This is a genomic window from Kitasatospora indigofera (assembly GCF_014655955.1).
GTDB classification, from domain to species: domain Bacteria; phylum Actinomycetota; class Actinomycetes; order Streptomycetales; family Streptomycetaceae; genus Kitasatospora; species Kitasatospora indigofera.
In genome coordinates, this window is the sequence record NZ_BNBO01000019.1 from 1 (window position 1) to 57,671 (window position 57,671).

Annotated in this window: 45 protein-coding genes and 1 pseudogene (1 of these 46 running past the window's edge); 34 read left to right on the forward strand and 12 right to left on the reverse strand. The window is 74.0% G+C overall.

Going from position 1 to position 57,671, the window contains the following annotated elements:
• From IE329_RS17935 to IE329_RS17980, 10 genes are all read left to right on the forward strand, one after another.
• Nucleotides 1-1,506 (forward strand): thioesterase domain-containing protein (locus IE329_RS17935; RefSeq protein ID WP_229927545.1); only part of this gene is annotated, 1,506 nt, incomplete at its 5' end.
• Complete coding sequence (locus IE329_RS17940; RefSeq protein ID WP_190211913.1) at nt 1,491-2,255, forward strand: SDR family NAD(P)-dependent oxidoreductase; 765 nt, start codon at nt 1,491-1,493, stop codon at nt 2,253-2,255. The genes IE329_RS17935 and IE329_RS17940, both read left to right, overlap by 16 nt.
• Before the next feature lie 65 nt (nt 2,256-2,320).
• Nucleotides 2,321-2,746, forward strand: a complete 426-nt coding sequence (locus IE329_RS17945; protein WP_190211914.1) for an ester cyclase — start codon at nt 2,321-2,323, stop codon at nt 2,744-2,746.
• Between the two features lie 185 nt (nt 2,747-2,931).
• On the forward strand, nt 2,932-3,336 hold the full coding sequence (locus tag IE329_RS17950; RefSeq protein ID WP_190211915.1) for a nuclear transport factor 2 family protein: 405 nt from the start codon (nt 2,932-2,934) through the stop codon (nt 3,334-3,336).
• A gap of 177 nt (nt 3,337-3,513) precedes the next feature.
• Nucleotides 3,514-5,172, forward strand: coding sequence for an ABC transporter substrate-binding protein (locus IE329_RS17955; protein ID WP_190211916.1), 1,659 nt, complete (start codon nt 3,514-3,516; stop codon nt 5,170-5,172).
• A gap of 1 nt (nt 5,173) precedes the next feature.
• On the forward strand, nt 5,174-6,112 hold the full coding sequence (locus IE329_RS17960) for an ABC transporter permease (RefSeq protein ID WP_190211917.1): 939 nt from the start codon (nt 5,174-5,176) through the stop codon (nt 6,110-6,112).
• Nucleotides 6,113-6,116: 4 nt separating this feature from the next.
• Nucleotides 6,117-7,007, forward strand: a complete 891-nt coding sequence (locus IE329_RS17965) for an ABC transporter permease (protein ID WP_190211918.1) — start codon at nt 6,117-6,119, stop codon at nt 7,005-7,007.
• On the forward strand, nt 7,004-8,779 hold the full coding sequence (locus IE329_RS17970; RefSeq protein ID WP_190211919.1) for an ABC transporter ATP-binding protein: 1,776 nt from the start codon (nt 7,004-7,006) through the stop codon (nt 8,777-8,779). The genes IE329_RS17965 and IE329_RS17970 overlap by 4 nt, the downstream gene beginning before the upstream one ends.
• A 2-nt stretch (nt 8,780-8,781) precedes the next feature.
• Nucleotides 8,782-9,669: a metallophosphoesterase family protein gene (locus tag IE329_RS17975; RefSeq protein ID WP_229927546.1), complete on the forward strand. Its 888-nt coding sequence runs from the start codon at nt 8,782-8,784 to the stop codon at nt 9,667-9,669.
• Nucleotides 9,666-10,310: a 4'-phosphopantetheinyl transferase family protein gene (locus tag IE329_RS17980; RefSeq protein ID WP_190211920.1), complete on the forward strand. Its 645-nt coding sequence runs from the start codon at nt 9,666-9,668 to the stop codon at nt 10,308-10,310. Before IE329_RS17975 ends, IE329_RS17980 begins: the two co-directional genes overlap by 4 nt.
• 111 nt (nt 10,311-10,421) lie before the next feature.
• Here the strand turns inward: IE329_RS17980 and IE329_RS17985 are convergent, their stop codons facing one another.
• The 3 genes from IE329_RS17985 to IE329_RS17995 are packed head-to-tail and all read right to left on the reverse strand — an operon-like array spanning nt 10,422 to nt 13,959.
• Nucleotides 10,422-12,131: a CocE/NonD family hydrolase gene (locus IE329_RS17985; protein WP_190211921.1), complete on the reverse strand. Its 1,710-nt coding sequence runs from the start codon at nt 12,129-12,131 to the stop codon at nt 10,422-10,424.
• Entirely contained in the window at nt 12,121-12,567 is a 447-nt protein-coding gene (locus tag IE329_RS17990) for an ester cyclase (RefSeq protein WP_190211922.1), read from the reverse strand. Before IE329_RS17990 ends, IE329_RS17985 begins: the two co-directional genes overlap by 11 nt.
• A gap of 18 nt (nt 12,568-12,585) precedes the next feature.
• The gene (locus IE329_RS17995; protein ID WP_190211923.1) at nt 12,586-13,959 is read right to left on the reverse strand and encodes a flavin-containing monooxygenase; all 1,374 of its coding nucleotides are present in this window, start codon (nt 13,957-13,959) and stop codon (nt 12,586-12,588) included.
• 138 nt (nt 13,960-14,097) lie between these two features.
• On the opposite strand from IE329_RS17995, the gene IE329_RS18000 reads away from it, so the two are divergent.
• Together IE329_RS18000 and IE329_RS18005 are read left to right on the forward strand one after the other, a co-directional pair.
• Nucleotides 14,098-14,526 (forward strand): ASCH domain-containing protein, encoded by a 429-nt coding sequence (locus IE329_RS18000; RefSeq protein WP_190211924.1) that lies wholly within the window; start codon nt 14,098-14,100, stop codon nt 14,524-14,526.
• Nucleotides 14,527-14,583: 57 nt separating this feature from the next.
• Nucleotides 14,584-14,949 carry a hypothetical protein gene (locus IE329_RS18005; protein ID WP_190211925.1) on the forward strand — a complete coding sequence of 122 codons (366 nt, stop codon included), beginning with the start codon at nt 14,584-14,586 and terminating at the stop codon, nt 14,947-14,949.
• Between the two features lie 51 nt (nt 14,950-15,000).
• Here IE329_RS18005 and IE329_RS18010 read toward each other — a convergent pair whose 3' ends face one another.
• On the reverse strand, nt 15,001-15,393 hold the full coding sequence (locus IE329_RS18010) for a hypothetical protein (RefSeq protein ID WP_190211926.1): 393 nt from the start codon (nt 15,391-15,393) through the stop codon (nt 15,001-15,003).
• 407 nt (nt 15,394-15,800) lie between these two features.
• Here IE329_RS18010 and IE329_RS18015 point away from each other — a divergent pair, with 407 nt between their 5' ends.
• On the forward strand, nt 15,801-16,874 hold the full coding sequence (locus IE329_RS18015) for a YhjD/YihY/BrkB family envelope integrity protein (protein WP_190211927.1): 1,074 nt from the start codon (nt 15,801-15,803) through the stop codon (nt 16,872-16,874).
• A gap of 84 nt (nt 16,875-16,958) precedes the next feature.
• On the opposite strand, the gene xylB is transcribed toward IE329_RS18015, so the two are convergent.
• Complete coding sequence (xylB, locus tag IE329_RS18020) at nt 16,959-18,395, reverse strand: xylulokinase (RefSeq protein ID WP_190211928.1); 1,437 nt, start codon at nt 18,393-18,395, stop codon at nt 16,959-16,961.
• A gap of 389 nt (nt 18,396-18,784) precedes the next feature.
• On the opposite strand from xylB, the gene xylA reads away from it, so the two are divergent.
• Nucleotides 18,785-19,978: a xylose isomerase gene (gene xylA, locus IE329_RS18025; protein WP_190211929.1), complete on the forward strand. Its 1,194-nt coding sequence runs from the start codon at nt 18,785-18,787 to the stop codon at nt 19,976-19,978.
• Between the two features lie 36 nt (nt 19,979-20,014).
• On the opposite strand, the gene IE329_RS18030 is transcribed toward xylA, so the two are convergent.
• The 3 genes from IE329_RS18030 to IE329_RS18040 form a co-directional block, all read right to left on the reverse strand.
• Complete coding sequence (locus tag IE329_RS18030) at nt 20,015-20,686, reverse strand: NUDIX domain-containing protein (RefSeq protein ID WP_190211930.1); 672 nt, start codon at nt 20,684-20,686, stop codon at nt 20,015-20,017.
• Nucleotides 20,683-21,060, reverse strand: coding sequence for a DUF4406 domain-containing protein (locus tag IE329_RS18035; protein WP_190211931.1), 378 nt, complete (start codon nt 21,058-21,060; stop codon nt 20,683-20,685). Before IE329_RS18035 ends, IE329_RS18030 begins: the two co-directional genes overlap by 4 nt.
• A 66-nt stretch (nt 21,061-21,126) precedes the next feature.
• Nucleotides 21,127-21,912 carry a DeoR/GlpR family DNA-binding transcription regulator gene (locus IE329_RS18040; RefSeq protein WP_190211932.1) on the reverse strand — a complete coding sequence of 262 codons (786 nt, stop codon included), beginning with the start codon at nt 21,910-21,912 and terminating at the stop codon, nt 21,127-21,129.
• 585 nt (nt 21,913-22,497) lie between these two features.
• Here IE329_RS18040 and IE329_RS18045 point away from each other — a divergent pair.
• Complete coding sequence (locus IE329_RS18045) at nt 22,498-22,932, forward strand: VOC family protein (RefSeq protein WP_190211933.1); 435 nt, start codon at nt 22,498-22,500, stop codon at nt 22,930-22,932.
• A gap of 132 nt (nt 22,933-23,064) precedes the next feature.
• Nucleotides 23,065-23,907, forward strand: a complete 843-nt coding sequence (gene nadE / locus IE329_RS18050) for an ammonia-dependent NAD(+) synthetase (protein WP_190211934.1) — start codon at nt 23,065-23,067, stop codon at nt 23,905-23,907.
• Nucleotides 23,908-24,006: 99 nt separating this feature from the next.
• Here the strand turns inward: nadE and IE329_RS18055 are convergent, their stop codons facing one another.
• A complete protein-coding gene (locus IE329_RS18055) occupies nt 24,007-24,645 on the reverse strand; it encodes an NADPH-dependent F420 reductase (RefSeq protein WP_190211935.1) in 639 nt (212 codons plus the stop codon).
• 129 nt (nt 24,646-24,774) lie between these two features.
• Between IE329_RS18055 and IE329_RS18060 the strand changes: the two genes are divergently transcribed.
• Nucleotides 24,775-25,176 (forward strand): winged helix-turn-helix transcriptional regulator, encoded by a 402-nt coding sequence (locus tag IE329_RS18060; RefSeq protein WP_190211936.1) that lies wholly within the window; start codon nt 24,775-24,777, stop codon nt 25,174-25,176.
• An 87-nt stretch (nt 25,177-25,263) separates the two neighbouring features.
• Nucleotides 25,264-25,953: a phosphotransferase gene (locus tag IE329_RS18065; RefSeq protein ID WP_190211937.1), complete on the forward strand. Its 690-nt coding sequence runs from the start codon at nt 25,264-25,266 to the stop codon at nt 25,951-25,953.
• A gap of 66 nt (nt 25,954-26,019) precedes the next feature.
• On the opposite strand, the gene IE329_RS18070 is transcribed toward IE329_RS18065, so the two are convergent.
• Nucleotides 26,020-26,778, reverse strand: a complete 759-nt coding sequence (locus IE329_RS18070; RefSeq protein ID WP_190211938.1) for a carbonic anhydrase — start codon at nt 26,776-26,778, stop codon at nt 26,020-26,022.
• 699 nt (nt 26,779-27,477) lie between these two features.
• Between IE329_RS18070 and IE329_RS18075 the strand changes: the two genes are divergently transcribed.
• The 4 genes from IE329_RS18075 (at nt 27,478) to IE329_RS18090 (ending at nt 32,598) form a co-directional block, all read left to right on the forward strand.
• Complete coding sequence (locus IE329_RS18075; RefSeq protein ID WP_190211939.1) at nt 27,478-28,257, forward strand: hypothetical protein; 780 nt, start codon at nt 27,478-27,480, stop codon at nt 28,255-28,257.
• A 31-nt stretch (nt 28,258-28,288) separates the two neighbouring features.
• Entirely contained in the window at nt 28,289-29,989 is a 1,701-nt protein-coding gene (locus IE329_RS18080) for a hypothetical protein (RefSeq protein WP_190211940.1), read from the forward strand.
• Between the two features lie 9 nt (nt 29,990-29,998).
• Nucleotides 29,999-31,453 (forward strand): hypothetical protein, encoded by a 1,455-nt coding sequence (locus IE329_RS18085; protein WP_190211941.1) that lies wholly within the window; start codon nt 29,999-30,001, stop codon nt 31,451-31,453.
• Nucleotides 31,454-31,884: 431 nt separating this feature from the next.
• Complete coding sequence (locus IE329_RS18090; protein WP_268257292.1) at nt 31,885-32,598, forward strand: AfsR/SARP family transcriptional regulator; 714 nt, start codon at nt 31,885-31,887, stop codon at nt 32,596-32,598.
• Between the two features lie 60 nt (nt 32,599-32,658).
• Here the strand turns inward: IE329_RS18090 and IE329_RS18095 are convergent.
• A pseudogene (locus IE329_RS18095) lies at nt 32,659-35,394 on the reverse strand (cellulose binding domain-containing protein).
• 319 nt (nt 35,395-35,713) lie between these two features.
• Here IE329_RS18095 and IE329_RS18100 point away from each other — a divergent pair.
• Both IE329_RS18100 and IE329_RS18105 read left to right on the forward strand, forming a co-directional pair.
• Entirely contained in the window at nt 35,714-37,636 is a 1,923-nt protein-coding gene (locus IE329_RS18100) for a glycosyl hydrolase family 95 catalytic domain-containing protein (RefSeq protein ID WP_229927547.1), read from the forward strand.
• A gap of 63 nt (nt 37,637-37,699) precedes the next feature.
• Nucleotides 37,700-38,347, forward strand: coding sequence for an MOSC domain-containing protein (locus IE329_RS18105; protein WP_190211942.1), 648 nt, complete (start codon nt 37,700-37,702; stop codon nt 38,345-38,347).
• Between the two features lie 132 nt (nt 38,348-38,479).
• Here the strand turns inward: IE329_RS18105 and IE329_RS18110 are convergent, their stop codons facing one another.
• Entirely contained in the window at nt 38,480-41,395 is a 2,916-nt protein-coding gene (locus IE329_RS18110) for a glycoside hydrolase family 3 C-terminal domain-containing protein (protein ID WP_229927548.1), read from the reverse strand.
• Between the two features lie 346 nt (nt 41,396-41,741).
• Between IE329_RS18110 and IE329_RS18115 the strand changes: the two genes are divergently transcribed.
• From IE329_RS18115 to IE329_RS18160, 10 genes are all read left to right on the forward strand, one after another.
• Nucleotides 41,742-43,421: an ABC transporter substrate-binding protein gene (locus IE329_RS18115; RefSeq protein ID WP_190211943.1), complete on the forward strand. Its 1,680-nt coding sequence runs from the start codon at nt 41,742-41,744 to the stop codon at nt 43,419-43,421.
• Nucleotides 43,422-43,464: 43 nt separating this feature from the next.
• Entirely contained in the window at nt 43,465-44,517 is a 1,053-nt protein-coding gene (locus IE329_RS18120) for an ABC transporter permease (RefSeq protein WP_229927549.1), read from the forward strand.
• On the forward strand, nt 44,514-45,443 hold the full coding sequence (locus tag IE329_RS18125) for a carbohydrate ABC transporter permease (protein WP_190211944.1): 930 nt from the start codon (nt 44,514-44,516) through the stop codon (nt 45,441-45,443). Before IE329_RS18120 ends, IE329_RS18125 begins: the two co-directional genes overlap by 4 nt.
• 156 nt (nt 45,444-45,599) lie before the next feature.
• Nucleotides 45,600-46,685: a LacI family DNA-binding transcriptional regulator gene (locus IE329_RS18130; protein WP_190211945.1), complete on the forward strand. Its 1,086-nt coding sequence runs from the start codon at nt 45,600-45,602 to the stop codon at nt 46,683-46,685.
• Nucleotides 46,666-48,690, forward strand: a complete 2,025-nt coding sequence (locus tag IE329_RS18135) for a glycoside hydrolase family 31 protein (protein WP_190211946.1) — start codon at nt 46,666-46,668, stop codon at nt 48,688-48,690. Before IE329_RS18130 ends, IE329_RS18135 begins: the two co-directional genes overlap by 20 nt.
• Before the next feature lie 10 nt (nt 48,691-48,700).
• Nucleotides 48,701-50,695, forward strand: coding sequence for a beta-galactosidase (locus IE329_RS18140; protein WP_190211947.1), 1,995 nt, complete (start codon nt 48,701-48,703; stop codon nt 50,693-50,695).
• Between the two features lie 224 nt (nt 50,696-50,919).
• The gene (locus IE329_RS18145; RefSeq protein ID WP_190211948.1) at nt 50,920-52,740 is read left to right on the forward strand and encodes an alkyl/aryl-sulfatase; all 1,821 of its coding nucleotides are present in this window, start codon (nt 50,920-50,922) and stop codon (nt 52,738-52,740) included.
• Between the two features lie 2 nt (nt 52,741-52,742).
• Nucleotides 52,743-54,119, forward strand: coding sequence for a glutaminase A (gene glsA, locus IE329_RS18150; RefSeq protein WP_190211949.1), 1,377 nt, complete (start codon nt 52,743-52,745; stop codon nt 54,117-54,119).
• A 218-nt stretch (nt 54,120-54,337) separates the two neighbouring features.
• Nucleotides 54,338-57,028, forward strand: a complete 2,691-nt coding sequence (locus IE329_RS18155) for a GH92 family glycosyl hydrolase (protein WP_229927557.1) — start codon at nt 54,338-54,340, stop codon at nt 57,026-57,028.
• A gap of 240 nt (nt 57,029-57,268) precedes the next feature.
• Nucleotides 57,269-57,671: the beginning of a SpoIIE family protein phosphatase gene (locus tag IE329_RS18160; protein WP_229927550.1), read on the forward strand. 1,676 nt of this gene lie beyond the right edge of the window; 403 of the gene's 2,079 nt are visible here — the first part of the coding sequence; the start codon lies at nt 57,269-57,271; its stop codon lies off the right edge, out of view.

The following is a 57,671-nucleotide window of genomic DNA, read 5'->3' on the forward strand; positions in this document are numbered from 1 at the left end:
GTCCGTCGGCACGCCGAGGGCCTGCCGGCCCAGTCCCTGGCCTGGGGCCAGTGGGCCCGGGCCAGCGGGGTCACCGCCCACCTGGGCGAGGCCGACCTGCGGCGCGCGGCCCGGGCCGGCGTCCGGCTGATCTCCGACCAGCAGGGCGCCGGGCTCCTGGACGCGGCCGCGCTGCTGGACACCCCCTACCTGGTGCCGGCGCCGCTCGACCTGGCCGCCGTCCAGCGCGGCGGGCAGCCCGTGCCGGCGCTGCTCCGCGGGCTGGTCCGGCCCGCCCGACGGGCCGCGCGGGCCGCCGCCCAGGAGGGCCCGGCGCTGCCGGCCCGGCTGGCCGGGCTCGGCGAGCCGGAGCGGGAGGCCGTCCTGCTGGAGCTGGTGCGGGCCGAGGTGGCCGGTGTGCTGGGCGCGGACGCCGAGGCGGTGACGGGCGCGCGCCCGTTCAACGACCTGGGCCTGGACTCGCTCTCGGCCGTCGAACTGCGCAACCGCCTCACCGCGCTGACCGGCCTGCGGTTGCCGCCGACGGTGACCTTCGACCACCCGACCCCGGCCGTGCTCGCCGCCCACCTGCGGGAGTTGCTGGGCGACCTGGCCGAGCAGCCGGCTGCGCCGGTGGCTGCCGGCCCGGCGGCGGAGCCGCAGCACCCGCTCTCCTCGCTGTACCGGGCGCTCGCCGCGCAGGGCAGCTTCGCCGAGGCCTCCGCGCTGATCGGCGTCGCCTCGGCGCTGCGGGCCCGGTTCCCCGCCGAGGAGCGGGCCGCGCACACCCTGGCGCCGATCCGGCTGGCCTCGGGGGAGGGCGAGTTGGCGGTGGTCTGCTTCCCCGCCCTGAGCGCCATCTCGGGGCCGCACGAGTACGCCCGCTTCGGCCACACCTTCCAGGGCGAGCGCGATGTGTTCGTGCTGCCCTCGCCCGGCTGGGCGCCGGGCGACCACCTGCCGGACAACCTCGACACCTACCTGCGGATGCAGGTCGACACGGTGCGGCAACTGCTGGGCGAGGAGCGGCCGTTCGTGATCGTCGGCCGGTCGATGGGCGGCTGCGTGGCGCACGCGGTGGCGGCCCGGCTGGAGGCGGAGGGCCGGTCGGTGGCGGGTCTGGCACTGATCGACGCGTACCCGATCGACAGTGCGGTCCGGGAGGGCATGGGCGAGTGGTGGCTGACCGCCATGCTCAGCGGGATGCTCGACCGGATCGAGCAGTACGACATGGTCTGGAGCGACGCCAGCCTCACCTCGATGGGCGGGTACAACACCGTCTTCGCGGACTGGCGCCCCGAGGAGATCACCACCCCGACGCTGGCCGTCCGGGCGGACACCCCCCTGCGGGGCACCGTGATCGACCCGACCGGGCGGCACGACTGGCGCGCCTACTGGCCCGTCCAGCACGAGGTGGTGGACGTCCCCGGCGACCACTTCACCGTGCTGGAGCAGCACACCCCGACGACGGCGGACGCCGTCCGGCAGTGGATCGAGAAGAGGGAACAGGAATGGTCAACCCGGTAGTACTGGTCACCGGCGCGGCGTCCGGCATCGGCGAGGCGACGGTCCGGCTGTACGCGGAGCGCGGGCACAACGTGGTCGCGGTCGACGTGGACGAGCGCGGTCTCGCCGAGCTGGAGAAGCTGGACGGCGTGGCGACCCTGGCCGGCGACGTCTCCACCGAGGAGACCAACGCGGGCGCGGTGCGGCTCGCCCTGGAGCGGTTCGGGCGGCTGGACGCGGCGGTGCTCAACGCCGGGATCGGCGGGGCGGGCCCGCTGGAGTCGGCCGGGTCGATCGAGCGCTTCGACCGGCTGTTCGCGGTGAACGTGCGCGGCGTCGCGCTCGGCATCAGGGCGGCCGTGCCGGCCCTGCGGGCGGCCGGCGGCGGCTCGATCGTGGCGACCTCCTCGGTCTCCGGGCTGCGCGGCGACCCGGGCACCTGGGGCTACAACGCGACCAAGGCGGCCGTGATCAACCTGGTCCGGGCCGCCGCGATCGACTACGCGGCCCAGGACATCCGGATCAACGCCATCGCGCCCGGCGGCACGGTGACCGCGATGACCGGCAGCCAGGTCGCCGACCCGCAGTTCTCCCGCCTGATCACCAGCAGGATCCCGGCCCAGCGCTGGGCCGACGCCCGCGAGCAGGCCGAGGTGATCTGGTTCCTGACCTCCCCGGCCGCCTCGTACGTGACCGGGGTGACCGTCCCGGTCGACGGCGGCCTGAGCGCCAACGGCGGCATCCTGCCGCCGCCCGCCCGCACCGCCTGATTCCCCTTTCCGTCCGCCCACCGATTTTCCGTCCGCCCACCGATCCGTTTTCGACGAGGAGAGACATGAGCACCATCGAGGACAACAAGGCCCTGGTCCGCCGCTACTACCACGAGCTGGTCAGCGAGCAGCGGATCGACCTGCTGGAGGAGCTGATCGCCGAGGACGCGGCCGACGAGACGGTGGTCGGCCCGGGCGGCGCCGGCACCCGGGAGGACTTCGTCGGACACCTGCGGGTGCTCTGGGCGAACGTGCCGGACGTCCGCGCCACCGTCGAGGACCTGGTCGCCGAGGGCGACCGGGTGATCGCGTTCTGGCGGATCGAGGGCACCCACGCGGGCCCGGTCTTCGGGGTGCCGGCCACCGGCAAGCCGTTCAGCGGGTTCAGCATCAGCACGCTGACCATCCAGGACGGCAAGGTGGTGCGCTACAACGTGCTGCCCGACCGCCTGGGCATCATCACCCAGCTGGCCGGCGCCGGGGCGCACTGACCCCTCCCCGCGCCAGCGCCGTCCCCACCCGGCCCGCGGCTCCCACCCCCCACCCGTACCGCCCGCTGTCCGCACCGCTGCCCGGCCGGCCCCACCCGGCCGGGCAGTTCCGTCCCCCACCCCGTCCGTCCCGTCCCGTCCCGTCCGTCCCGTCCCGTCCCGTCCCGCCGCACCGAGGAGCCACCATGGCCACCGAACTGACGCTCACTCAGACCGAAGAGATCCGGCGGCTGTTCGCCCTGTTCTCGCACGTCTTCGACAACGGCGAGGTCGACGCGCTCGACCAGGTCTTCGCCGCGGACGGCGCGATCGAACTCGCCCGCACCGGTTCGGTCTTCCAGGGCCTGGACGCCATCCGGAAGTTCAACCTGAGCCTCGGCGAGCACTCGCCGGACCACCACACCGTGGACACCGTGCTCTCGGTGGACGAGGACGGCACCGTCCGGGGCCGCAGCCGCTACCTCGCGATCCTGCCCGACGGCAGTCTGCACAACGGCGACTACTTCGACGTGCTGGTGCACACCGAGGCGGGCTGGCGGATCGCCTACCGCAGGTCCGTCCCGCGCTACCCGCTCGCCGGCCTGCACTGAGCGGCCCGTCCCGGCCGGGGTCCGGCTGCGGCCGTGAGGGGTCGTGTGGGGTCGGGCCCCGGGGCCGTGACTAAGGGTCCGGTAGGGGCCCGCTAGGGGTGCGACGGCGAGCGGCGGATCGCTAGTTTCTGATCATCCCCCCGACGCGGAAACCCTGAAAACAACGGAGTCACCGGCATGCCCAGATCTGTCCGCAGACCGTCCGCCCTGATCGCCGCCGCCGCGGCCGGGACCTTGCTGCTCGCCGGGTGCGCCTCCGGCGGCGGCTCGGCGGCCGCCGGCGGCGACGCGGCCAAGCCCGTCGAGGGCGGCTCCCTCACCTACGCGGTGGACACCGAGCCGGTGTCCTTCGACATCCACGCCAGCTCGCAGGACATCACCGGCGCCATCCAGCGCAACGTCTTCGACTCCCTCGTCCGGCAGGACGACAAGGGCGAGTTCCACGCCTGGCTGGCGAAGACCTGGGAGATCGCCGCCGACCTGAAGAGCTACACCTTCCACCTGCGCGACGACGTCAAGTTCACCGACGGCACGGTCTTCGACGCCGAGGCGGTCAAGGTCAACTTCGACCGGATCGTGGCCAAGGACACCAAGTCGCAGTACGCCTCCAGCCTGATCGGCCCCTACACCGGTACGGACGTCATCGACGCGCACACGGTGAAGGTGAACTTCTCCGAGCCGTTCGCGCCGTTCCTCCAGGCGGCCAGCACCCCCTACCTCGGCTTCTACTCGCCGGCCACCATCAAGGAGAACGGCCCCAAGCTGGGCTCCGGCGGCGCGGTGGACATCGGCACCGGCCCCTTCGTCTTCAGCGGCTACACCAAGGGCCAGAGCGCGGTCTTCACCAAGAACCCGGCCTACAACTGGGCCCCCGAGGGCTCCGCGCACCAGGGCGCGCCCTACCTCGACAAGCTCACCGTCCGCTTCCTCAGCGAGAGTTCGGTCCGGATCGGCGCGCTGAACAGCGGCCAGGTGCAGGTCGCCGACGCCGTCCCGCCGGCCGACGTCAAGACGCTCAAGGCCGACTCCCGGATCCAGCTGATCACCAAGGCCACGCCGGGCGCCAACTACGGCCTGGTGCTGAACACCACCCAGGCGCCGCTGAACGACCCGCTGGTCCGCAAGGCCATCCAGCGCGGCATCGACGTGGACACCGACATCAAGAGCGTCTACTTCGGCGTGTACGAGCGCGCCTGGAGCCCGATCTCCCCGACCACGCCGTACTACGACGCCTCGCTGGAGAAGAGCTGGCCGTACGACCAGGCGCAGTCCAACTCCCTGCTGGACCAGGCCGGCTGGACGGCCCGTGACGCCGACGGCTACCGCACCAAGGACGGCAAGCGGCTCACCGTCGAGTGGCCGCTGATGCCCGCCGAGTACGTCCGCGACCAGCGCGACACCCTGGGCACCGCGATCCAGGCCGACCTGAAGAAGATCGGCGTCGAGATCACCCGCCCCCGGCTGGACATCGGCACCTACATCAAGAAGGTCTACGCCGGCGAGGAGGGCATCGCCGACTACAGCTGGGCCCGGTTCGAGCCGGACGTGCTGCGGCTCTACTTCAACAGCGCCAGCGACCCGCGCAAGGGCGGCCAGAACGCCACCTTCTACAAGGACGCCGACCTGGACACCTGGACGGACGCCGGCAAGGCGACCCTGGACAAGGCCGTCCGGCAGGACGTCTACAGCAAGACCCAGAAGAAGGCCGTCGACCTGGCCCTGTTCGTGCCGCTCTACGTCCGCACCGCGGTGGCCGGCGCCGGCACCGACGTGCACGGGCTGCGCTCCGACCCGAACACCTGGCTGAACTTCTACGACACCTGGCTCGGGAAGTGACATGACCCCCGGATCCTTGTTCCGCGCCGTCGCGAAGCGGCTGGCCGGCGCCGTCGCGGTACTCCTCGGCGCCGCCACGGTCGCCTTCACCGCCCTGCAGCTGATCCCCGGCGACCCGGTGACGGTGATGCTGGGGCCCGGCACGGCGGCCACCCCGGAGATCAAGGCGCAGATCAGGGAGCAGTACGGACTCGACCAGCCGGTCGCCCTGCAGTACCTGCACTACCTGGGCAACCTGCTGCGGGGCGACCTCGGCGAGTCCTACCAGTTGCAGCGGCCGGTGGCCGGCCTGATCGGTGACCAGCTCTGGCCCACCGTCCAACTCGCCCTGGCCGCCCTGGCGCTGGCCGTCGTCCTCGCGGTCACCGCCGCGGTGGCGACGGCCGGCCGCCGGCCCGCACTGCGGGCGGTCGCCTCGCTGCTGGAGCTGCTGACCGTCTCCAGCCCGCCGTACTGGATCGGCATCCTGCTGCTCACCGCCTTCTCCTTCCAACTGCGGATCTTCCCGGTCGCCGGCGACCAGGACCTCTCCGCCCTGGTGCTCCCCGCCGTCACCCTGGCGCTGCCGCTGACCGGCGTGCTCGCCCAGGTGCTGCGGGAGGGGCTGGAGGCCGCGCTCGGCCAGCCGTTCGCGGTCACCGCCCGCTCCCGGGGGCTGAGCGTCACCGCCGTCCGGCTGAAGCACGCCCTGCGGCACGCCGCCGTCCCGCTGGTCACCCTGGTCGGCTGGCTGACCGGCTCGCTGCTGGGCGGGGCGGTGCTGGTGGAGACCGTCTTCGCCCGCCCGGGGATCGGCGCGCTCACCCTGCAGGGCACCACCAACAAGGACATGCCCCTGGTGATCGGTGTGGTCCTGCTCTCCGCCTTCGTCTTCGTCCTGCTGTCGACCCTGGTGGACCTGCTGTACACCGTCATCGACCCGCGCCTGAGGACCGGCTGATCACATGACCTCCATCGACACCGCCCCGGCGCCCGACACCGCCCGGCCGCTGCCGGCCGGCCGCTCCCGGCTCCGGCTGCCGCGCGCGGCAGGCGGCCCCACCCTGGTACTGGCCTCCGCCGTGCTCGCGCTGATCGTGCTCGCGGGCGTGGCGCCGGGCCTGTTCACCAGCACCTCGCCGATCGAGACCGACCCGGTCAACGCGCTCGTCGCCCCCGGCGGTGCGCACTGGTTCGGCACCGACCAGCTCGGCCGGGACCTCTTCTCCCGGGTGCTGTACGGCGCCCGGCCCTCACTGCTGCTGGGCCTCGGCGCCACCCTGTTCGCGGTGGCCGGCGGCGCCCTGCTCGGCATCGCCGCCGCGCTCGGCGGCAAGTACGCCGACCAGGCCCTGATGCGCCTCGCCGACGTGCTGCTCTCGCTGCCGCCGATCCTGCTGGCCCTGCTCGCGGTCATCGTGCTCGGCACCGGCTCCGGCAACGTGATGGCCGCCATCGCGATCGCCTTCGTCCCCGGCTACGCCCGGATCGTGCGCGCCGAGACCCTGGTGGTGCGCCGCTCCGGCTACGTCGAGGCGGCGGTCGGACTCGGCCTGCCACGGCCGCTGCTGATCGTCCGGCACGTGCTGCCGAACGCGCTCGGCCCGATGCTGGTGCTCGCCACCGTCGGCTTCGGCTCCTCGCTGATCGCCGCCTCCGGCCTCAGCTTCCTCGGCCTCGGCCCCGAGCCGCCGTCCCCCGAGTGGGGCGCGATGCTCTCGCAGGGGCGCGGCTTCCTGGCGACGGCCTGGTGGATCGGGGTCTTCCCGGGCGCCGCGATCACCCTCACGGCCCTCGTCGTCAACGCGGTCGGCCGCCGGGCGCAGGCCCGCTTCACCAGGAGGACCACCCGATGAGTCTGCTGCGCGTCGACGGCCTGGACGTCTCCTTCGGGGCCGTCCGCGCCGTCCGGGACGTCTCCTTCACCCTGGACCGCGGCGAGTGCCTGGCGATCGTCGGCGAGTCCGGCTCCGGCAAGAGCGTCACCGCCCGCACCCTGGTCGGCCTGGCCGGCGACCGGGCCGCGATCGCCGCCGGCGCCCTGGACTTCGACGGGCTGGACCTCGCCACGCTCACCGAGACGCAGTGGCGCGCGGTGCGCGGCCGCCGGATCGGGCTCGTCCTCCAGGACGCCCTGGTCTCGCTCGACCCGCTGCGCACGGTCGGCGCCGAGGTCGCCGAACCGCTGCGGGTGCACGGCCTGCTGCCCCGCGCCGGGACCGGGGAGCGGGTGCTGTCGCTGCTCGCGGACGTCGGGATCCCCGAGCCCGGGCGGCGCGCCGCCCAGTACCCGCACCAGCTCTCCGGCGGCCTGCGCCAGCGCGCGCTGATCGCCTCCGCCCTCGCCGGCGGCCCCGAACTGCTGATCGCCGACGAGCCCACCACGGCCCTGGACGTCACCGTCCAGGCGCAGGTGCTCGACCTGCTCAGGGGGCTGAAGGACCAGGGCACCGCGCTGCTGCTGATCAGTCACGACCTTTCGGTGGTGGCCAGGCTCGCCGACCGGGTCGCCGTGATGTACGCGGGCCGGATCGTCGAGAGCGGCCGCACCGCGGACGTGCTGGCCGACCCCCGCCACCCCTACACCCGCGCCCTGCTGGACGCGGTGCCGGCCACCCACGCCAAGGGCACCCGGCTGGCCGCCCCGCCGGCCGACCGGCCCGCCGCCGGCCCGGCCGGCTGCGCGTACGCGACCAGGTGCGCCGCCGCCGACGACCGCTGCCGGCAGGCCCTGCCGGCGCCGGACGAGCAGGGCGCCCTCTGCTGGCACCCCGGGCCGGGCGCCGGCCCGTCGCCGGTCGCCGTCCGGCTGCGCACCCGCGCCGCGGAGCCGGCGCCGGAGGAGGCGCCGCCGCTGATCGAGGCCGACCGGATCTCCAAGCGGTTCCGGGCGCCCGACGGCAGCGCCTACGACGCGGTCAAGGAGGTCTCGCTGACCCTGCGGGCCGGCGAGACCCTGGGCGTGGTGGGGGAGTCGGGCTCGGGCAAGACCACCGCGGCCCGGATCGTCCTCGGGCTGCTGGAGCCGGACGCCGGCACCGTCCGCTTCGCCGGTGAGCCGTGGAGCGGGGTGCCCGAACGACGGCGCCGGGCCGCCCGGTTGCGGATCCAGGCGGTCCAGCAGGACCCGCTGGGCTCCTTCGACCCGCGGTTCGACGTGGAGCGGGTGGTCGGCGAGGCCGTCGCCCGGGCCGGGGTGCCGCGCGGCAGGGCGCGCCGGGCCAGGGTGACCGAACTCCTCGACCGGGTGGGCCTGCCGGCCGCGCTGCTGGAGCGCCGGCCCACCGAGCTGTCCGGCGGCCAGCGGCAGCGGGTGGCGATCGCCCGCGCGCTCGCGCCGGACCCGGACGTGGTGGTCTGCGACGAGCCGGTCTCCGCACTCGACGTCTCCGTGCAGGCGCAGATCCTGGATCTGCTGGCGGATCTGCAACATGACCTGAATCTGGCCCTGTTGTTCATCTCGCACGACCTCGGAGTGGTGCACCATGTCAGCGACCGGGTGGTCGTCATGAAGGGCGGCCGCGTGGTGGAGACCGGCGACGTGACCGAGGTCTTCGCGAACCCGGCCGAGGACTACACCCGCGAACTGCTCGCGGCGGTCCCCGGCGGCAACCTGCTGAGGAGCTGACAGTGACGACGACGCCCGGCAAGGACAACGACCTCCAGGAGCGGCCCCGGACCGGCGGCCGCCTGCTGGCCGTCAGCGACCTGCACGTCTCGTACCAGGAGAACCGTGCGATCGTCGAGGACATCCACCCCACCGGCCCGGACGACTGGCTGCTGGTGGCGGGCGACATCGGCGAGCGGACCGCGGACATCGAGTGGGTGCTAGGGCTGCTGGCCGGCCGCTTCGCCCGGGTGGTCTGGGTACCGGGCAACCACGAGCTCTGGACGCACGAGAGCGATCCGGTCGGGCTGCGCGGCGAGCAGCGCTACCAGCACCTGGTGGCGCTCTGCCGCCGGCTCGGCGTGCTCACCCCGGAGGACCCGTACGAGGTGTTCACCGGTCAGGGCGGGCCGGTCCGGGTCGCGCCGCTGTTCCTGCTGTACGACTACACCTTCCGTCCGCCGGGCACCCGGAACAAGGAGGAGGGCCTGGCCTACGCCCACCGCACCGGGATCGTCTGCAACGACGAGTACCTGCTGCACCCGGACCCGTACCCGAGCCGGGAGGCCTGGTGCCGGGCCCGGGTGGAGTGGACGGAGCACCGGCTGGCGGACTGCCCGCCCGGGGTGCCGCTGGTGCTGGTCAACCACTACCCGCTGGTCCGGGACCCGATGAACATCCTGCGCTACCCCGAGTTCGCCCAGTGGTGCGGCACCGAGGCCACCGCCGACTGGCACCGGCGCTTCCCGGTGGCGGCGATGGTCTACGGCCACCTGCACATCCCCCGCACCACCTGGTACGACGGCGTGCGCTTCGAGGAGGTCTCGCTCGGCTACCCCAGGGAGTGGCGGGCCCGGCCCTCGCAGCGGCCGTTGCTGCGCGAGATCCTGCCGGCGGTGACCCCCGTATGATCGCGGACCTGCTGGCGAGCCCGGTGGTGACGGCCGAGCTGTTCGGCGACTCGGTGGCCGTCCTCTACCCGGAGGAGGCGGCGGCGATCGAGCACGCCGTCGACAAGCGCCGCCGGGAGTTCACCTCGGTCCGGGTGTGCGCCCGCCGGGCGCTGGCCCGGCTGGGCCGCCCGCCGGTCCCGCTGGTGCCCGGCACGGACGGTGCCCCGGACTGGCCGGCCGGCATCGTCGGCAGCATGACGCACTGCGACGGTTACCGGGCCTGCGCGGTGGCCAAGTCGGAGGCGGTCGCCGCGCTGGGGATAGACGCCGAGCCGCACCTGCCGCTGCCGCCCGGGGTGGAGGAGGCCGTCACCCTGCCCGAGGAGCGCGAGCACCTGGCGCGACTGGCCGCCCGGTTCCCCGGAACGGCCTGGGACCGGCTGCTGTTCTCGGCCAAGGAGTCGGTCTACAAGACCTGGTACCCGCTGACCGGCCGGCCGCTGGGCTTCGAGGAGGCCAGCGTGGAGTTCGAGCCGGACGGCACCTTCACGGCGCGGATCCTGGTCGAGGCCCCGGTCGACGGGTTCACCGGCCGCTGGCTGACCGGCGGGACGCATCTGCTGACGGCCGTCGTCCACCCGCGGCCGGCCACCGGCTGACCCGCCGGCTGACCCGCCGGCCGGCCGCACCGCGCGAGGGCGCGACGGTGCGAGGCACGCCGGCCACGAACAGGCCCGGCCGGTGCGCGCTGCCGCACCGGCCGGGCCGGCTCAACCGCCGTGCGGCAGCACGTCGAGGGTGATCCGGGACGGGCGCTCCGGCGAGTGGTGCACCTCCTGCCGGGCGGCCAGCAGGCGGACGGCGGTGGCGGTCGGCTCCCCGCTGCCGGGGTTCCGGGCGAACCGGGGGTGCGCGCCGCTGGACACCTGCAGCCGGATCCGGTGGCCGGCCCGGAACCGGCAGGCGGTCGGCGCGAGGTCGAGCACCAGCGTGAGCACCCCGTCCACCTCTCCGGGGGGCACGGCGGGGGAGCCGGGGCGCACCCGCACGAGGCCGTCGGTGATGTCCACCGAGCGGCCGTCCGGGTGGACGTCGCAGAGCCGGGCGAAGAAGTCGGTGTGCGCGCGGTCGGACCGTACGTGCAGTTCGGCCGTGACCTCGCCGACGACGTCCAGGTCGGCCTCCAACGGGCCTGTGGTGAAGGTGAGTACGTCCGCGCGGGCCTCCAGGGCGCGGTTGTCCCGGGGGCCCGCGCCGGTGCCCGTCCAGGCGCCGCCGACGGCCGGGGTGGGGTCGGCCGGGTCGTAGCGGTAGTGGTCCGGCGCGCTCGGCGGCGGCGGTCCGGGGTCGAGCCGGCCGCCCGGGTGCAGGTACCAGCTCCGCGGGGCCGCCCGCGGCGGCGGCCAGGAGTCGAAGCCGCGCCACTGCTCGGCGCCGAGCAGGTACAGGCGCACCGGGTCGGGTTTCGGGGTGCCTGTACCTGCGGTACGGGCCGGTGCGGCCGGGCCGTCCGGGAAGATCCCGGCGAGCCAGTCCAGCGAGTCGGTCATGAAGGTCTGCCACCAGCGGCCGAGGGCCGCGTGCGTCCAGGGCCCGACGGTCAGCCGGGGCGCGGCCCCGGCGGCCCGGAGCAGGGCGTACTGGCGCAGGGTCTGCGGCAGGAAGGCGTCGTACCAGTTGCCCTGGAGCAGCACCGGGACGCCCGCGCCCCGGACCAGCGCGGCGGAGTGGTCGGAGGCCGTCCAGTAGGGGTCGTCCTCGCGCTCGTGCGCCAGCCAGGCGTCGAGGTGCGGGTACTCGCGGCCGAGGGCCCGGGCGGCGGCCGCGCCGAGCGGCAGCTCCCGGTAGGCGGTCCGCTGCAGGTTCCGCTTCTCGCGCAGCTGGGTCAGGGTGTCGCGGACCGGGCCGCGCTTGGGGTGACTGATCATCGAGGCCCAGCCGGCCATCGTGTCCAGCGCGAACGCGCCGCCGGGCCAGGCCACCTGGGAGTACTCGTGCGGCCCCATCTGGACCACCGCGCCGCGCATCCCGTCCGGCGGGTCGGCCAGCAGCGCCCACTGCACGTAGCCGAGGTAGCTCGCCCCGATGGTGGCGAACTCGCCCGGGTACCAGTCCTGCCGGCCCATCCACTCGACGGTGTCCCGGCCGTCGGCGGCCTCCTGGACCCACGGGTCGAGCACCCCGCCCGAGCCGAAGGTGCCCCGGCAGCGCTGCACCAGCACCTGGTAGCCGCGCTCGGCGTACAGCCGCCCGTAGAGCAGGCCGATCGGCAGGTCCCAGCCGTAGAGGTTGCGCACCAGCAGGGTCGGCGGGCGGCCGCCGCCGGCCGGGGCGTAGTGGTCGGCGAGCAGTTCGACGCCGTCCCGCATCGGCACCCGCAGGTCCCGGGTCACCCGGACACCCCGGCCGGTGGCGGGCGGCAGCCGCAGCAGCCGGGCCGCCGCCCGCGCGGCCAGCGCGCCGCCTCGCTCAGCCCGCATGCAACAGCCCCAGGGTGAAGAGCAGTTGCAGGTTCTCGGCGGCGCTCCACCACTCGACGACCCGGCCCTGCTCGATCCGCAGGATGTCGATGCCCCGGTTGGCGACCGGGGTGCCCGGCGCCGCGGTCGCCTCCGGCAGGCCGCCGCGGTAGGTGCCGGCGAAGCGCCAGCCGCCGGTGAGGTACGCGCCCTCGGCGACCGGTCCGACCTCGGTGGTGTAGGTCAGCTCGGCGATGCCCTGGACGCCGCCGATCAGCGCCAGGGCGCTGTCCCGGTCGCCGATCAGGCTCGGGTCGATGCTGTCCGACAGCTTGGGGGAGTGGACGGTGATCCGGTCGGCGAGCAGCTCCTTGCCGATCGCGAGGTCGCCGTTCCACAGGGCGATCCACTGCTCCCAGATGCGGTGGGCCTCGGCGTGGGTGGGGTCGGTGGTCATGCTCTCTCCTTCTGCCGCTCAGCGGGACCCGGCGGGGGCCGGCCTGCGGGCGGGGTCGGTGGTGGCGGAGTCCGTGCGGTGCGCGGGGGCGGTGCCCCCGGTGGCGAGGTGCCGGGTGCGGTCGCGCAGCAGCTGGCGCAGGTAGCGGTAGACGTCCAGCTCGACGGTGAGCCGGGGGGTCGCCGAGTAGCGCCGCCGGACCTTGCGCTCGTCGGCCGCGATCTCGGCCTCCATCGCCTCCCGGCCGGGCAGCCGGGTGCGGCCCTCGATCAGGTCGGCGGTCCACTCGGCCTGGGCCTCGGCGACCGGGGTGATCGCGCTCAGCGTCTTGGCGAAGCCGAGGAAGAACAGCCCGTCGTGCCCGGGCATGACGACCCGGCGGAAGAGCCGCATCGGGCCGGTCATCACCGGGGTGAGGGCGGCGGGCAGGAAGGGGAAGCTGAACTTGAAGCCGGTGCACCAGACGATCGCGTCGAACTCCTCGACCGAGCCGTCGGTGAACCGCACCCGCTTGCCGCCGTCGAACCGCTCGATGCCGGGCCGGACGCCGATCCTCCCGGCCTTGACGGCCGGCAGGTACCCCTCGCAGGTGGCGGGGTGGGTGCGCAGGGCGAGGTGGCCCGGGGCGGCCAGCCCGTACTTGCTGATCCGGCCCTGCATCAGCCAGAGCATGGCGGTGAGCGAGAGGCTCTGGACGGCGGGCGGCACGTACTTGGCGAACGGCAGGTTCACCTCGTCGGCCGGCTTGCCGAAGAAGTACTTGGGGGTGATCCAGAAGCCGCGGCGGGCGCTGGAGACCACCCGGCCCGCCACGGTGGAGAGTTCGGTGGCGATGTCGCAGGCGGTGTTGCCGAAGCCGACCACCAGCACCCGCCGGTCGCGCAGCGGCCCGGCGCTCTTGTAGTCCTTGCTGTGCAGCTGGCTGCCGGTGTACTCGCCCTGGTAGGCGGGCTCGGGCCACTTCGGGTCCCAGTGGAAGCCGTTGGCGACCAGGACGTGGGAGTACCGGTGCGTCTGCCCGTCGTCCAGCGTGACCAGGTAGCCGTCGCCGTCCTTGGCCACGGCGGTCACCGAGGTCCGGAACCGGATGTGCGGGCGCAGGCCGAAGTGCTCGGTGTAGCGCTCCAGGTAGTCGAGCATCTGCGGGTGCCCGGGGAACAGCGGATAGTCCTTGGGCATCGGGAACTTGGGGAACCCGCTCATGTCCCGCGAGCTGTTCAGCTCGATGGAGTCGTAGACGGCCGAGGTCCCGCTGTCGTTGCGGAACCGCCACTGGCCCCCGACGTCGGAGCCCTTCTCGTACACGTCGAACGGGATGCCCCGCTCGCTCAGCACCTGCGCGGCGGCGAGCCCGCAGACCCCGGCCCCGATGACGCACACCCTTGACGACATCCGATCCCGCCGCTCTCTCGTGAACTCCATTGGTGGTGAGGAGTGTTCGTGGACCGGCTAAAGACGTCCTTGTGTTCGGCGCCGGGCCGCCCGGTAATTCACGGGCCGCCGTACCGCCGGCTCGGTAGCGTGCCCGGCATGAGCCTCGAAGACCTTCCCGTGGTGGAGTTCGCCTTCCCCGGTCCGCTGCGGGACCAGCTGGTCGCCGCGATCCTGTCCGGCGCCAAGACCTCCACCTCCGGCCTGGTGCTGGAGTACGAACGGGAGAACCAGCCACTGCCGGAGCCGGGCGAGCGCGCGGCGGTGATCGACTCCCAGGGCCGCCGGGTCGCCGCGATCGAGCTGACCGAGGTACGGGTGGTCCGGCTCGCCGACGTCGACCTGCGGCACGCCCTGGACGAGGGCGAGGGCTACCGCTCGGTGGCCGAGTGGCGCGCCGGGCACGAGAGCTTCTGGCACAGCGCCGAGATGCGGGCCGAGATGGGCCCCGACTTCACGGTGGCCGACGACACCCTGGTGGTGGCGGAACGCTTCCGGCTGGTGGAGCCGGGCCAGGGCAGGCCCTAGGACCGTTCCCGCCTGGCTTCGCGACCGTGTCGGCCCCGCGGTCTACGCTGGCTGGCCATGGGCTATGACGTGTACATCACGCGGCGTGAGAACTGGTGGGACCAAGAGGGCGGCTACATCAGTACGGCGGAGTGGGAAGCCGCGGTCGAGGCCGATCCCGACCTCGTGATGGTTCCGATTCCGGAAGGCTGGCAGGGGAGTACTGAGCCGGTCGCCGAGACCGTCCCGGGGAAGGCGGCGGAGTCGCGCAGTGAGCCCCTGTGGTGGAGGGCCGGGCGGATCGCGGCCAAGAATCCGAGCGACGCCATGGTCACGACGATGTGCCAGGTGGCGAAGGTACTGGACGCGCGGGTTCAGGGCGACGACGGTGAGTACTACGAGGACGGTGTCCTGATCGACGACGGGACCGGCTCCCTGAAGTAGGGCTGTGGTCGGACACCAGGGCGGGCACGTCCTGGCGACCGGCGACGAGGCCTAACGGCCCTGATCGTCCGTAGCGGTGCGGACGCGCAGCATGTCGCGGACCATGTCCAGACGTGCCGCGCCATGGCTGCGAAAGTGCTTGATGCCGTGGCCGATCTCGTCGAGGACCGTCAGGCCGCGTTCGTCGCCGCGCAGGGCCAGGCCGGCCGCGGCTTCGAGCCTGACGGCAAGATGCGGGTCCGCCAGGTGTGCCGCCATCACGGCGCGGAGCTCCGGGCTGTCGACGGGGACGCAGTGGTCGGCGCCGAGGCGCACGGTGATGTCGAGGGTGCCGTCGAAGTCCCCGGCGAAGGTGCTCCCGGGGGTGGCCGCGAGCTGTTCGGCCGTGAAGGGCCAGGTGGCGTCGGTGCGCCGGTCGGCGCTGACGAAGTAGCTCGATCCCATCGTCGGGTCCTCGATCGGTGCGGGCCTGGGGGCAGGGTGCTTCCGGCGGCTCTCGGCCGGTCCCTCGTCATCTGATCCTGCATGCCGTCCTCGCCCGGCGGGGCCGGAATCCGGGATCCGCCCGTGCGTGCGAAGGGCCGGCGCCCGGCGGGGCGGAACCGCCCGGTGCACGGGCGGGTGTGCGGCGGCTGGACGGTTGGCTGCCCATATGATCCCTTATGTCCCTTTCGGTGCTGTGCGGGCGCCCCTCCGGGAGTCCGGTGCCCGCCGGTCGCCGAGCACGCCGCCGAGTCGAGGAGCGCGGACCGCATGAGGCCAGGAACGCGAGCCAGGGCCACCGTCCGACCCGGGGGCGCGACCGGCGCCCGGACGGACCACGAGGGGCCGGAGTCACCAGGAGGTGCGCGATGAGGGACGCCCTGCAGGCCAAGGCCCTGCGGCTGACCCGGCGGTTCGAGAAGCACCTGCCCGTGCTGAGCCGGGTCGCCGGCCGGCTGGTGGAGGTGAACGTGCTGGAGGCGGCCACCCGGCTGGCCGCGCAGTGCTTCCTGACGGCCATGCCGCTGCTCTTCGTGATGGCCTCGCTGGCGCCCAAGGGCTTCGAGGACCAGGTGATCAATTCGCTGCGTTCGGCCTTCGGCCTGTACGGCAGCGCCGAGACGCAGCTGCGCCAGCTCTACCAGGGCAACGACGACCAGCTGCGGGAGACCGTGGGCGCGATCGGTCTGCTGATGGCCCTGCTGTCGGCGACGGCGTTCAGCCGCGCCATGCAGCGGGTCTGCGAGCGGGCCTGGCAGCTGAGCAAGGCGAGCGCCCGGATCGCGGCCTGGCGCTGGCTGGTCTGGGTCGGGTCCTGGCTGGTGATCCTGGTCCTTCAGGGGCCCCTGCGGGAGGGCTTCGGCGCGGGCCAGATCCTCGGGATCCCGCTGACGCTGGTGGCGAGCGTCCTGGTCTGGTGGTGGACGCAGTTCCTGCTGCTGAGCGGGCGGGTGCGCTGGCTGCCGCTGCTCCCCGGGGCGCTGCTCACCGGGGTGGCGATGAGCGCCATGTCGGTGACGGCCCGGCTCTACATCCCCGGCGCGCTCAACCGCAGCCTGTCCGAGTACGGCGCGCTGGGGCCGGTCTTCACCCTGCTGTCCTGGCTGATCGCGCTGTGCGCCGCCGTGACGGGGTGCATCACGGTCGGTGCGGTCCTGGCCCAGGAGCCGTTCCTGGCCCGGCTGCTCGGCACCCCGTCCGGGACGGGGCGGCCGGCCGCGTTCGGCCGCCCGCCGGTCGCACCGGCCGGGCCCGCCGCACACGGCGGCGCGGCCGGTGCCCCGGGCCCGGCCGGTGCACCCGGAGCGCCTGGCACAACCGGCACGTCCGGCACAACCGGTACGTCCGGGCCGGACGCCGGCCCGCCGCCGCCCCCGGCCCCTTCCCGGGCCGCGCTGCCGTACGCGCCCCCGGCCCCGCAGGGCGGGGACTGCGGCCCCTGAACGCTGGAGCCGCGCGGGCGCAGACCCCGTCCTACCTCCGTCCGGCGCCCGTCCCGTCTCCGTCCGGCGCCGGACGGAGGGCCGTCACTTCTCCCGGAGCAGCGGCTCGGCCCGGGTCAGGGTGTCGGCCAGCCGGGCCACGGCGGCCTCGTCCCGCTCCACCGGCTCGTACAGCGGGCCGTCGGCCGTCCGCCAGCGGCGGGCCACCTCCTCGGGGCGCTCGCCGGTGAGCAGCGCGGCGGCCTGGGCGGCCGCGCCGAGGGCGACCAGCTCGCGTCCGGCGGGCACCTGGACGGCCCGGCCGGAGAGCCTGCGCACGGTGTCGCGCCAGGCCCGGCCCTGGGCACCGCCGCCGATCAGCAGGATCGGCGCGTCCGGGTCGGCGGGCCCGCCGCCGGCCCGCAGGACGTCGTCGAGGGCGGTGAGCAGGCTGTGGGCGGCGCCGTCGTAGGCGGCCTGGAGGATCTGCCCGGCGGTGGTGTCGTGCCGCAGCCCGTGCAGAAGCCCGGTGGCCTCGGGCAGGTTGGGGGTGCGCTCGCCGTCCAGGAAGGGCAGGACGACGACGCTGCCGCCGGGCTCCACCGCGCCGCGGTCGCGGCCGAGCAGGGCGGCGATCCGGTCCACGGCCTGGGTGCAGTTGAGGGTGCAGGCGAGCGGGAGCCAGCCGTCCGAGGCGTGCGCGAAACCGGCCACGGTGCCGGTCGGGTCGGCGGGGCGGCCGCGGGTGGCGGCGTAGACCGTCCCGGAGGTGCCGAGGCTGAGCACCGGGCGGCCGGCGGTGGGTCCGGCGCCGAGGCCGAGGCCGAGGGCGGCGGCCATGTTGTCGCCGGTGCCGGTCGCGACCCGGGTGCCGGGTGCCAGCGGGCCGTCGGCCGCCGCGGTGCCGGCCGTCCGGCCGGGGGACAGGACCTCGGGCAGCAGGGCCGGGTCGAGGCCGACGGCGGCGAGGATCTCCTGGTCGTAGCCGTCGGCGGTCCACCAGCCGGTGCCCGAGGCGTCGCCGCGGTCGGTGACGGCCTCGCCGGTGAGGCGTTCGGTGAGGTAGTCGTGCGGGAGCCGGACGGCGGTGGTGGCGCGGGCCGCGCCGGGCTCGTGGGCGGCGAGCCAGGCCCACTTGGCGACGGTGAAGGCGGCGGTGGGCACGCTGCCGGTCCGGCGGGCCCACTCCGTCGCGCCGAGCCGGGCCACCAGCTCGCGGGCCTCGGGCGCGGAGCGTACGTCGTTCCAGAGCATCGCCGGGCGGACGGGCCGGCCGGCCGCGTCCAGGGTGACCAGGCCGTGCTGCTGGCCGGCCACCGAGACCGCGGCCGCGGTACCGGCGTGGCCGGTGCCGGCCAGGGCGGCGCAGAGCGCCTGCCACCACTGCTCGGGGTCGCTCTCGCGGGCGCCGCCCGTTCCGGTGACGGTGTGCGGGGCGCGGCCCTCGCCGAGGACGGCGCCGGTCTCGACGTCCACGGCCAGGGCCTTGGTGGCCTGGGTCGAGCTGTCCACGCCGATCACCACGCGGGCGGTTGCTGTCATGGCTGCTGCGTCCTTCGCTTGTTGCGGTGGGTGGCGGGCCGCGCACGGCGGTGGGCGTGCCGGGCGGGGTCCGGGCGGTGCTGGGTCCGGGCAGTACTGGATCCGGCGGTGCTGGATCCGGCGGTGCGGGGCCGGGCGGGCGGGATCCGGTCGGGCGCGGGGCTTTCGCGGGACCGCTTCCGCATACTAGTTTGTTTTTTGCCATTGCAAATAGGCCCGGCGGCGATTTACCGTCGAACCGGCCGGTCCGTCCGAAGCTCGCACGGGCCCGCCCCCGCACCGCCGCCGACACCCCGCACCACCCCCACCGCCGCCGTACCCCCACCCCCGCCGCACCCGCCCCGTCGCGGGCGCGGCGACCCTCCGCCAGAGCCGCCAGGAGCCCGCTGATGAGCACCCACCGCACCGCCCCCGCCGCCCTCACCCCCACCCCCGAGGACCGCTTCACCTTCGGCCTCTGGACGGTCGGCTGGCAGGGCCGCGACCCGTTCGGCGACGCCACCCGGCCGGCCCTCGACCCGGTCACCTCGGTCGAGCGGCTGGCCGCGCTCGGCGCCTACGGCGTGACCTTCCACGACGACGACCTGATCCCCTTCGGCTCCACCGACGCCGAGCGCGAGGCCCACGTCAAGCGGTTCCGCCAGGCCCTGGACACGGCCGGCCTGAAGGTCCCGATGGCCACCACCAACCTGTTCACCCACCCGGTCTTCAAGGACGGCGCCTTCACCGCCAACGACCGCGACGTCCGCCGCTACGCGCTGCGCAAGACCGTCCGCAACATCGACCTGGCCGCCGAACTGGGCGCCGAGGTCTACGTCGCCTGGGGCGGGCGCGAGGGCTCCGAGTCCGGCGCGGCCAAGGACGTCCGGGTGGCGCTGGACCGGATGAAGGAGGCCTTCGACCTGCTCGGCGACTACGTCCTGGAGCAGGGCTACGACCTGCGGTTCGCGATCGAGCCCAAGCCCAACGAGCCCCGCGGCGACATCCTGCTCCCCACCATCGGCCACGCGCTGGCGTTCATCGACCGGCTGGAGCACCCGGAGCTGGTCGGCGTGAACCCCGAGGTCGGACACGAGCAGATGGCCGGGCTCAACTTCAGCCACGGCATCGCCCAGGCCCTGTGGTCCGGCAAGCTCTTCCACATCGACCTGAACGGTCAGTCCGGCATCAAGTACGACCAGGACCTCCGGTTCGGCGCGGGCGACCTGCGGCAGGCCTTCTGGCTGGTCGACCTGCTCGAATCGGCCGGCTACACCGGCCCCCGCCACTTCGACTTCAAGCCGCCGCGCACCGAGGACTTCGACGGCGTCTGGGCCTCGGCGGCCGGCTGCATGGCCAACTACCTGATGCTCAAGGAGCGCGCGCTCGCCTTCCGCGCCGACCCCGAGGTGCAGCAGGCCCTGCGCGCGGCCCGGCTGGACCAGCTCGCGCTGCCCACCGTGGCCGAGGGCGAGGGCCTGGCCGGCCTGCTGGCCGACCGGACCGCCTTCGAGGACTTCGACGTCGAGGCCGCCGCCGGGCGCGGGATGGCCTTCGAGCAGCTCGACCAGCTCGCCATGGAGCACCTGCTCGGCGCGCGCTGAGCCGGCGCGGTGCGACCCGGCCGCCCGGCGGAGGCCTCAGGCCTCGGCCGGGCGGCGGCGGAACGGCCCGTCCAGGGCGGCCCACTGCAGCAGCATGATGGTCTTGGCGTCGGCGATCGCGCCGCTGCGGATCATCGCCAGGGCCTCCTCGAAGGGCAGCTCCAGCACGGTGATGTCCTCGCCCTCCGCGGCGATCCCGCCGCCCGCGTCGGTCGCGGTCGCCCGGCTGCAGGGGGCGGCGAAGAAGTGCAGCCGCTCGGTCACCGAGCCTGGGCTCATCCAGGCCGCGAAGACGCGTTCGGGCGTGCCCACCGTGTGCCCGGTCTCCTCGGCGGCCTCCCGCCGGACGGCCTCCTCGGGGCTGTCGCCGTCCAGCAGTCCGGCGGCCGTCTCGACCAGCATCCCGTCCGGGTGCCCGTTCACGTAGGCGGGGAGCCGGAACTGGCGGGTCAGCAGGACGGTCCGCCGCCCGGCGTCGTACAGCAGCACGGTCGCGCCGTCGCCCCGGTCGTACGTCTCGCGCTGCTGCCGGCTCCAGTGGCCGTCCCGGTGGCGGTACTCGAAGGTGGTCTTCCGCAGTACGTACCAGTCGCAGGAGAGCACCTCCACCTGCTCGATCCGTACGCCGGGGTTGCCGGTCAGATCGCGGCCGTGCCGGTCCAGGCCGGTGCGGCCGCGCCGGTCCGGGGTGTCGACGCCGGCCGTCATCGGGCGGCCGGGAGCTCGTGGACGGCGGTGTAGACGTCCGCCCCCTGCGCGCGGGCCTGCGCGACCATCCGGTCGGCGCCCTCGGACGGGCCGCCGATCCGCAGGACGGCGTCGCAGCGGGCGAGCAGCCGCTCCGCGACGGGGTGGAAGATCTCCTCGAACAGCGGGTCGCCGGGGCCGGCGCTGCCGGCCGTCTCCAGCAGGGGCAGGGCGAGGGCCTCGCCGGTGACCGGCAGGTGCCCGGCCCGGAAGAGCGCCAGCGCGGTCTCGTTCATCGCCCGGACGTTGGCGTCCAGCTTGGCGGGGTCGTCGCCGGTGCCCGATCGGTACGGGCCGGCGACCAGGATCATCAGCGGGCGTGGTGCGGGGGTCATGCCGGGTTCTCCTCGGGGGCGGAGCGGGGCGGAGCGGGGCGGTGGGGCGGCGGAGGCCCCGCGGGATCAGGCCAGGACGGTGTGGACGCCGGCCTCGCGCAGCGCGGCCAGGGTCTGCGGGCCGTTCGGGTGGGTGGCGGCGTCCTTGGCCGCCGTGTCGGTGACGAAGGTGTCCACCGCGTCCAGCCCGGCGACCCGGCTGAACGCGCGGACCCCGAGCTTGGTGGCGTCCGCCACCGCGATCGTCCTGCCGGCCTGGGCGAGGGCCGCCTGCTTGACCGCCGCGTCGTCCAGCGAGAACTCCGACCACCCGTACTCGGCGTGCACGCCGCCGATGGAGAGCACGTAGCAGTCGAAGGCCAGCGACTCCAGGGTGCGCAGCGCCAGCGGGCCGACGAAGGACCGCTCCCCGGGCCGGGACCGGCCGCCGACCACCAGCAGGTCGATCCCCGGCCGGTCGGCCAGGCCGACGGCGGCCTGGAGGCTGAGCACGGCCACGGTCAGCGGCGCCCGGTCGACCAGGTGCCGCGCCACGTGCACCGTCGTGCTGCCCGCGTCCAGCAGCACCCGGGAGCCCGGTTCGATCATCGCGGCCACGGCGGCCCCCAGCCGGTCCTTGGTGGCGGCCTGCCACGGCTCACGGGCGACGAATCCGGCGCCGTCCTCCCGCGAGCGGGTGGCGACGGCGCCACCGTGCACCCGTTGGACCAGACCCTGTCCTTCCAGCGCGTCCAAGTCCCTGCGGACGGTCATTTCGGAGACCCCGAGGCGCTGCGAGAGCTCCGAGACGGACACCCGCTCGGAGTTCTGCACCAGGCGCAGGGTCAGGTCCAGACGATTGGCTACTCCCATGGATCATTTCTAACACAGATATGTTCGAATGAACGTCATCCCGTGCGACGAGGCGGGTGGGGCCGGCTTCCGCGAGGCGGGAGACCCGGCGGGGCCGATCCGGGCGCGGTGCACCCGGCCGCCCGGCCGGAGCGCGAGGCTCGGCCGCCCTCGCACCGGATCGGCCCCGCGTCGAACCGGTCCGCCTCCGGGCGGGCGAGGAGACGTCGGGGCCCGTCGGCCCTGCACGGCGCCGAGCGCGGGGGCAGCCGCAGGGCTTCCTGGGGCCCCGGCCGTCCGGTGGCGCGACCGTCCGGGGCCGTCCGGTGGCGCGACCGGGGAGCGCCGAGCTACTCCGCCGGCGGCCGGAGCCGGGCCGGGGCCCCGGGTGACGAGTCGTCAGGATCACGTTGCGCCGGGCGACTCCGACGACCCGGGCGGCCCGGCTCCGGTCCTCCCGGAAGCAGCGTGACCGGCGTTCGTCGCCGGGGCGAAGGCGGGAGTTCCCGGCCGGCGCCCGAAGCCGGTTCCCACGAGTGGTCCATCGACCAATGTGCTGATGACCAGCGCGAATTGAGCCGATGGCCGCTTTGCTATGGTGTGCCGATGTCAACGATCAGGCAGGTCCAAGTCACCTTCGACTGCGCGGAGCCCGAGCGCGTCGCCCGCTTCTGGTGCGAGGCGCTGGGGTACGTCGTACCGCCGCCGCCGGAGGGCTTTGCGAGCTGGGACGAGTACAACGCCTCGCTGCCGCCTGAGCGGCGAGGTGCGTGGTCCGTCGCCAAGGACCCCTCCGGTGAGGGCCCGCGGCTGTACTTCCAGCGCGTCCCCGAGGGCAAGGTCGTCAAGAACCGGGTCCACCTGGACGTGCGGGTCGGCACCGGCCTCGTGGGTGCGGAGCGCCTGGCCGCGCTGCAGGACGAATGCACCCGGCTGGTCGCGCTCGGCGCGGTGCACGTCCGGACGCTGTTCGCCGACGAGGAGAACGAGTCCTGCATCGTGATGCAGGACGTCGAGGGCAACGAGTTCTGCCTCGACTGAACACCCTCCGGGACGGCGGGACGGGCGGCCCGGCCGCCGTGCGGCTGACCTGGGCGTCCGCCCCGCGCGGTGGCCGGCCCGGGCATCGGACCGATCTTTCGCCGGTCCGATTCCGGCCGGTACAGTGGCCGGATGGCGATCCAACGGGAGCAGATCCTCACCGAGCTCGGCGTGAAGCCGGCCATCGTGCCCAAGGTCGAGATCCGGCAACGGGTCGACTTCCTCAAGGCGTACCTGCGGGCGACCTCGACCAAGGGATTCGTCCTCGGGATCAGCGGTGGCCAGGACAGTTCGCTGACCGGCAAGCTGTGCCAGCTCGCGGCCGAGGAGCTGCGGGCCGAGGGGGCCGAGGCCACCTTCGTCGCCGTGCGGCTGCCCTACGGCGTCCAGGCGGACGAGCACGACGCGCAGATCGCGCTGGAGTTCATCCGGCCCGACCGCTCGGTCGCGGTGAACGTCAAGCCCAGCGCGGACGCGGTCTCCGCCGAGGCGGCCCTCGGCCTGCAGGAGCTGCTGGGCGGCGAGCCCGTGCTGCGGGACTTCGTGCGCGGCAACATCAAGGCCCGTGAGCGGATGGTGATCCAGTACGCGATCGCCGGTCAGCTGGGCATGCTCGTGGTGGGCACCGACCACGCGGCCGAGGCGGTGACCGGCTTCTTCACCAAGTACGGCGACGGCGGTGTCGACATCACCCCGCTGACCGGCCTCACCAAGCGGCAGGGTGCCGCCCTGCTGGCGGAGCTCGGTGCCCCGCCGAGCGTCTGGGAGAAGGTGCCGACCGCCGACCTGGAGGACGACCGGCCCGCGCTGCCGGACGAGGTGGCGCTCGGCCTGAAGTACAGCCAGATCGACGACTACCTGGAGGGCGCCGAGGTCGCTCCCGAGGTGGCGGAGAAGCTGGAGTCCATCTACTTCGCGACCCGGCACAAGCGGGCCGTCCCGGTCACGCCGCTCGACGACTGGTGGCAGGCCTGACCGCACGTCGACCGCCCCGGATCCGCCGGAGCCGCTGAGCGGCCGGCGGATCCGGGGCTGATCACGTCAGCACGTCAGGCGGTGGCCCGTCGCGCGGTCTCACCGGGCCACGGAGAGGCCGAACGGCACCGGCCCGAGCGCGCCGACGAGCCCACCGACCATCAGGACGAAGGCCTCGGGCGCCCGGGCGCTCTCCACGCCCCCGAGGTCGATGATCCAGTCCGCCGGCCAGCCCAGCTCGCCGAGCAGGCCGCCGACGGCCTTCTTCGCCTCGGCGTCGTCGCCGGACAGGAACGCGGTGGGCGGCGTGGCCAGGCCGGCGGGATCGGCCATCACCGACTCGTGCATGGTGTTGAGGGTCTTCACCACCCGGACATCGGGCAGCGCCCGCTGGATCTCCTCGGCGAGGCTGCCGCCCGGGTACCTGAGCCCCGACGCGAAGCCCCGGGCGTCGGAGTCGGTGGCGTTGGCCACGTCGACCAGGACCTTGCCGGCCAGCTGGGCCGCCAGGCCGCCGAGCACCTCCACCGAGACCGGCCCCGGCAGGGCGTTGACCACCAGCGCGCCCGAATCCGCCGCCTCCGCCAGGCCGGTCAGGCGCACCCCGGAGCCGGCCCAGCGCCCGGCGGCCCGCCGGGGGTCGCGGGAGCCGACGACGACCTCGCGCCCGCCGTCCGTCAGTCTGCCGGCGAGGGTCCGGGCCACGGTGCCGGAGCCGAGGACGGCGATGGTCGTCATGGCGTGTTCTCCCCTTGGTCGTACCGGGCCCGGTGCGCCCGGACCGCTTCGTCCCCGACGACGTTAGGCGGCGCTACGGTTGCGGGGGAGTAGGCACTTCCAAGTGGCCTGCGTACCCGAAGGGATGCCATGACCGCCCGCACCGCCGCCGATGCCCGCGCCGAGGCCCGGGACGCGTACCGGGCCGGCTTCGCCGCCTGCCCGACCAACCGGCTGCTCGACCGGATGGGCGACAAGTGGGTCGGCCTGGTCCTCAAGGAACTGGCCGAAGGCCCGCAGCGCTACGGGGAGCTGGCCCGGTCGATCCCCGGCGCGAGCCAGAAGATGCTCACCCAGACACTGCGCCACCTCGAACGCGACGGCCTCCTCTCGCGCACGGTCACCCCGGCCGTACCGGTACGGGTGGACTACGAACTCACCCCCTTGGGACAGAGCCTGCTGCCCGTCCTGAACGCCGTGACCCGGTGGGCCGAGCAGAACATCGGGCAGGTCGACCGCGCGCGCCGGGCGTACGACGCGCAACAGGGCTGAGGCACCGGCGCGTCCGGCGGCGGACCGGGGCGATTTCCCGGTGCGCGGCGGGCCGCCCCGGCAGACTGCTCCCATGGAGCAGATCGCATGGAGCTGATCGCGCGGGGCCGGGACGCGGACGTCTACGCGCTCGACGGGGCAAGGGTGTTGAGGCGTTACCGGGGCGGGGGGCCGACCCGGCTGGAGGCACGGCTGATGACGTACCTCGCCGCCCGCGGGTACCCGGTGCCGCAGGTCCACGAGGTGACCGACACCGATCTCGTCCTGGACCGGCTGACCGGGCCGACGATGACCGAGGCGCTGGGCCGGACCCCTTGGCGGGTCGGCGCGTTCGGCCGGCTGCTCGGCGGCCTGCACGACCGGCTGCACGCGATCGAGGCGCCGGACTGGCTGCCCGCGCGGTTCCCGGCCGAGAGCGCCGGCCCCGGTACCGACCGGGTGCTGCACCTGGACCTGCACCCGAGCAACGTGGTCATGACTGCCGCCGGCCCGGTGGTGATCGACTGGAGCAACGCCGCCGCCGGCGACCCGGCCGCCGACCTGGCGATGACCCTGGTGACCGTCGGCAGCGCGGAAGTGCCAGGCCTGGCGGCCCGGTTCGGGCGGGGACTGCTGTTGCGGGCAGCCCGGCGGGCCTCCGGCACCGACCCCGGCCCCCGGCTCCAGGAGATGGTCACGGCCAAGCTGGCCGACCCCAACCTGACTGCCCGCGAGGCCGCGTGGCTGCGCGCCCGGCTGGACGCGCCCGCCGCCTCCCGGCCGTTCGCCGGCTCCTGACCGCTCGCCGGTCCGCCGCCGCTCGGCCGGGCGCCGGACCCGTCCGGCCCGGGCCCCGTGCGGCCGTCAGTCCGAGAAGGTGACCTCACCGGTGTCCAGCGAGTAGTACGCGCCCACCACCCGCAGCGTCCCGGCGGCGACCAGCGGGCGCAGCAGCCGGTCCGACCGCAGTCCGGCCACGGTCCGCCGGGTCTGCGCCCGGATCGTCGCCTCGACCAGCTGCTCGGGGGCGGCGCCCCGGCGGCGGGCCTCCTCGTACGGGGCGCGCAGGTCGCGGGCCATGTCGGCGAGGTGGCCGGGCAGGCGCACGCCGTCGCGGAAGGACTTCACCGCGGCCGTGACCGCGCCGCAGCGCTGGTGGCCGAGGACGACCAGCAAGGGAGCGCCGAGTTCGGCCGGGCCGTACTCCAGGCTGCCGGTCACCAGGCCGTCGTGGGTGTGGGCGGCGGTCCGGATCACCATCAGGTCGCCGAGGCCCTGGTCGAAGACCAGCTCCGGCGGCACCCGGGAGTCGATGCAGGAGAAGACGACCGCGAACGGCTCCTGGTGGGTGGCGAGGTCGCGGCGCCGGGTGGACGAGGCGTCCGGGTGCGCCGAGCGGTCGGCGACCCAGTCGGCGTTCCCCGCCTTCAGCCGGGCCAGCGCGTCGGCGGGCCTGACCGGGACCGCTCCGGCCGGACCACTGCCGCCCGCACCGTTGCCGCTCGTGCCGTTCGTGCCGCTGTGTCCGGCCGTGGCGGCGGACGCCGCCCCGGCACCGATCTGCGCGGCCAGTGCCATCACCGCGAGGCTGCTCGCTCTGAGCACGCTGCGCCGGTCCGTCATGATGTCCCCCGCCTGTTGAAACTCATCCGTACGAGTGATGCCGGGTCACTTTAACGGCGCTTGTGAGGCACTTGACCTGGTTGTTTGCCGACGGAGTCGCATCTTGGAGGAAGGCACCGTGCCGGGCCCGCACCGCCCGGCCCAAGACTGTTCGAAGTGCCGGGGCGATTGTCCCCGCGGTCCCCGCCCGTTGCTGCTGGGTGGGGAGGGGGCGTCGCGCTGCCGTCACGTTGTGGTCGCACCGGGTTGCGAGCCTGGAGGCAACCGCGGTGTTCGGCATCGACACACAGCGTGACGAAAGCCCGGCCACCAGCCCGGCCACCAGCCCGGCCGCCAGCCCGACGAACAGCCCGACCGCGGGCGCGACGCACATCCCGACCGCCGCCGCGCCCGACCACCGCCGCGCCCGGCCCGCGCGGACGCGGCCGCTCCCGGCCGATCCGTCCGCGCCAGCCGCTCGGCACCACCCGCCGCACCCGGGGACGCGCACGAGCAGGCGCGGCCGTGAGCAGGCCCGCCTGCACCGTCCCGCGGTAACACCCGGCAGCAGGCCGTCCGGTGAGGCCTGTCGGCCCGGCGGACCCGCCCCGACTCCCCGACTCCCCGACTTCCCGACTTCCCGACTCCACCCGACCCGACCCGCCCCGACCGCACGCCCGCTCCGGCGGAGCGGCGTGCCACCGGAACAGGAGAACCGACATGACCGGACCCGCGCGCTTCCTGAGCAAGGACGAAGCCTTCGCCGAGCTGGCGGACCTCGCCGCGAACGGGGTGATCAAGCTCGAAGGCTCCGCCGACGCGAACCAGGTGAGCCTCGACGGCCTGGACCCGGACACCGGGACACCGAGTGACGGCAACGTCGCCGGCGTGGTGATCCGCTACCTGCCCTCCGGCAGCCGCAGTCCCTCCCTCCAACCGCGCGGAGGCAACGCGCCCGACCGGCTCGACCCGCGCAACGCCCTCGCGCTGGTCCGCCTGTGCCAGTGGCTGAGGAGCACCTTCGGCGTCTTCGAGCTGTACCACCTGGGCATCGACGGCGGCGGGACCAACCAGGACGGCAGTCCGCGCGTCGACTGCCACGGCCAAGGGCGCGCCGTTGACTTCGCGGGTGTGAAGGGCAACGCGGACGGCGGTGAGTTCGCGCTGACCGTGTTCGACGACTGGGGCACCGCGAAGACCGAGTCCACCCCGGACGGTGACTGGCCGCCGGACACCGGCTCCGCCGTGGGCTACCGGCTCGACGATCCCAACGCCGACCAGTTCGCCGCGGGGTTCTTCCGCGACACCTACGCGTTCATCGCCTCCGAGTGGCAGGACCGCTCCGACCGGCCGGACGACGCGGACACACCGACCTCGATCGGGGAGGGCAGCTTCGTGATGCATCCGGACCACCCGACCAGCGCACCGGGCACCAAGCACGGCCGCGAGGCGCACCGCAACCACATCCACATGCAGATCGGCGTCACCGGCACCGAGTGACGGCGGACACCGGAGATCTTCGGAGACCGACATGAACGAGATCGGCCAAGCAGTGATGGACATTCTCGACCAGCTGGTGGACAAGGTGCTGGGAGGCCAGCCCGTCCGCACCGACGGCAAGCCGGTCAACCAGGTGGTGTACTCCCAGATGAGGGTCGGCCGACCGATCGACGTACGCGAGTTCGCCGACCCGTGGTCGCCGTCCGGCGGTGCGACTCTGCAGGCCGAGGTCCCCGCGGGCACCACGGCCACCACGGTCGCGCCGGTCACCCCCGCGGTGGCGGCCGGAGCGGCCCCGGCGGCCCCGACGCCCCCGCCGCCGCCCGCCAAGCCGCAACCGGACCCGAAGTTCCGCCGGGCCATCGACGCGGCCTTCAACACCACCCTGCTCGTCGACGAACTGCTGGAGGTCACCAACGACGGGACGTACCAGCCGTTCCCGACCGGCCGTTCACTGAGCGTCATGTGGAACGCCATCATCAACGCGATGCAGCCCAAGGCCACCGCGCCGCCCGCCCCGGACGTCCAGCAGCGCATCGACGCGGCCAACAAGGTGCTGTACGTGATGGACGCGGACGGCCAGATCACCGGCAAGACCCCGGCCTTCAAGAACTACCAGAACAACTCGTTGGCGTTCGCCCAGGCCAAGAAGGACTTCAACGACGCCCAGACGTCGGCCATGGCCGACCCCGCCAAGGCGGAGTCCTGGCCCCAGGACTCGGTGTTCTACCAGACCAAGGTCAACAACGCCTGGGACGACTTCCAGACCGCAGGGGCGGCGCAGGTCGAAGCCGCGCTGGACGTGATCCAGTCGGTCGGCCGGAGCGTGCAGGCCCACATGATCGCGCAGGCGCGCAAGCTCTTCGACGCCTGGAACCTCGGCATCGCCGGGGTCCCGTCCCCCGTGGCCTACGCCCGGATCTCGCCGACGACCTGGTACGACCACCGGGACAAGGAGATCGGCTTCACCCGGCTGGAAGTGACCCAGCAGAAGGCATCGGAATTCAACTCCACGCACACCGACCGGTTCAGCCACAACTTCTCCTCCGCGGAGTCGTCCTCGGTGAGCGCCGGCGCCACGGTGCCGGTCCCCTGGGTGCCCGGCCTGACCATCGGCGGATCCGGGTCCCACAGCGAGGCCGGCACGCACGGTGACGGGCAGGGCGACGAGAACCGGACCTACCAGTTCCACAGCGACGCGAAGAACGTCACCATCGACGTCGAGTGGGGCCTGTGCACCATCGAGCGGCCCTGGCTGCTCTCGGACCTGTTCCACATGGAGAACTGGTACCTGGTCGGCGGCCGCAAGGACAGCATCAGCACCGGCAGCGTCGAGGGCCAGGAGCACGACGAGCACCACCTGATGCCCTCCATCCCCCTCCAGTTCCTGGTCGTCCGGGACGTGAAGATCCACGCCGACAGCTGGGGCAGCGACTCGGACACCCTGCACAAGGCGCACGACGACTGGCGGGCGGACACCGAGCAGCACGCCGACAGCCAGAGCGGCAGCGTCGGCTTCCTGGGGTTCGGCGGCAGCGCCTCCCACAGCAGCTCCGAGCAGCACGCGGACAGTGCGTCCTCCGGCTCCACGGACGACTCCTCCGAGTGGAGCTGGGACTTCGACGGGGAGACCCTCACCATCTCGGGGACGCAGATCGTCGGTTGGATCAGCGAGATCGTGCCGTCCTGTCCGCCCGAGGACGACCCGCAGCTGCCTGCCGAGCAGAAGTAGGGCCGCGCGATGTCCGACACCCTGAGCCCGGCGGCCGGGACCGCCGGAACCGACGCGGACACCCTCGCCGACGCGGTGCGTGACCGCTTCAAGGCACTGGTGCCCGACGGCGGCGGGACGGTGCTGGCCTTCCAGCCCATCCCCACCCCGTTGGACCCCGCGGACTACCTGCGGCCCGGAACCACCGAGGTCGAGCCCGTCCGGGCCGGGATCCAGCTCGGCCTGGTGGCCGACACGGTGGGCGAGCTGGTGGGCGGTGACTTCCACTCCGGGACGGTCACGGCCAGCGGACTGTTCGGCCTGCTGCTCGGCGGCCGGGCAACCGGCACCGCGGAGGAGGCGGCCGTCTACGGGCGGCTGCGCGGTGACGCGGAGCAGCGCTACACCGGGGACCCCCACACCGTGGTGGCCACCCCGAAGTCGTGGTGTGCGCCGGACGGGCTGGGGTGGACGTCGTTCTCGTGGTCCGCCGACCAGCACACCGCGTCCGGCCCCGCCGGCTCCGGCGAGGCCGATCCGGGCGCGCCGGCACCGTGGCAGTGGCGAGTGCTCTCGGAGGCGAGCATGCAGGACCTCTCGCAGTCCGTGGCCGCGGCGCCGGACGGGGCGGAGGGCGAGGCCGCCGTCGCGCGCACCCTGGACCCGTCCACCCTGGTGCGGATCGCCTTCCCGGACCCGCCGCAGGAGCAGGATCCGACCGTGGGGCTCAGCAGGCTGAGACTGCTGGACCGCCCGGACGTGGCGCAGTTGCTCCAGGAGTCCGGAACCCCGCAGGTGGCGGCCGAACCGGCCGGGCCCGAACTGCTCGACCCGCTGCTGGTCGTCCGGGCGGCCCGGGAGCTGGACCGGAGCACGGTCGGACGGTCCGCCGCCGGCACCTCGCTGGCGGTGACCTTCGAATACTCCCAGGTGCAGTTGAGCCGCCCCTGGTGGGACGGTCTGCTGCTGCACAGCACGGGCTGGGAACTGCCCGGGTTCCCGGCCGCCTCGCTGGGGCCCGGCCCCTCCGGCGGGCAGGCTCCGCCGTGGGGCCTGCCCGTGGGCATGGTGCTGGTGCGCAATGTGACGATCGCCGGCTCCTGGTCGCGGGAGCAGTTGGACACCGTCGAGGGCTCGATCGCCTTCGGCCCGTTCTCCCTGCTGGGCCGGCAGGTGGAGCAGAGCGCCGACGCCGCCTCCGTCAAGGTGACGGTGAACGGAATGCAGCTGTTCGCCTGGCTGGTGGAGGTGCTGCCCCAGTTGCCTCCGGGAGTGGTGCCGTCGCCGGCCGGCGCACCGGCCGTGGACGGGTCCGCCGAAGTGGTCGTCGAGGTGACCCGGGAACCGGACGGCCGGGCGGCCGGTCAGGACGGGGGCGGCCAGGACGGCGGCCAGGGGTGGCGGCACGGCGGCGAGGGGCACTGGGGTGGCCGCGGCGGCGGTGGCGGCGACGGTCGGCACTGGGGAGGGGGCGGCCACCACTGACGGGCTCGGCGACCGACGGGCATCGGGGCCTGAGCCCCGTGGGTCCCGCCTCTTCGGCCCGACCTCACCCGGCCCGGTCCCGCCCCTTCGGCCCGACCTCACCCGGCCCGGTCCCGCCGCGCGGGGCCGGGCCGGACGGCGGCGCTTTGACCTCCGCCGGAGGGAGTCAGAGACTGGAGGGGCAAGCTGCACGGCGACCGGCCGTGTACGGAGAGCATCGGGGCACCGGCCTGTCCGGGTCCGGGAGATGATCACATGGCCGCGTTCCGTCCGGTTCGTCGCGGACACCGGTCCGGGTCGCCAGGACCGCGGTGCCCGGCACCTTCCGGCGGTTCTTCCCCGCGGGCCCGGCGGCCATGACCGGCCGGGCGCCGGTCCCCTCCCGGCCGGCGCGTCCGCAGCGGCCGGCGCCGGGCGGGGCAGCGGCCGGTGTGCACATCACCCTCCTGGGCGGCTTCGCCCTGCGGGCCGGCCGGCAGCCGGTCACCGTGCCGGTGGGGTCGCAGCACGTGCTGGCCTTCGTGGCGCTGCGCTGTCAGGCTGCCGTCCCCCGGACACTGATCGCGGGCACCCTGTGGCCCGAGGCTCCCGAACGCTGTGCGGGTGCCAACCTGCGCTCGGCCCTGGTCCGGCTGCGCACCGAGGGACGGCGGGCGCTGGAGATCGGCCCCGCGGAGGTACGCCTGGCGGACGACGTCGAGGTCGACCTCCACCGGGCCCGGCGGACCGCCCGCGACGTCCTCAACCCCCGGAACTCCGCCGAGGGGCCGGAGCCGGGCCTTGAGGTCGTCGAGGTCCTCTCCGCGGACCTGCTGCCCGGCTGGTACGACGACTGGGCGTTGACGGAGGCCGAGGACTGGCGCCAACTGCGGTTACACGCGTTGGAGGCGTTCGGGCAGCGGCTGGTGGCGGCCGGGCGGTACGCCGAGGCCGTCGCCGCCGCGCGGGCGGCCGTGCACGCGGACCCGCTGCGGGAGAGCGGCCAGGCCTGTCTGATCCGGGCCCACCTGGCGGAGGGCAACCCGTCCGAGGCGCTGCACGCATTCGAGCACTACAGTCGGCGGCTGCGCCGGGAACTCGGACTCGAACCGACACCCGGCCTGTACCGGCTGGTCGGGAGTCTCCCGGCGGGCCCGCGTCCGTGACGGCCGGTCCGGCCCGGGGGCGGAGGCTCCCACCCGGGCCGGACCGGACCGTCCTCACGGTCACTTCACGGTGCAGGCCGTCCCGTTGAGGGTGGCCGCGGTCGGGCTGGTGTTGCTGCCCGTCCAGCTGCCGTTGAAGCCGAAGGAGGTGCTGCCGCCCCCGGCCGCCAGCGAGCCGTTGTAACCCAGGTTGCTCACCGCGACGTTGGCACCGGTCTGGGTCCAGGCGCCGTTCCACAGCGAGGTGATCTGCTGGCCGTTGGCGTAGGCCCACTTGACCGTCCACCCGGTGAGCGCGGTGGAGCCGGTGTTCTTCACGGTCACGTTGGCGCCGAAGCCGCCGCCCCACTGGCTGGCGACCGCGTACGTGATCTCACAACTCCCGCCCGCGGTCGGGCTGGTGGTGGCGGTGGGTGAACCGGTCGCGGTCGGACTGGTGGTGGCCGTCGGCGAGCTGGTCGCGGTCGGGCTGGTGGAGGTGGTCGGGGTCGTGGTGGCCGTCGCAGAGGGGGAGGCGGTCGCCGTCGGGCTCGGCGGCGTGCTGCTGGTGTCGCCGACGATGATGCCGCGCCCGTTGGTACCGACGTAGACCCGGCCGTAGACCCGGGGGTCGCCGGTGATCGTGGCGCCGGTCCAGCCCCACTGCTGGGAGTCGTTGTTGATCCTGGTCCAGTTCGCCCCGGCGTCGTCCGAGCGGAAGATGCCCCGGACGCCGTTGATCTTCGCGCTGGTGTAGAGCGCGGGTTAGGTCCGGCCGGGGGCGGGCTTGCCGAAGCCGATGCTGTCGGCCTGGTCGGCCGCCGCGACGCGGGTGAAGGTCGCCCCCGAGTCGGTGGAGTGCCACAGGCCGTAGGCCGCGCCGGCGCCGGTGGTGCCGCCGGCGAACCAGACGTCGCCCTCGGTGGTGGTCAGTGCCTTGAAGCGGACGTTGCCGGTGGCCGGGAGGCCGGTGGCCGCACCGGCGGTGAAGGTCAGGCCGCCGTCGGTGGAGGTGTAGAACCTCCCGGCGGAGAAGGCGTAGAACTTCTTCGGGTTGACCCGGTCGGAGGCCACCCGGGCACCCGCGGGCACGCCGGTGGCGGCCGTCCAGGAGTTGCCGCCGAAGGCGGAGCTGGAGACCGCGCCGCCGTCCGGCGCCCAGAGCACCCGGCCGCCGTCCGCCGACAGTGCCACGGTGCCGCCGCCGGTGGTGCCGGCGGGCTCGCTGTTCGCCTGGTACCAGTTGGCGCCGTTGTCGTTGGAGAAGGCGATCCGCTTGCTGGTGCTGCCGCTGTCCAGGTTGCCGGTGCGCACCACCATGTTCCCGTTCGCCTCGGCGTAGTCGAGGCTGGTGCTGGTGGTGAAGTTGGGCGAGGTGTACATCATCGCGGGCACGGTGGTGAGCGAGGTGTGCCGGAACCCGCCGATGTCACCGAGCGCGCTGAGCAGGTTGGCGCCGGTCGGCGGGCTGATCAGGTCGTTGACGGCGGTCTCCTCCAGGCCCTGGACGACGGGCTTGATGGTGATCTTGCTGCCGGCGTCCCAGCCGGTGAGGTTCTCGGTGCCGTAGAGGGTGGCGCCGGTGCCGTACATCATCCGGTCGGAGTTGAACGGGTCGATCTCCAGCGACTCGGTCATCCAGCCCAGCTTCGGGGTCTCCTCCGGCGGGCTCGGGTTGGCGCCCCAGGTCAGCCAGGGGGAGCTGGAGACGTCCATGGTGTAGTGGTCCACCCGGGTCGGGTAGGAGCTGTACTCCCAGATCGGCTTCCACGTCGCCCCGAAGTCGGTGCTCCGGTAGATCTGGGTGTCCGGCCACCAGGAGCTGTAGCCGGTCGCCATCAGCACGTTGGGGTGCTGGCGGTCGATGGTCAGGCCGCTGTAGCCGAAGTACGCGCCGGAGTCGGTGGAGGGCAGCGGGCTGATCCTGGTCCAGACGCCGGTCGCGGTGGCGTACCGCCAGATGTCGCCCTTGCCGCCGTCGTACGGGCCGCCGGTGTCGCTGGTGGCGATGTAGAGGTAGCCGTTGACCGGGTCGAGCACGCCCTTGTGCGGCAGGAAGCCGGTGGGCTGGCCGGCCACGCGGGTCCAGGTCGTGCCGCCGTCGGCCGACTTGTAGATGCTGTTGTCCTTGTCGGCGACCCCCACGTAGATGGTCCGGGTGGTCGCGCCGGCCGCGGCCGAGCTCTTGTCGAAGGTGACCCAGAGGACGCCCTGCTCGGCGCTCAGGTAGCCGTTGGTGTCGCTCGGATCGGGCGCGTAGTGGCCGAGGTTGGGGAAGGCGGTGACCTGCGCCCAGGTGACGCCGTAGTCGGTGCTGCGCCAGAGGCCGTTGCCGCTCGGCGCGCCGAAGTACAGCACCTTGTCGTTGTTCGGGTCGACGGCGAGCCGCTCACCCATGCCCCGGCCCGGCATGTTGCCGCCGATCTTGAACGGCAGCGCCGTCCGGGCCCAGGTGGCGCCCTTGTCGGTGGAGCGCAGGATGGCGCCGTTGTTGGGGTCCCAGCTGTTGGTGTACATGCCGGCGGCGACGTAGACGCGGTTGGTCTGCACCGGGTCGGTGGCGAGGCTGGCCACGCCGGTGAGGTTCCAGTCGTCCCAGCCGACCGAGTCCAGCAGCGGGATCCACTTCTTGGTGGCCGGGTCCTGGCGGTAGGCGCCGCCGATGTCGGTGCGGGCGTACACCAGGTTCTTCTCGGTCTGGTTGAAGACGATGCCGGGGACGAAGCCGCCGCCGTCGATCCTGGCGTTGCTCCAGGTGTAGGAGTCGGCGGTGGCGGCGTCGGGCGCGGCGGCGGCCGTGCCGCCGAGGCCGGTCATCGTGGTGAGGGCCAGGCCGCAACTGACCACCACGGCGGTGAGTGCGGCTCTGGAACGGGTGGTGAGCATGGGGTGGTGAACTCCTCGGGGCGGGCCGGCGGTGGGGGCCGGTCGGGTGGGGAGGCGGGAGCACAGAGGGGGCCAAGATGTGGGAGCGCTCCCATGGTTGACCGGGCACAGGCGCCCGTCAAGGGCGGTGACAGGCTTCGACGCGCTTCGACATCTATTCGGACGGGCGGGCAACAAACTAGGATGCCGCGAGCCCCGCGATGAGCCCCGCCGTGAGCCCGCCGGGAGAGCCGCAGAAGGAGCAGCATCCGTGAATCCCCTGCACACCAACGACGTTCGCGGCAGCCACGCGATCCACGACACCGCCCCCGCGGCCCGCTGGGAGGACGCCTTCCTGGCCGGGAACGGCGAGTACGGGATCATGGTGGAGGGCGGTCCGCACCGCGAGCGCGTCGTGCTCAACCACCACCGCTACGTCCTGCCGAACGGCACCCGCCACCTGCGCGCCGCCGAGACCGCCGACCGGCTGGAGGAGATCCGCGACCTCGTCCTGGCCGGCCGCGCCCCCGAGGCCCAGCGGATCTGGGCCGGCGGCGAGGAGCTCCGCTGGACCCAGTCCTTCCACCCCGGCCACGCCCTGGAGATCGCCACCCCCGCCCACGGGCCGGTCCGCGACTACCTGCGCCGCACCGGCTTCGACACCGGCGAGATCACCGTCGACTGGCAGGACGACGCCGGGCCCTGGCGGCGGCGCTCCTTCGTCTCCCGCGCGGACGCCGTCGTCGTGCAGGAGTTCACCGGCCCGGCCGCCGAACTGCGGCTGCGCCTCACCGGGGACCTGCCCGGCTGCCCCGAGGACGTCCGGCACCGGTGCACCGCCGCCGGCCTGGGCCCCGGGCGGGCGCTGCTCAACGCCCGTGCCACCTACCCGCCGGGGCTCGGCGCGTACGGGTTCGAGGCCGTGCTGCTGGTGCACGCGCCCGGCGCCCGGATCGACACCGACGGCGACGTACTGATCCTGCGCGGCGCCCGGCGCGTCCTGCTGCTCGGCAAGCTCGACCGCCACGAGGACCCCGGCCGGCGGACGGCCGCGCTGCAGCGGGCGCTCGACCTGCTGCCCGCCGACTACGACACCCTGCTGGCCGCCCACACCGCCCTGCACACCCCGGCCTACCGCCGCGCCGCCCTGGACCTCACCGGCGCCGCCGGTCACCTGTTCCACCTGGACGACGACTGGCCGTGGCCCGCCTGGCTGGCCGGCGCGGACTGGCTGCTGCACCCGCTGCACGAGTACTGGCGCACCACCGGCGACGACGAGTTCCTGCGCGCGGAGCTGGCCGGCTGGCTGATCGAGGCGGCCGAGTTCTTCGAGGACTTCCTGACCCGCACCGACGACCGGGGCCATGTCGTCTTCGTCCCCTCCTACTCCCCGGAGATCGCCCCCGAGGGCGTGGCCGGCTCCGCCTCCGTGAACGCCGTGATGGACGTCGCGGCGGGCCGGCACGCGCTGGAGAGCGCCATCGAGGTCTGCGAGCACCTCGCCGTGGAGCCGGCGGCCGTCGCCCGCTGGCGGGCCCTGCTGCCGCGGTTCCCGCCGTACCTGGTCAACCCGGCCGGCCGGCTCACCGAATGGGCCTGGCCCGGTCTGGACGGCAACCTCGACCACCGCCACGTCAGCCACCTCTACCCGGTCTGGCCGCTGCACGAGATCACCCGCGACACCAGCCCGGAGCTGGCCGAGGCGGCCCACCGCGCGCTGGCCGGGCGCGGCGACGAGAACCTCTCCGCCCACGGCAGCCTGCACCGCGCGCTGGCCGCGGCCCGGCTGCGGGACGCCGGCCTGGCCCGCGCCAACCTGCTGAAGATCCTCGGCGGCGACATGCTGTTCCGCTCGCTGATGAGCTCGCACAACCCGGGCCTGGAGATCTACAACGCGGACGCCGCCATCACCCTCCCTGGGCTGGTGCTGGAGCTCCTGGTCGACGCCCGGCCCGGCCGGCTCGACCTGCTCCCGGCGCTGCCGGCCGAGCTGGCCCGCGGCACCGTACGCGGCGTCACCTGCCAGGGCCGGGTCACCGTCGAGGAGTTGGCCTGGGACCTGCCCGCCGGCACGGTACGGGCGGTGCTCCGCTCCGCGGTCGGCCAGACCCTCGACGTGCACTGCCGGGGCGCCCGGCGCAGCCTCGTCCTGGCGGCCGGGACGGCGGAGGCGGTGGTCTTCGACGGGCTCTGACCCGGTGGTCGGGGCGGGGGAAACCGCCTCGCCCCGACCGCGGGCGAGGCGTACCGTCGGAGCATGCAGCTGCTCTCCGTGAACGTCGGCGTACCCATGCCCAACCCGTGGAAGGGCCTGCGGGCGACCGGCATCGACAAGCGTCCGGTGGCCGGCCCGGTGGCCGTCGCGGCGCCCGGCCCCAAGGGCACCGGAGCGGTCGGCCTGGCCGGCGACCGGGCGTACGACGTGAAGCACCACGGCGGCGCCGACCAGGCCGTGTACGCCTACGCCCGGGAGGATCTCGACCACTGGGAGGGCGAGTTGGGCCGGCCGCTGGCCGACGGTCTCTTCGGCGAGAACCTCACCACCACCGGCCTGGACGTCAACGGCGCCCTGATCGGCGAGCGTTGGCGGATCGGGGCGGACGTCGTCCTGGAGGTCTCCTGCCCGCGGATTCCCTGCGCGACCTTCCAGGGCCGGCTGGAACGCCCGGGCTGGATCAAGGAGTTCACCCGGGCCGTCCGGCCGGGGGCCTACCTGCGGGTGATCGAGCCCGGCGAGATCAGCGCGGGTGACCCGGTGGCCGTCGTCCGGCGCCCGGCCCACGGGGTGACGGTCGCCGTGGCCTTCCGTGCGCTGACCCTCGAACCCGGCCTGCTGCCCCTGCTGCTGGACGCCGAGGCGCTCCCGGCGGAGGACCTGGAGCTGGTCCGCCGACGCCTGGCATGACGCCTGGCACGACGCCTGGCACGACGGCGCCCGCGCCGGTGGTCCCCGCGCCGGCGGCGGTGCCCGGCGCGGCGCCCGGCGCGGCGGTGCCCTGGCCGGCAACCGGCCGGGGGCACCGCCACCGGTCCTGGGTCAGCGGCGGTCCAGCGTGAACGACGCCAGCCGCTGCTCGCCGCGCAGCACCAGGTACAGGTCGTGCACCCCGCCCGGGCCGGCCGGCAACTCGGCGGTGACCGTGGCCCAGGCGTAGCGCCCGCCGGTGGACGGCACGGAGAGGCGCGCCAGCAGCGGCCCGCTCTCCGGGTCGCCGGTGCGCAGCTCCAGCACCGCGGCGCCGGGCCCGGTGCGTGACACCTCCGCGCTGAAGGACGCCGGCCCGTCCGGCAGTTCGGCCGCCCGGAAGAGCAGCCGGCCGGTCGCGCCCGCCAGCGGGCTGACGGCGTCGCCGTGGGTGCGCTCGGCGTCGACCAGGGTGACGCCGGCGTGGTCGTCGAAGTCGGCCGCCCGGACGCTCCGCCCGGTCACCCGGCGCGGGCCGGGCTCCGGCCCGTCGACGGTGAACGGGACGGACAGCTCGACCGCCCCGGCCGAGCGGGCCGCCAATATCTCGTAGGCACCCGGGTCGACGGTGAACCGGCCCTCGGCCACGTCCCAGTGCGCCAGTGCCGACAGCGGCACGGTGAACTCCACCCGCCGGCGCTCGCCGGGTGCCAGCCGCAGCTTGCGGTAGTCGGCGAGCCGCAGCGACGGCGCCTCGTACCGGGCGTCGAGCGCCCGGGTGTACAGCTGCACGGTCTCCACCCCGGCGCGGGTGCCGGAGTTGGTGACCTCCACGCTGCAGGCGATCCGGTCGCCGGCCGGCTCGGCCGTGAGCGCGCGGTAGTCGAAGGACGTGTAGGAGAGCCCGTGCCCGAACGGGTAGAGCGGTGCGCCCCGGTGGTACTGGTACGTCCAGCCGGCCTTGATGATGTCGTAGTCCAGGCGCTCCGGCAGCGGCTCGTCGCCGCGGTACCAGGTCTGCGGCAGCCGCCCGGCGGGATCGCTGTCGCCGAGCAGGACGGCGGCCAGCGCGCGGCCGGTCTCCTGCCCGCCGTGCGAGGTCCAGAGCACGGCCGGCAGGTTGGCCTGCGCCCAGTCGACGGCGTACGGGTAGCTGCTCATCAGCACCAGCACGGTGTCGGGGCACTCGGCGGCGACGGCGCGCAGCAGCGCCTCCTGGGCCGGCGGCAGCCGCAGGTCGGCGCGGTCCTGGGTCTCCCGGCCGTTGATGTGCGGGTCGTTGCCGAGGACGACGACGGCGGTGTCCGCCGCGCGGACGGCGGCCAGCGCTTCGGCCGCGCCGTCGCGGACGACGGTCCTGGTCCAGCGCTCGGCGGCGGCCGGTCCGGCGGCCGAGACGGTGACCAGCCCGGTGACCGGGTCGACGACCGCGTACGCGCCGTTGTGGACGTTGCGGAGCAGCTCGGTGCCGTCCTCCTGCGGCTCCAGCCGGAAGGTCTCGTGGACGTCCCAGCCGTTCGGCTGGGTCTGGTCGGCGGCGAGCCCGAGGCCGGCGTCCTTGAGGGTGACGTAGCGGCCGGAGGCGGCGCTGCGCAGCGTCAGGACGCCGTTGCCCCAGTCGAAGAGGTCGAAGCAGGCCTCGTCACCGGGCTTCCCGTCGGCCTCGGTGGTGCCGATCGGCCCGGTCGGGTCGCCGGCGGGCACGGCGAGCAGTCCGCCGGTGGAGGCGGCGCGCAGCGCGACGCGGTCCACGCCCTCGGTGCGGAGCACCTCGCCGCCGCGGGCACCGAGGGCGGCGCCGAGCCCGGCGGCGACGGTGACCCGGTACGGCATGGTGCCGCTGTACCAGTCCTCGAAGAGCGAGTCGGCGAGCGGGCCGAGCACGGCGACGCGCCGGCCCCCGGCGGGGGCCAGCGGCAGCAGCCCCCGCTCGTTGCGGAGCAGCACGACGGACTCGGTGGCCGCGCGCAGCGCGAGCCGGCGGTGCGCGGGGGAGTCGACGACGCTCCACCCGGTGCCGGCGTACGGGTCCGACTCGGGGTCGAACTCGCCGAGCCGGAACCGGATCGAGAGCTGGCGGCCGACCGCGCGGTCGATGTCCTCCTCGGTGAGCAGGCCGCGCTCCAGCGCCTCGGTGATCCGGGCGATCGTGGTGCCCGGGTCGTCGGCGTGGTCGGTGAAGCTGTCGACGCCGGCCTTCAGCGCGGCGGCGTGGGACTGCGCGTGGTCCTCGAAGTACTCCTCCGGGTCGACCAGGTTGGACGGCGCCTCGGCGTCGCTGCAGACGAACAGCTCGTGGCCGGTCGGCCGGGCCCAGCGGCGCAGCTCGGCCTCGATCAGCGGACTGACGTGGCAGGGGCGGCCGTTGACCAGGTTGTAGGCCGGCATCACGCCGGTCGCGGAACCTGCGGCGACGGCGGTGCGGAACGCCGCCAGGTCGTACTCGTGCAGGACGCGGGGGCGCAGCCCGGAGGAGGTGACGCAGCGCTCGTCCTCGTTGTTGTAGGCGAGGAAGTGCTTGAGGACCGGCGCGGTGCGCAGGTGGTCCGGGTCGTCGCCGGCGAGGCCCCGGCAGAAGGTGTCGGCCAGCCGGGCGGTGAGCAGCGGGTCCTCGGCGTAGCCCTCCTCGTTGCGGCCCCAGCGCGGGTCGCGCAGCAGGTTCACCACGGGGGCCCAGGCCTGGAGGCTGATCCGGCCCTCCCCGGCGGCCGGTGCGCGGTGGTGGTGGAAGGCGCGCAGTTCGGTGCCGGTCGCGGTGGCGACCTCGTGGACCAGCTCTTCGTCCCAGGTCGCGCCGAGGCCGACGGCCTGCGGGAAGACGGTGGCGGCGCCCAGCCAGCCGACTCCGTGCAGGGCCTCGGTGCCGGTGCGGAAGGCCGCGACGCCGAGCCGGGGGACGGCGGGGGAGTACTGGTGCAGCATGGCGATCCGCTCCTCCCGGGTGAGCCGGGCGAGCAGGTCCCCGACGCGTGTCCGCAGCGCGAGCGTGGTGTCGCGGAAGGGCAGCGGCTCGATGGGCGATTCGGCGGGCACAGCGGTGGTCGTCACCTGGGAAACCCCTCGGGGATGGGCGTGCGGAGGCAGTGGCGCGGCGCGGGGAGGGGGGAGATCCGGTCCGTCGACGGCAGGGACGGCATCCCGGCGGGCCGCGTGGTGAAACGCTTCGAAAGTCGCACGCCGGGTGGGGGCTGTCAACCATGAGACCGGCTTCCACCCTCATCAAGGCTTGTGGGAAGGGATGTTGAGCCCTCGGTTGCCCGGTGACGGGCCGTTGTGATCGCACGGAAATGATTTGTTCATCCCCTTGTCGAACAGATGACCCGCCGCTAGTGTCACCGCAACATCGAAGCGATTCGACGAACCGGATCCTCAACGATGAAGGGCCGCACCGACCATGAGCTCCCAGATCAGCCGCAGAACGTTGCTCAGAACCGCCGTCACCGTCGCCGGGGCCGCCGTGGCGGCTCCGCTGCTCAGTGCCTGCGGCAGCGGCGGTGCCGCGAAGAGCGGCTCCAACAGCAAGGCCGGCCTGGCCGGCGCCCTGCCCGCCTTCGTCGCCAGCACGGCGGTCACCGCGGACATCCCCTCGGTGACCGGCCCGAGCGGCGGGTTCAGCGACCCGGGCTTCCTGACCTATCCGGCCGCCCCGGTGAAGACCGTCACCAAGACGCCCGGCTCCGGCGGGAGCTACTCCGCCGTGACGCCGCTCTGGGGGACGATCCCGGCGGCCGACAACCCCTTCTACCAGGCCGTGAACGCCGCGCTGGGCGTGAAGCTCACCATGCAGCCGGCCAACGGCACCACCTACAACACCGCGATCCCCACCCTGACCGCGGCCCAGAAGCTCCCCGACTGGGTGCAGCTGCCCACCTGGTGGAACGCGCTGTTCAACGTCGGCGGCCTGGTCGGCACCCAACTGGCGGACCTCACGCCCTACCTGGCCGGCGACAAGATCAAGGAGTACCCGAACCTGGCCGCCCTGCCGACCGGTGCCTGGCAGGCCGGGGTCTGGGGCGACAAGCTCTACGGGATCCCGTCGTTCGCCTCCGGCACCGCCTTCGCCGGCGCCTTCTTCTACCGCCGGGACGTCTTCGAGGCCAAGGGCATCGCCGCGGACAGCGTGAAGTCCGCCGACGACCTGATGAACCTCGGCAAGGAGCTGACCAACGCGAGCGCCGGCGTCTGGGCCTTCGACGACATGTGGACGTACCTCACGCAGCCCTTCGGGATCGCGCAGCTCTTCACGGCCAAGGACGGCAAGCTCGTCCACAAGTACGAGCAGCCGGAGTACCTGGAGGCGCTCAACTGGGCGTGGAAGCTGGCCAAGTCCGGCTACATCCACCCGGACGCGCTGGCCGGCAACAACAACGACGCCAAGGCCCGGTTCTACGCCGGCAAGGTGCTCGTCACCGGAGACGGCACCGGCTCGTGGAACATGGCCGACGCCCAGGCCGGCCAGGCGGCCGACCCGAAGTACCGGCGCGGCGCGCTCCCGCTGTTCGCGGCGGACGGCACGTCGGCCCCGAGCATCTTCCTCGGCTCCTCCACCAGCCTGGTCAGCTACCTCAACGCCAAGCTGAAGCCGGAGCAGATCAAGGAGCTGCTCGCGGTCGCCAACTACCTCGCCGCCCCCTGGGGTTCGGCCGAGTACACGCTGATCAACTACGGCGTCGAGGGCGTCGACCACACCCGGGTCGACGGCACGCCGACCTTCACCCCGGCCGGCCAGAAGTCCGTCCAGCAGCAGACCTACCCCTTCCTGGTCTCCAGCCCGCAGGCGACCAGCAACCCCGGCTTCGACCAGATCACCAAGGACCGCACGGCGTGGGAGGCGCAGGCCGTCAAGTACGCCTACAAGCCGGTGTTCTGGAACATGAACATCACCGTGCCGAGCCGGCTCGCCACCGCCGGCGCCGCCCAGGCGCTGGAGGACACCGTCAAGGACGTCCAGCACGGCCTGAAGACCGTCGCCGACTACCAGAACGCGCTGACCTCGTGGAAGCGCAGCGGCGGCGACGAGCTCACCGCCTGGTACCAGAGCGAGATCTACGACAAGCAGGGCTCCGGCCAGTAGCCCCGCCGCTCCCAGTCCGACCTATCTAGGAGGTGCGGTGGTCGTGGCGGCAGTCACCACGAACAGCGCCGACGTGCCCGGCCGAGCGGAAGAGGCGGCGCCCGGACTCCCCGGACTCCCCGGACACCCCGGCGCACCCGGAACGCCCGGCGGGCCCGAGCAGAGCCTGCGCCCGCCGAGCCCGCGGCGGCTGAACCGGCGGATCCGGCTGCGCCGGGACCGCTCGCTGCTGCTGATGACCGTGCCGGTCGTCGTCCTGCTGCTGGTCTTCAACTACCTGCCGTTGTTCGGCACGGTCACCGCCTTCGAGTACTACGACCCCATCGTCGGGGTGGTGAACAGCGAGTGGATCGGCCTGGAGAACTTCCGCCAGCTGCTCGGCGACCCGCTGTTCTGGGGCTCGGTGTGGAACACCCTGGAGCTGGCGGCCGTCCAGCTGGTGCTGTTCTTCCCCGTCCCCGTCGCCCTGGCGCTGCTGCTCAACTCGGTGCTCAGCCCGCGGATCCGCAGCTTCGTCCAGTCGGTGACGCTGATCCCGCACTTCTTCTCCTGGGTGCTGGTCATCACCCTGTTCCAGCAGATGATCGGCGGCGCCGGGCTGCTCAACCAGTTCCTGCGCCAGCACGACATGACGCCGTGGAACATCATGACGGATCCGTCGGTCTTCAAGCTGCTGGTGACCTCCCAGGTGATCTGGAAGGACGCCGGCTGGGGGATCATCGTCTTCCTGGCGGCGCTGGCCGCCATCGACGAGAACCTCTACGAGGCCGCCGCGATGGACGGTGCCGGCCGGTGGCGCCGGATGTGGCACATCACGCTGCCGGGCCTGCGCGGGGTCATCGTGCTGATGCTGGTGCTCCGGCTCGGCAACGTCCTGAACGTCGGCTTCGAGCAACTGCTCATCCAGCGCTACGCGGTGGGCCACGACGCGGCCGACGTGCTGGACACCTTCTCGTACTTCTACGGCATCGGAACCAACAACTACGGCTACGGGGCCGCGGCCGGCATCTTCAAGAGCGTCATCTCGCTGCTCCTGATCTACGGGGCCAACAAGCTGGCGCACTCCTTCGGCGAGGACGGGTTGTACCGGAAATGAGCGACGTCACCCTGAAGGCCCGCCGCCCGTCCGCGCGCCCCGTCTGGGAGGAGGAGCCGACCGCCGTCGGGCAGGGCGTCAAGGGCGTCACGCTGGCCGGGATCCTGGTCCTCGTCCTCGGGCCGCTCTGGTGCGTGGTGATCACCAGCTTCTCCACCCAGGGGTCGATCAACCGGGCCGGCGGCCTGGTGATCGTTCCGCACGGGCTGACCCTGAACGCGTACCGGACGATGCTCGGCGACGGCCCGGTCACCCGGGCGCTGTTCGTCAGCCTGGGGGTCACCGTGGCCGGCACGGTCTTCTCGATGGTGGTCTCCGTCCTCTGCGCCTACGGCCTGTCGCGCTCGCGCTCGCTCGGCCACCGGTTTCTGCTGATGCTGCTGGTGGTCACCATGTTCGTCAGCGGCGGCCTGATCCCCTCGTACCTGGTGGTCACCGGCCTCGGCGGCTTCGACCAGTACTGGGCGCTGATCCTGCCGAGCGCGGTGAGCGTGTTCAACATCCTCGTCCTGCGGTCCTTCTACGGCAGCACCGCCGCCGAGCTGATCGACGCGGCCCGGATGGACGGCGCCGGCGACTGGCGCATCCTCTGGTCGGTGGTGCTGCCGACCTCGCGGGCGGTCACCGCGGTGATCACGCTGTTCTACGCGGTCGGCTACTGGAACTCGTTCTTCAACGTCATGCTCTACATGCCGACCAGCAGCCAGAAGTGGCCGTTGCAGTACGTGCTCTACCAGTACGTCAACCTCGGCACCAACATGCCCGGCCAGGTCAACTCCGGCTTCGGCAACGCCGCCAACGCCACCGCGCCGCTCTCGCTCCAGATGGCCGTCGTCGTCCTGACGCTGGTGCCGGTGGTGATCGCCTTCCCGTTCGTCCAGAAGCACTTCGCCAAGGGAGTGCTGACCGGCGCCGTCAAGGGCTGACACTCTCTACGCTGTCCTGACGCCCGCGGGCGCCGGCCCCGCACGGCGCAGCACAGTCCCGCACGGCGCAGCGCGGCACGGCACGGTCCCGCACGGCACAGACAGCACGGCACAGCACAGCACCACCCACGACACGCACAGGGGGATACCGATCCAATGGTGACACTCGCCGAAGTGGCCCAGCGCGCAGGCGTGTCCCCGAGCACGGTCAGCTACGTCCTCAGCGGCAAGCGCAGCATCTCGGAGCCCACCCGCCGCAGGGTGGAACGCGCCATCAGCGACCTCGGGTACCACCCCAACGCCGGCGCCCGGGCGCTGGCCGGCAAGCGCTCGCACATCATCGCGCTGGTCGTGCCGCTGCGCACCGACGTCTACGTCCCCATCATGATGGAGATCGCCATCGCGGTGACCATGACGGCCCGCAGCTACGGCTACGACGTCCTGCTGGTCACCAACGACGAGGGCCCGGACGGCGTGCGCCGGGTGGCCGCCAGCGGACTCGCCGACGGCGTGATCCTGATGGACGTCGAGCTGGACGACGAGCGCATCCCCGTCCTGCGCGAGCTCGGCAGCCACGCCGCCCTGATCGGACTGCCCGCCGACACCACCGGACTCTCCTGCGTGGACCACGACTTCGCCACCGCCGGCGCCCTGTGCGCCGACCACCTCGCCGACCTCGGCCACCGCGACGTGGCGTTCGTCGGCTACGCGCCGCAGGTCTACCTCCGGCACGCCGGCTACGCCGAGCGCACGCTCACGGGCTTCCGCGAGCGGGCCCGGGAGCGCGGCCTGCGGATCCTGCACCGGCCGTGCGAGGGCACCTTCGAGAGCACCGCGGGCGTCCTCGGCCGGATCCTGGACGACCGGCCGGCCACCACCGGCTTCGTGGTGCAGAACGAGGGCGCGCTCGGCCCGCTGCTCAGCCTGCTGCGCACCTCCGGGCGGATCGTGCCGGAGGACGCCTCGGTGGTCGCGCTCTGCCCCGAACAACTGGCCGAGCAGAGCTCGCCGCGGCTGACCGCCGTGACCGGCCCCGCGCAGGACCTCGGCCGGCGGGCCGTCGAACTGGTGCTGGGCCGCATCGACGGCGGCTCCACCCCCGAGGTCACCCTGCTCACCCCCGTCCTGACCCCCAGGGAGAGTTCGGGCCCCGCGCCCCTCGCGGCGGCCCCCTCCCCGCGCCTTCCCGCCCCGCCATCCCCCGCAGACGTGGAGAACAGCCATGCCCAACCACTTCCATGACCTCGGCGGCGCCCTCGAATGGCGCGCCCGGGGCGAGACCCTGCGGGTGGAACCGTGGGGCCGGGACTCGGTGCGGGTCCGGGCGACGCCCGGCGGCCCGCTGCTGGAGGACCTGCCCGGCGCCCTGCTGGAGCGGCCGCCGGGCGGGGCCGTGGTCAAGATCGAGGGCAGCGCCGCCACCCTGGTCAACGGCGCGATCACCGTCCGGATCGACGGCAACGCCCCCGACGCGAGCGACCCGCAGCTGCACCCGGCGGCCGGCCGGATCACCTTCCTGCGGACGGCCGACGGAGCCGAGCTGCTGGCGGAGGAGCCGCACCACTTCTGGTGGCCCGGGCCGCGGCTGTACACCGCGACCGGCAACGGCCACCACCGCCTGGAGCAGCGCTTCCGCAGCTACCCCGGTGAGCGGCTGTACGGGCTGGGCCAGCACACCCACGGCCTGCTCGACCAGAAGGGCGCGGTGATCGACCTGGTCCAGCGCAACGGCGAGGTGACCATCCCCTTCCTGCTCTCCGACCGCGGCTACGGCCTGTTGTGGAACTCCCCGGCGATCGGCCGGGTCGAGCTGGCCGAGACCGGCACCCGCTGGGTGGCCGACAGCGCCCGGCAGCTGGACTACTGGGTGACGGCCGGCTCGCCCGCCGACATCCTGCGCCACTACGCCGACGCCACCGGCCACACGCCCGTACTGCCCTCCTGGGCCTCGGGGTTCTGGCAGTGCAAGCTGCGCTACCGCACCCAGGACGAACTGCTGGAGGTCGCCCGGGAGTACCGCCGCCGGGGCCTGCCGCTCTCCGTCATCGTCAGCGACTTCTTCCACTGGACGCACCTGGGCGACTGGCGGTTCGACCCGGCCGAGTGGCCCGACCCGGCCGCGATGAACGCCGAACTGGAGGAGATGGGCGTCAAGTTGATGGTGTCGGTCTGGCCGTCGGTCAGCCCGCTCAGCGAGAACTACCACGAGCTGCTCAACGAGGGCTTCCTGATCAACACCGAGTACGGGCCGGTGGCCCACGCCGACTGGCCGGACAAGGGCCTGGACGCCTACTCCGCGCAGGTCGCCTTCTACGACGCCACCAACCCCGACGCCCGCTCGTTCGTCTGGGACCGGATCAGGCGCAACTACCACGACCTCGGCGTCAAGGTGTGGTGGCTGGACGCCTGCGAGCCCGAGCTCAAGCCCGGGTACCCGGCCAACCTGCGCTACCACGCCGGCCCCGGCCTGGAGGTGGGCAACCTCTACCCCCGCGAGAACGCCCGCATGATCCACGAGGGCATGACGGCGGAGGGGGAGAGCGAGATCATCTCGCTCAACCGCTCCAGCTGGGCGGGCGCGCAGCGGTACGGCGCCGCCCTGTGGTCCGGCGACATCGGCACCGACTTCGCCAGCCTGCGCACCCAGATCAAGGCCGGGCTGAACGTCGCCGTCTCCGGCATCCCGTGGTGGACCACCGACATCGGCGGGTTCCACGGCGGCGACCCGGACGACCCGGCCTACCGCGAGGTGCTGGTCCGCTGGTTCCAGTACGGCGCCTTCTGCCCGCTCTTCCGGCTGCACGGGTTCCGGGGCCCCGAACAGAAGCTGGAGCCGGCGATGACCGGCCTGCCCAACGAGGTCTGGTCCTACGGCGAGGAGGCCTACGGCATCCTCAGCGGCTACCTGCACCTGCGCGAGCGCCTGCGGCCCTACCTGATGCGGCAGATGGAGACGGCGGCGGCCGAGGGCCTGCCGCCGATGCGCCCGCTGTTCGTGGAGTTCCCCGACGACCCCGCCGCCTGGCAGGTGGACGACGCCTTCCTGCTCGGCCCGGACCTGCTGGTCGCGCCCGTCACCGAGGCCGGCGCCCGCGAGCGCGACGTCCACCTGCCGGCCGGCGCCGACTGGACGGACGCCTGGACGGGCGAGCGCCACCGCGGCGGACGGACCCTGCGGGTGGACGCCCCGCTGGAGCGGATCCCGCTCTTCCTGCGCGACGGCGCCGACCTCCCGATCCGGGACTGAGGGACGAACGATGCCCCTGACCGGCATGGCCTTCGGCGGCGACTACAACCCCGAGCAGTGGGACGAGGAGACCTGGAAGGAGGACGACGAGCTGATGCGGCGGGCCCGCGTCAACCTCGTCACCGTCGGCGTCTTCTCCTGGGCCCTGCTCGAACCCGAGGAGGGCCGCCACGAGTTCGGCTGGCTGGACGCCCAGCTGGAGCGGCTGCACGCCAACGGCGTCCGGGTCGACCTGGCCACCCCCACCGCCTCCCCGCCGCCCTGGTTCACCCTCGCCCACCCCGAGGCCATGCCGGTCACTGCCGACGGCACCCGCCTCACCCACGGCAGCCGCGACACCTACTGCCTCGCCGCCCCGGCCTACCGCCGGGCGGCGGCGCGGATCGCAGCGGCGCTGGCCGAGCGCTACGGCGACCACCCGGCGGTGGCGATGTGGCACATCCACAACGAGTACGCGACGGTGTGCCACTGCGAGCAGTCCGCCGCGGCCTTCCGGGTCTGGCTGCGGGCCCGGCACGGCACCCTGGACGCCCTCAACGAGGCCTGGGGCACGGCGTTCTGGAGCCAGCGCTACGGCTCCTGGGAGCAGATCATGCCCCCGCGCGCCACCCAGTGGCACCCGAACCCCGGCCACACCCTGGACTTCCGCCGGTTCTGGTCGGACGAGGCGCTCGCGGCGTACCGCGAGCAGCGCGACGCCGTCCGCCGCCACATCCCGTCCAGCGTGCCCGTCACCACCAACCTGATGCTGCCCGGCTACCAGAACCTGGACCTCTGGGCGTTCGGCCGGGAGGTCGACCTCGTCGGCATCGACCACTACATGGACGCCCCCGGTGTCGACGGCGACGCCGACACCGCCTTCGGCGCCGACCGGGCCCGCTCCTTCGGCGGCGGCAAGCCCTGGCTGCTGATCGAGCAGGGCACCAACACCGTCTACCTTCCCGACCGGGTGCTCCCCAAGGACCCGGGCCGGATCCTGCGCAGCTCGTTGGCGCACATCGCCCGCGGCTCGGACGGCGCGCTGTTCTTCCAGTGGCGGCAGTCCCGGGCGGGCGCCGAGATGTGGCACTCGGCGATGGTGCCGCACGCCGGGCCGGACACCCGGATCTTCCGGGAGACCGCCGCGACCGGGGAGGCCGTCGCCGCACTGGACGAGATCGCCGGTTCCACCGTCACGGCCGCCGTGGCCGTCCTGCACGACGCCGACGCCTGGTGGGCGCTGGACACCGACGGCCTGCCGTCCGCCGAGCTGGACTACCCGGCCACCCTCAAGCGCGCCCACCGCGCGCTCTGGGACGCCGGTGTCACCACCGACTTCGCCCACCCGGAGTCGGACCTGTCCCGCTACCGCCTCGTCCTGGCGCCCAGCCTGTACCTGGTCTCCGACGCGGGCGCCGCCTCGCTGCGCCGCTACGTCGAGGGCGGCGGCACGCTGCTGGTGCAGTACTTCAGCGGCGTGGTCGACGAGCACCACCGGGTCCGCACCGGCGGCCACCCGGGAGCACTGCGCGAGGTGCTCGGCATCCGAGGCGAGGAGCACCGCCCGCTCGCCGCCGGGGCCGGGGTGGCACTGTCCGACGGCTCCACCGGCCGGGTCTGGAGCGAGCTGCTGCGCACCGAGGGCGCGGAGACCGTCACCTCGTACGCGGCGGGGCCGCTCGCCGGTGCGCCCGCCGTCACCCGGCACCGGTTCGGGGCGGGCACCGGCTGGTACCTCTCGACCGGGCTGGACGAGGGGGCGTACCGGGTGCTGGTCGCCCGGATCCTGGAGGAGAGCGGCGTGGCACCTGAGGTGGCGGGCCTGCCGCCGGGCGTGGAGGCGGTCCGGCGGCGCTCGGCGGACGGCCGCAGCTGGCTCTTCGTCATCAACAACACCGACCGGGAGGTGCTGGTGCCGGCGGCGGGCCACGAGTTGCTGGCGGCCGGGCCCGTCCCGCCGGAGGGACTGAGCGTTCCGGCCGGCTGTGCGGCCGTGGTCCGGGAGGGGCCGGAGGCCGCCTGCTGAGCCGAGTGCGCGTCCGGCGGGCGGGGCCCCCGCCGCGCTCCCGTGCTGCGCCCGACCGTCCGCCAACATGCCGGATCAATCCCCTTTCTATAGGTTTGTCCCGACGGGAGGCCCGCACGCCGGTGCGGACCTCCACGGCGTGCGGGGGAGCGGGACGACGGCTCGCCCGTCCCGGGCCGGGGACTCCGGGCCCGGTACCTGCGAAGGGCTCCGAAAGGCGCGGCATGAGCACCCTCCCGTTCGAGGACACCACCGACTTTGAGAACGCCGACCGCGGGTTCGTCGGCGCCCTGTCGCCCGCCGTCGTGAAGGCCGCCGACGGCCGGGTGATCTGGGACAACGACGCCTACGACTTCCTGAAGGCCGACTGCCCGCCGACCGCGCACCCCAGCCTCTGGCGGCAGGGGCAGCTGGCGGCGAGGCAGGGCCTCTACGAGGTCACCGACGGCATCTACCAGGTGCGCGGCCTCGACCTCTCCAACATGACCCTGGTCGAGGGCGACACTGGGGTCATCGTCGTCGACCCGCTGATCTCCGCCGAGTGCGCGGCCGCCGCCCTGGAGCTCTACCGCGAGCACCGCGGCCCCCGCCCGGTCACCGGCCTGATCTACACCCATTCGCACGGCGACCACTTCGGCGGCGCGCGCGGCGTGCTGCCGGAGGGTCACGCCGCCGTCCCGGTGATCGCCCCCGAGGGCTTCCTGGAACACGCGGTCAGCGAGAACGTGTACGCCGGCAACGCGATGACCCGCCGGGCGATGTTCATGTACGGCGACCGGCTGCCGAAGGCCGCGGACGGCCAGATCGGCGCGGGCCTCGGCATGACGACCTCGGTCGGCACCATCACGCTGATCCCGCCGACGGTGGACGTCACCCGCACCGGGCAGGAGGAGACGGTGGACGGCGTACGCATGGTCTTCCAGCTCACCCCGGGCACCGAGGCGCCGTCGGAGATGAACTTCCTCTTCCCCGACCGCCGCGCCCTGTGCCTGGCCGAGAACTGCACCCACACCATGCACAACATCCTGACGCTGCGCGGCGCCGTCGTGCGCGACGCCCGGATCTGGTCGCGCTACCTGGACGAGGCGATCGACCTCTTCGGCGACTCCACGGACGTCGCCTTCGCCTCCCACCACTGGCCCACCTGGGGCCGGGAGAACGTCGTCCGGCTGGTCTCCGAGCAGCGCGACCTCTACGCCTACCTGCACGACCAGACGCTGCGGATGCTGAACGCCGGGCTCACCGGCCCCGAGATCGCCGAGGAGATCCAGCTGCCGCCGGCCCTGGAGCGCGCCTGGCACGCGCGCGGCTACTACGGCTCGCTCAGCCACAACGTGAAGGCCGTCTACCAGCGCTACCTCGGCTGGTTCGACGGGAACCCGGCCCACCTCTGGGAGCACCCGCCGGTGGAGCTCGCCAAGCGCTACGTCGACCTGGCCGGCGGCCCGGACGCCGCGCTGGCCAAGGCCGTCGGGTACGCCGACGCCGGCGACCTGCGGTTCGCCGCCACGCTGCTCAACCACCTGGTCTTCGCCGACCCCGGCAACGACCGGGCCCGGGACCGGCTCGCGCACGTCTACGACCGGCTCGGCCACGGCAGCGAGAACGGCACCTGGCGCAACTTCTACCTGATGGCCGCCCAGGAGCTGCGGGAGGGCCCCGGCACCGCCCTGCTGGACGCCGCCAACCCCGAGATGCTGATGGCGCTGACGGTCGAACAGCTGCTGGACTCGATCGCGATCCGGGTCGACGGCCCACGGGCCTGGCACGAGCACCTGCTGGTCGACCTGGTCGTCACCGACCAGCGCCGACGCTTCCGGCTGACCCTGCGCAACGGCGCCCTGACCCACCTCGCCCACCCACTCGACGCCGCCCCGCGCGAGCCCGCGGTGCTCACCCTGACCCTCACCAAGGCGCAGCTGCTCGGTGTGCTGGCGGGCCACGGGCTGGAGGGCGTCACCGTCGACGGCGACCCCGCCGTCCTGGGCACCCTGTTCGGGCTGCTCACCGAGCCCGACCGCTCGTTCCCGATCGTGACCCCCTGACGGTGGCCGCCGGGCCCGACGTGGTCACCGAGGCCCTGGCCGACATCCACCGGCGCCTCGGCGCCCTGGACGAGGGGGAGCCCGCGGCCTACATCCCCGAGCTGGCCCGGGCCCGGCGCGAGGGCTTCGGGCTGGCGCTGGTCAGCATGGACGGGCACCGCTACCAGGCCGGCGACGCGGCGGAGCCGTTCACCCTGCAGTCGGTGTCCAAGCCCTTCGTCTACGCCCTCGCGCTGGCGGAGCTGGGCCTGGACGAGGTCGGCCGCTGGGTCGGCGCCGAGCCCAGCGGGGAGGCCTTCAACGCGATCAGCCTGGAGCAGGGCACCGGCCGCCCGTCCAACGCGATGATCAACGCCGGGGCGATCGCGACCACCGCGCTGGTGCCGGGGGCGACCCCGGCGGAGCGGTTCGAGCGGATCCTCGCCGGGCTGAGCGCCTTCGCGGGGCGGCGGCTGGACGTCGACGCCGCCGTGCACGCCTCGGAGGCCGCGACCGGGGACCGCAACCGGGCCCTCGCGTACCTGATGCGCGGGGCCGGTTCGCTGGCCTGCGACCCGCTCGCCGCCACCGACCTGTACTTCCGGCAGTGCGCCGTCCGGGCGACCGCCGCCGACCTGGCGGTGATGGCGGCGACCCTGGGCAACGGCGGGGTCAACCCGGTGACCGGCGAGCGGGTGGTCGGCGAGCGGGTCGCCGTGCAGGTCCTCTCGGTGATGGCGACCTGCGGCATGTACGACGCCTCCGGGGAGTGGCTGCTGCGGGTCGGGCTGCCCGCGAAGAGCGGGGTGTCGGGCGGGCTGATCGCGGTCAGCCCGGCCCGGTTCGGGGCCGCCTGCTGGAGTCCGCCGCTGGACCGGTCCGGCAACCCCGTCCGGGGCACCGCCGCGCTGCGGGAGCTGTCGGAGCGGTTCGGCCTGCACCTGATGCTGAGCCCGGCACCGGCCGCGCCGACCGTCGTCGCCTGGCCGTCGGCCGGGACGGCGCGGCGCCGGGGCGCCTTCGCGGTGGTGGCGGTGCAGGGGGCACTGGACTTCACCGCCGCCGAACGGGTGCTGTTCGAGCTGGAGAGGGGGACCGCCGGCCCGGTGCTGCTCGACCTCGGCCGGGTCACCCGGCTGGACACCGTCGCCCGGGTGATGATCACCGCCACGCTGGTCAGGCTCGCCGCCGGCGGCCGCCGGGTGGCGGTGGCCGGCGAAGTCCTGCCCGCGCCGCCGGACGCGCCCTGGGAGCGCCTCGGCCCGGACGGTGACGGGCCGGACCGTGCCGGGGCGGAGGGTGCCGGGCCGGACCGTGCCTGGGCGGAGGGTGCCGGGCCGGACCGTGCCGGGGCGGACGGCGCGGACGCGGACTCCGCCGGCCCGGACACCGCCCGCTGAGGCCGCCCCGGGCGCCGGCGTTGCGCCATCCGCCTTCACCCCGCTCGTGGCGTCGGGCGCGCCCCCGGACGATCACGCCCGCGTTGGTAGTCTGCACACGCACTCCGTGCGACCTGCCGCGTGCCACGAGGCCTCCCCCACGGCCGATGTGACGGACCATCACCCCATGGCGGCCCACCCTGATCCGCTCACGAATCGCCTGTGCGGTCGGCGCCGCACTGCTCGCCGTCGCAGGCCCCGCCGGGACGGCCGTCACCCCCGCGCACGCGGCCGCCGTCCCGCTCACCCGGTACGTCGACCCCTTCGTCGGCACCGACGACAGCACCGCCCCCGACCCGGTGCCGGGCGGGGCCGGCGGCAGCACCTACCCCGGGGCGGTCGTCCCCTTCGGCGGGGTCCAGTTCAGCCCGGACACCCCGACCGCCTCGCCGTCCGGCTACCGGTGGTCCGACACCTCGGTGGAGTCCTTCAGCCTGACCCACTTCGACGGCGCCGGCTGCCCCAACAACGAGGACCTGCCGCTGCTCCCGGTGACCGGCGACCTCACCGCCTCCCCGGGCAGCGCCTGGACGGACTACGCCTCCGGCCACCGCAAGGCCGAGGAGTCCGCGGCCCCCGGCCGGTACCGGACCAGGCTCGACCGGTACGCCACCGACGTCGAACTGACCGCCACCACCCGCACCGGCATGGGCCGGCTGACCTACCCCGCCACCGACACCGCCCGGCTGCTCATCGGCACCGGCCGCAGCGCGACCGGCGACCGGCCCGGCAGCATCCGGATCGACGGTTCCCACGTGACCGGCAGCGTCACCGCCGGCGGCTTCTGCTTCTCCTCGAAGACCTACCAGATCTGGTTCGACCTGCGCTTCGACCGCGCGCCGACCGGCTTCGGCACCTGGTCCGGGGCGACCGTCGAGCCCGGTTCGGCGAGCGCCTCCGGCACCGGTACCGGCGGGTACCTCACCTTCGACACGACCGGCGGGCGGAGCGTCCGGTTCAAGGTCGGGCTCAGCTACGTCAGCGCCGAGGGCGCCCGCCGCAACCTCGACGCCGAGAACCCCGGCTGGGACTTCGACGCCGTCAGCAGAGCCGCGGACACCGCCTGGAACGAGGTGCTCGGCCGGGTGCTGGTGGCCGGCGGCCGGGAGAGCGAGCTGCGGAAGTTCTACACCGCGCTCTACCACGTGTTCCAGAGCCCGAACGTGTCCGGCGACGTCGACGGCGCCTACCGGGGCTTCGACGGGGCCGTGCACCACGCCGACCACCCGGTCTACCAGAACTACTCCGGCTGGGACATCTACCGCTCCTGGGCGGCGCTGATCGCCCTGCTCGCCCCGGCCGAGGCCGTCGACATCGCCCGGTCGATGGTGCTGGACGGGCAGCAGGGCGGGCTGCTGCCCAAGTGGTCGCAGCAGACCGACGAGGAGTTCGTGATGAACGGCGACCCCGGCCCGATCGTGGTCGCCGGCCTGTACGCCTTCGGCGCGCGGGACTTCGACACCGCGGCGGCGCTCGCACTGATGGAGAAGTCCTCGGCCGGGGGCACCAGCCAGGGCCGCCAGGTCCGCGGCCGGCAGTCCGGCTACACCCGGCTCGGGTACATCGCCGGGGACCCGTCCGACTCGCTGGAGTACTCCGCCTCCGACTTCGCGGTGGCGCAGTTCGCCCGGGCCCTGGGGGACCAGTCCTCGTACCGCACCCACATGACCCGCGCCCAGTGGTGGCGCAACACCTACGGCCCGGACGCCGGCTACGTGCAGCCCAGGGACCAGGCCGGGGTCTGGTCCTGGCCGCTGGACCCCGGGAGCGGCTCGCGCTTCACCGAGGGCAACGCGGCGCAGTACAGCTGGACCGTCCCCCACGACTACGCCGGCCTGATCGACGCGATGGGCGGCCGGCGCACCGCCGTCCAGCGGCTGGACCACCACTTCGGCGAGCTCAACGCCGGACAGAGCCGGCCGTACTACTACATCGGCAACGAGCCGGAGCACGGCGTGCCCTGGGCGTACAACTTCGCCCGCCACCCGGCCGGGGCCGCGGACGCCGTCCGCCGGGTGGCGGCCGAGTCCTTCGGCACCGGCCCGGGCGGGCTGCCCGGCAACGACGACCTCGGCGCCACCTCGGCCTGGTACGTCTGGGCGGCGCTCGGGATGTACCCGGTCACGCCGGGCGCCGACACCCTGGCCCTGCACGGGCCGCTCTTCCCGGCGGCCCTGATCAGGCGCCCGGGCGGCGACATCGCCATCAGCGCCGCCGGCACCGGCCGCTACGTCCAGGGGCTCTCGGTCGACCGGACGCCCACCACCCACAGCTACCTGCGCTATCCGGACCTCGCCCACGGGGCCGCCCTGGAGTACACCATGGGCGAAGCACCCGGAGCCCGCTGGGGCACCGGCGCCGACGACGTGCCGCCCTCCTTCCAGGACGGCGCGCCGGCCCTGCCCGCCCCGCCGCCCGAGCGGGGCCCGGACCTCGCGCTCGGCGCCCCGGCCACCGGCTCCGCGCCCTGCCCCGGCGGCGGCGCCGCCGACCGGGCCTTCGACGGCGCGCTCGGCAGCGCGGCCGGCTGGTGCTCGGCGGAGCCGGACCCCTGGCTCCGGGCCGACCTCGGCGCCGTCCGGACGGTCTCCTCCTTCGTCGTCGCCCACGCCGGACTCGGCGGCGAGAGCACCGGCCGCAACACCGCCGCCTTCCGGATCGACACCAGCGCCGACGGCGTCGAGTGGACCCCGGCCGTCTCCGCCACCGGCTCCCGGGCCAGCCGCACCGAGCACGCCGTCCCGCCACGCCCGGCCAGGTACGTACGGCTGACGGTCGACGTCACCGCCAACGCCCCGGCCGGCGGCGGCCCGGAGCCGGCCCGGATCCAGGAACTGGAGGTGTACGGGGACGGGCCCGCTCCGCGCTGAGACGGCGCGCCGGGCCCGCTCCGCGCCACCCCGCCCGTCGCACTACCTGCCGGTGAGCCCGGTGCGCCCGCTGCGCCGGGCCGCGGGCCGCGGGGAGGGTTCCGGCGCTGCTCCGGCCCGGGGGCCGGGGCGAGAAGCGGCGACGCACCAGCGATTCGTACCGGGCCGCCGCCCGCCCGCTCTGCCATGGTGGGGGAAAGGATCACGACGGAACAGGTACGGCTGCCCGGAGGTTTCACGGTGCGGGAATCGGATCGCGACGAGGGGGAGGCCGCCCTCCTGACGGCACTGTTCGGCGGGGCGCCGCGCTGCTGGTACGTCCTCGACCGCGAGTTGCGACTGGTGCAGCTCAACCGCGCCGCCCGCGCCCTCCGCTGCCTGCCCGGCGAGGAGGCCATCGGCCGCCGGCTGACCGATTTCGTCCCCGGATTCCCCGCCGCCGAACTGACCGGACTCGCCGGCGAGGTGCTCGCCACCGGAGCCACCCTGACGGGCCGGCTGCTGCACGGCCACCCGGCGGCCGCCCCCGACCGGGCCCAGGTGCTCTCGCTGACCCTCTACCGGCTGGAGGACGGCGTCACCGGCGGGCCGGGCGAGCCGCTCGGCGTCGCCGTCGCGGTCGAGGACGTCACCGCCCGGGAGG

Bases quoted from the DNA above. Each gene is read 5' to 3' on its own strand.
- IE329_RS17990 (WP_190211922.1), bottom strand. From the start codon at position 12,567: ATGACCACCGACCCCACCCACGCCGAGGCCCACCGCATCTGGGAGCAG.
- IE329_RS18085 (WP_190211941.1), top strand. From the start codon at position 29,999: ATGTCCGACACCCTGAGCCCGGCGGCCGGGACCGCCGGAACCGACGCG.
- xylA (WP_190211929.1), top strand. From the start codon at position 18,785: ATGAGCACCCACCGCACCGCCCCCGCCGCCCTCACCCCCACCCCCGAG.
- IE329_RS17970 (WP_190211919.1), top strand. From the start codon at position 7,004: ATGAGTCTGCTGCGCGTCGACGGCCTGGACGTCTCCTTCGGGGCCGTC.
- IE329_RS18125 (WP_190211944.1), top strand. From the start codon at position 44,514: ATGAGCGACGTCACCCTGAAGGCCCGCCGCCCGTCCGCGCGCCCCGTC.
- IE329_RS18075 (WP_190211939.1), top strand. From the start codon at position 27,478: ATGACCGGACCCGCGCGCTTCCTGAGCAAGGACGAAGCCTTCGCCGAG.
- IE329_RS18015 (WP_190211927.1), top strand. From the start codon at position 15,801: ATGAGGGACGCCCTGCAGGCCAAGGCCCTGCGGCTGACCCGGCGGTTC.
- IE329_RS18065 (WP_190211937.1), top strand. From the start codon at position 25,264: ATGGAGCTGATCGCGCGGGGCCGGGACGCGGACGTCTACGCGCTCGAC.
- IE329_RS17945 (WP_190211914.1), top strand. From the start codon at position 2,321: ATGAGCACCATCGAGGACAACAAGGCCCTGGTCCGCCGCTACTACCAC.
- IE329_RS18040 (WP_190211932.1), bottom strand. From the start codon at position 21,912: ATGGGAGTAGCCAATCGTCTGGACCTGACCCTGCGCCTGGTGCAGAAC.
- IE329_RS18055 (WP_190211935.1), bottom strand. From the start codon at position 24,645: ATGACGACCATCGCCGTCCTCGGCTCCGGCACCGTGGCCCGGACCCTC.
- IE329_RS18080 (WP_190211940.1), top strand. From the start codon at position 28,289: ATGAACGAGATCGGCCAAGCAGTGATGGACATTCTCGACCAGCTGGTG.
- IE329_RS18030 (WP_190211930.1), bottom strand. From the start codon at position 20,686: ATGACGGCCGGCGTCGACACCCCGGACCGGCGCGGCCGCACCGGCCTG.
- IE329_RS17985 (WP_190211921.1), bottom strand. From the start codon at position 12,131: ATGCGGGCTGAGCGAGGCGGCGCGCTGGCCGCGCGGGCGGCGGCCCGG.
- IE329_RS18130 (WP_190211945.1), top strand. From the start codon at position 45,600: ATGGTGACACTCGCCGAAGTGGCCCAGCGCGCAGGCGTGTCCCCGAGC.
- IE329_RS17940 (WP_190211913.1), top strand. From the start codon at position 1,491: ATGGTCAACCCGGTAGTACTGGTCACCGGCGCGGCGTCCGGCATCGGC.
- IE329_RS17960 (WP_190211917.1), top strand. From the start codon at position 5,174: ATGACCCCCGGATCCTTGTTCCGCGCCGTCGCGAAGCGGCTGGCCGGC.
- IE329_RS17950 (WP_190211915.1), top strand. From the start codon at position 2,932: ATGGCCACCGAACTGACGCTCACTCAGACCGAAGAGATCCGGCGGCTG.
- IE329_RS18005 (WP_190211925.1), top strand. From the start codon at position 14,584: ATGGGCTATGACGTGTACATCACGCGGCGTGAGAACTGGTGGGACCAA.
- IE329_RS17995 (WP_190211923.1), bottom strand. From the start codon at position 13,959: ATGTCGTCAAGGGTGTGCGTCATCGGGGCCGGGGTCTGCGGGCTCGCC.
- IE329_RS17955 (WP_190211916.1), top strand. From the start codon at position 3,514: ATGCCCAGATCTGTCCGCAGACCGTCCGCCCTGATCGCCGCCGCCGCG.
- IE329_RS18135 (WP_190211946.1), top strand. From the start codon at position 46,666: ATGCCCAACCACTTCCATGACCTCGGCGGCGCCCTCGAATGGCGCGCC.
- IE329_RS18000 (WP_190211924.1), top strand. From the start codon at position 14,098: ATGAGCCTCGAAGACCTTCCCGTGGTGGAGTTCGCCTTCCCCGGTCCG.
- IE329_RS18070 (WP_190211938.1), bottom strand. From the start codon at position 26,778: ATGACGGACCGGCGCAGCGTGCTCAGAGCGAGCAGCCTCGCGGTGATG.
- IE329_RS17965 (WP_190211918.1), top strand. From the start codon at position 6,117: ATGACCTCCATCGACACCGCCCCGGCGCCCGACACCGCCCGGCCGCTG.
- IE329_RS18045 (WP_190211933.1), top strand. From the start codon at position 22,498: ATGTCAACGATCAGGCAGGTCCAAGTCACCTTCGACTGCGCGGAGCCC.
- IE329_RS18010 (WP_190211926.1), bottom strand. From the start codon at position 15,393: ATGGGATCGAGCTACTTCGTCAGCGCCGACCGGCGCACCGACGCCACC.
- IE329_RS18035 (WP_190211931.1), bottom strand. From the start codon at position 21,060: ATGACCCCCGCACCACGCCCGCTGATGATCCTGGTCGCCGGCCCGTAC.
- nadE (WP_190211934.1), top strand. From the start codon at position 23,065: ATGGCGATCCAACGGGAGCAGATCCTCACCGAGCTCGGCGTGAAGCCG.
- IE329_RS18140 (WP_190211947.1), top strand. From the start codon at position 48,701: ATGCCCCTGACCGGCATGGCCTTCGGCGGCGACTACAACCCCGAGCAG.
- IE329_RS18060 (WP_190211936.1), top strand. From the start codon at position 24,775: ATGACCGCCCGCACCGCCGCCGATGCCCGCGCCGAGGCCCGGGACGCG.
- xylB (WP_190211928.1), bottom strand. From the start codon at position 18,395: ATGACAGCAACCGCCCGCGTGGTGATCGGCGTGGACAGCTCGACCCAG.
- IE329_RS18105 (WP_190211942.1), top strand. From the start codon at position 37,700: ATGCAGCTGCTCTCCGTGAACGTCGGCGTACCCATGCCCAACCCGTGG.
- IE329_RS17980 (WP_190211920.1), top strand. From the start codon at position 9,666: ATGATCGCGGACCTGCTGGCGAGCCCGGTGGTGACGGCCGAGCTGTTC.
- IE329_RS18145 (WP_190211948.1), top strand. From the start codon at position 50,920: ATGAGCACCCTCCCGTTCGAGGACACCACCGACTTTGAGAACGCCGAC.
- IE329_RS18115 (WP_190211943.1), top strand. From the start codon at position 41,742: ATGAGCTCCCAGATCAGCCGCAGAACGTTGCTCAGAACCGCCGTCACC.